This is a genomic window from Nostoc sp. (assembly GCF_036916735.1).
GTDB lineage: Bacteria > Cyanobacteriota > Cyanobacteriia > Cyanobacteriales > Nostocaceae > Nostoc.
Map to the genome: position 1 here is coordinate 115,343 of NZ_JBALFV010000041.1, position 41,261 is coordinate 156,603.

At 41.3% G+C, this 41,261-nt stretch carries 47 protein-coding genes (1 of these 47 cut by a window edge); 20 read left to right on the forward strand and 27 right to left on the reverse strand.

Translation table 11 applies throughout. The features are described 5' to 3' along the window. A protein-coding gene (locus tag V7L20_RS10430; RefSeq protein ID WP_334743996.1) for a photosystem II high light acclimation radical SAM protein crosses the window boundary here: on the reverse strand, positions 1-1,159 show its 5' portion. It extends 431 nt beyond the left edge of the window; the window shows 1,159 of its 1,590 coding nt (coding positions 1-1,159); its start codon is at positions 1,157-1,159; the stop codon falls past the left edge of the window. Between the two features lie 587 nt (positions 1,160-1,746). Here V7L20_RS10430 and V7L20_RS10435 point away from each other — a divergent pair. The 4 genes from V7L20_RS10435 to V7L20_RS10450 all read left to right on the forward strand — a co-directional run bounded on the left by V7L20_RS10435 (position 1,747) and on the right by V7L20_RS10450 (position 4,423). Further along, entirely contained in the window at positions 1,747-2,127 is a 381-nt protein-coding gene (locus V7L20_RS10435) for a DUF1830 domain-containing protein (RefSeq protein ID WP_334743997.1), read from the forward strand. 231 nt (positions 2,128-2,358) lie between these two features. After that, the gene (locus tag V7L20_RS10440; protein WP_334743998.1) at positions 2,359-2,820 is read left to right on the forward strand and encodes a DUF4079 domain-containing protein; all 462 of its coding nucleotides are present in this window, start codon (positions 2,359-2,361) and stop codon (positions 2,818-2,820) included. Positions 2,821-2,962: 142 nt separating this feature from the next. After that, positions 2,963-3,529, forward strand: a complete 567-nt coding sequence (locus V7L20_RS10445) for a hypothetical protein (protein ID WP_334743999.1) — start codon at positions 2,963-2,965, stop codon at positions 3,527-3,529. Positions 3,530-3,544: 15 nt separating this feature from the next. Further along, positions 3,545-4,423 (forward strand): ABC transporter ATP-binding protein, encoded by an 879-nt coding sequence (locus V7L20_RS10450; protein WP_334744000.1) that lies wholly within the window; start codon positions 3,545-3,547, stop codon positions 4,421-4,423. 140 nt (positions 4,424-4,563) lie between these two features. Here the strand turns inward: V7L20_RS10450 and V7L20_RS10455 are convergent, their stop codons facing one another. Next, positions 4,564-5,331, reverse strand: a complete 768-nt coding sequence (locus V7L20_RS10455) for a response regulator transcription factor (protein WP_334744001.1) — start codon at positions 5,329-5,331, stop codon at positions 4,564-4,566. A gap of 581 nt (positions 5,332-5,912) precedes the next feature. On the opposite strand from V7L20_RS10455, the gene V7L20_RS10460 reads away from it, so the two are divergent. After that, a complete protein-coding gene (locus V7L20_RS10460; protein ID WP_334744002.1) occupies positions 5,913-6,161 on the forward strand; it encodes a DUF6761 family protein in 249 nt (82 codons plus the stop codon). Between the two features lie 523 nt (positions 6,162-6,684). On the opposite strand, the gene grxD is transcribed toward V7L20_RS10460, so the two are convergent. From grxD to V7L20_RS10500, 8 genes are all read right to left on the reverse strand, one after another. After that, a complete protein-coding gene (gene grxD / locus V7L20_RS10465; RefSeq protein WP_322648605.1) occupies positions 6,685-7,008 on the reverse strand; it encodes a Grx4 family monothiol glutaredoxin in 324 nt (107 codons plus the stop codon). A gap of 96 nt (positions 7,009-7,104) precedes the next feature. Continuing rightward, complete coding sequence (locus tag V7L20_RS10470) at positions 7,105-7,362, reverse strand: BolA family protein (protein ID WP_334744003.1); 258 nt, start codon at positions 7,360-7,362, stop codon at positions 7,105-7,107. An 18-nt stretch (positions 7,363-7,380) separates the two neighbouring features. Beyond that, positions 7,381-7,575: a hypothetical protein gene (locus V7L20_RS10475; RefSeq protein ID WP_334744004.1), complete on the reverse strand. Its 195-nt coding sequence runs from the start codon at positions 7,573-7,575 to the stop codon at positions 7,381-7,383. Positions 7,576-7,587: 12 nt separating this feature from the next. Beyond that, on the reverse strand, positions 7,588-8,193 hold the full coding sequence (locus V7L20_RS10480; protein WP_334744005.1) for a hypothetical protein: 606 nt from the start codon (positions 8,191-8,193) through the stop codon (positions 7,588-7,590). Between the two features lie 811 nt (positions 8,194-9,004). Beyond that, positions 9,005-9,763, reverse strand: a complete 759-nt coding sequence (locus V7L20_RS10485; protein ID WP_334744006.1) for a lysophospholipid acyltransferase family protein — start codon at positions 9,761-9,763, stop codon at positions 9,005-9,007. Positions 9,764-9,875: 112 nt separating this feature from the next. Beyond that, a complete protein-coding gene (gene tadA / locus V7L20_RS10490; protein WP_334744007.1) occupies positions 9,876-10,361 on the reverse strand; it encodes a tRNA adenosine(34) deaminase TadA in 486 nt (161 codons plus the stop codon). 287 nt (positions 10,362-10,648) lie between these two features. Beyond that, positions 10,649-10,963, reverse strand: a complete 315-nt coding sequence (gene grxC, locus V7L20_RS10495) for a glutaredoxin 3 (RefSeq protein ID WP_334744008.1) — start codon at positions 10,961-10,963, stop codon at positions 10,649-10,651. 57 nt (positions 10,964-11,020) lie between these two features. Continuing rightward, positions 11,021-11,596 (reverse strand): DUF981 family protein, encoded by a 576-nt coding sequence (locus tag V7L20_RS10500; RefSeq protein WP_334744009.1) that lies wholly within the window; start codon positions 11,594-11,596, stop codon positions 11,021-11,023. A gap of 454 nt (positions 11,597-12,050) precedes the next feature. On the opposite strand from V7L20_RS10500, the gene glpX reads away from it, so the two are divergent. The 3 genes from glpX (at position 12,051) to V7L20_RS10515 (ending at position 15,268) form a co-directional block, all read left to right on the forward strand. Further along, the gene (glpX, locus tag V7L20_RS10505; protein WP_334744010.1) at positions 12,051-13,088 is read left to right on the forward strand and encodes a class II fructose-bisphosphatase; all 1,038 of its coding nucleotides are present in this window, start codon (positions 12,051-12,053) and stop codon (positions 13,086-13,088) included. 240 nt (positions 13,089-13,328) lie between these two features. Then, positions 13,329-14,615 (forward strand): glutamyl-tRNA reductase, encoded by a 1,287-nt coding sequence (locus V7L20_RS10510; RefSeq protein ID WP_334744011.1) that lies wholly within the window; start codon positions 13,329-13,331, stop codon positions 14,613-14,615. Positions 14,616-14,707: 92 nt separating this feature from the next. Then, positions 14,708-15,268: a DUF2087 domain-containing protein gene (locus tag V7L20_RS10515; protein ID WP_334744012.1), complete on the forward strand. Its 561-nt coding sequence runs from the start codon at positions 14,708-14,710 to the stop codon at positions 15,266-15,268. Positions 15,269-15,282: 14 nt separating this feature from the next. Here V7L20_RS10515 and V7L20_RS10520 read toward each other — a convergent pair whose 3' ends face one another. From V7L20_RS10520 to V7L20_RS10530, 3 genes are all read right to left on the reverse strand, one after another. Beyond that, complete coding sequence (locus V7L20_RS10520) at positions 15,283-15,996, reverse strand: Uma2 family endonuclease (protein WP_334744013.1); 714 nt, start codon at positions 15,994-15,996, stop codon at positions 15,283-15,285. Between the two features lie 244 nt (positions 15,997-16,240). Beyond that, positions 16,241-17,023, reverse strand: coding sequence for an ABC transporter ATP-binding protein (locus V7L20_RS10525; RefSeq protein ID WP_334744014.1), 783 nt, complete (start codon positions 17,021-17,023; stop codon positions 16,241-16,243). Further along, a complete protein-coding gene (locus V7L20_RS10530; protein WP_334744015.1) occupies positions 17,013-18,146 on the reverse strand; it encodes a branched-chain amino acid ABC transporter permease in 1,134 nt (377 codons plus the stop codon). Before V7L20_RS10530 ends, V7L20_RS10525 begins: the two co-directional genes overlap by 11 nt. A gap of 221 nt (positions 18,147-18,367) precedes the next feature. On the opposite strand from V7L20_RS10530, the gene V7L20_RS10535 reads away from it, so the two are divergent. The 4 genes from V7L20_RS10535 to V7L20_RS10550 all read left to right on the forward strand — a co-directional run bounded on the left by V7L20_RS10535 (position 18,368) and on the right by V7L20_RS10550 (position 21,182). Continuing rightward, positions 18,368-18,565 (forward strand): hypothetical protein, encoded by a 198-nt coding sequence (locus V7L20_RS10535; protein ID WP_334744016.1) that lies wholly within the window; start codon positions 18,368-18,370, stop codon positions 18,563-18,565. Between the two features lie 53 nt (positions 18,566-18,618). Next, positions 18,619-18,876, forward strand: a complete 258-nt coding sequence (locus tag V7L20_RS10540; RefSeq protein ID WP_334744017.1) for a cytotoxic translational repressor of toxin-antitoxin stability system — start codon at positions 18,619-18,621, stop codon at positions 18,874-18,876. A 111-nt stretch (positions 18,877-18,987) separates the two neighbouring features. Next, positions 18,988-20,574 carry a glucose-6-phosphate isomerase gene (locus V7L20_RS10545; RefSeq protein ID WP_334744018.1) on the forward strand — a complete coding sequence of 529 codons (1,587 nt, stop codon included), beginning with the start codon at positions 18,988-18,990 and terminating at the stop codon, positions 20,572-20,574. A gap of 284 nt (positions 20,575-20,858) precedes the next feature. Beyond that, positions 20,859-21,182, forward strand: coding sequence for a hypothetical protein (locus V7L20_RS10550; protein ID WP_334744019.1), 324 nt, complete (start codon positions 20,859-20,861; stop codon positions 21,180-21,182). Positions 21,183-21,295: 113 nt separating this feature from the next. Here V7L20_RS10550 and V7L20_RS10555 read toward each other — a convergent pair whose 3' ends face one another. The 4 genes from V7L20_RS10555 to V7L20_RS10570 form a co-directional block, all read right to left on the reverse strand. Beyond that, entirely contained in the window at positions 21,296-22,690 is a 1,395-nt protein-coding gene (locus V7L20_RS10555) for a DUF1802 family protein (RefSeq protein WP_334744020.1), read from the reverse strand. 98 nt (positions 22,691-22,788) lie between these two features. Continuing rightward, complete coding sequence (locus V7L20_RS10560; protein ID WP_334744021.1) at positions 22,789-23,400, reverse strand: hypothetical protein; 612 nt, start codon at positions 23,398-23,400, stop codon at positions 22,789-22,791. A 23-nt stretch (positions 23,401-23,423) separates the two neighbouring features. Next, entirely contained in the window at positions 23,424-23,672 is a 249-nt protein-coding gene (locus tag V7L20_RS10565) for a hypothetical protein (RefSeq protein ID WP_334744022.1), read from the reverse strand. A gap of 37 nt (positions 23,673-23,709) precedes the next feature. Beyond that, positions 23,710-24,390 carry a hypothetical protein gene (locus V7L20_RS10570; protein ID WP_334744023.1) on the reverse strand — a complete coding sequence of 227 codons (681 nt, stop codon included), beginning with the start codon at positions 24,388-24,390 and terminating at the stop codon, positions 23,710-23,712. 339 nt (positions 24,391-24,729) lie between these two features. Between V7L20_RS10570 and V7L20_RS10575 the strand changes: the two genes are divergently transcribed. Together V7L20_RS10575 and V7L20_RS10580 are read left to right on the forward strand one after the other, a co-directional pair. Continuing rightward, on the forward strand, positions 24,730-25,212 hold the full coding sequence (locus V7L20_RS10575; protein WP_334744024.1) for a hypothetical protein: 483 nt from the start codon (positions 24,730-24,732) through the stop codon (positions 25,210-25,212). A gap of 94 nt (positions 25,213-25,306) precedes the next feature. After that, on the forward strand, positions 25,307-25,696 hold the full coding sequence (locus V7L20_RS10580) for a translation initiation factor (RefSeq protein ID WP_334744025.1): 390 nt from the start codon (positions 25,307-25,309) through the stop codon (positions 25,694-25,696). Between the two features lie 392 nt (positions 25,697-26,088). Here the strand turns inward: V7L20_RS10580 and V7L20_RS10585 are convergent, their stop codons facing one another. The 4 genes from V7L20_RS10585 to V7L20_RS10600 form a co-directional block, all read right to left on the reverse strand. Further along, positions 26,089-26,304, reverse strand: coding sequence for an NAD(P)H-quinone oxidoreductase subunit O (locus tag V7L20_RS10585; protein ID WP_334744026.1), 216 nt, complete (start codon positions 26,302-26,304; stop codon positions 26,089-26,091). 109 nt (positions 26,305-26,413) lie between these two features. Then, a complete protein-coding gene (locus V7L20_RS10590) occupies positions 26,414-27,286 on the reverse strand; it encodes a DNA-formamidopyrimidine glycosylase (RefSeq protein WP_334744027.1) in 873 nt (290 codons plus the stop codon). Between the two features lie 245 nt (positions 27,287-27,531). Beyond that, positions 27,532-27,747, reverse strand: a complete 216-nt coding sequence (locus tag V7L20_RS10595) for a photosystem I reaction center subunit IV (protein ID WP_094349537.1) — start codon at positions 27,745-27,747, stop codon at positions 27,532-27,534. A gap of 248 nt (positions 27,748-27,995) precedes the next feature. Beyond that, on the reverse strand, positions 27,996-28,580 hold the full coding sequence (locus V7L20_RS10600) for a PAP/fibrillin family protein (protein ID WP_334744028.1): 585 nt from the start codon (positions 28,578-28,580) through the stop codon (positions 27,996-27,998). 242 nt (positions 28,581-28,822) lie between these two features. On the opposite strand from V7L20_RS10600, the gene V7L20_RS10605 reads away from it, so the two are divergent. After that, positions 28,823-29,059, forward strand: coding sequence for a DUF3134 domain-containing protein (locus tag V7L20_RS10605; RefSeq protein ID WP_334744029.1), 237 nt, complete (start codon positions 28,823-28,825; stop codon positions 29,057-29,059). Positions 29,060-29,258: 199 nt separating this feature from the next. Then, entirely contained in the window at positions 29,259-30,350 is a 1,092-nt protein-coding gene (gene mraY, locus V7L20_RS10610) for a phospho-N-acetylmuramoyl-pentapeptide-transferase (protein WP_334744030.1), read from the forward strand. Between the two features lie 358 nt (positions 30,351-30,708). Here mraY and V7L20_RS10615 read toward each other — a convergent pair whose 3' ends face one another. The 5 genes from V7L20_RS10615 to V7L20_RS10635 all read right to left on the reverse strand — a co-directional run bounded on the left by V7L20_RS10615 (position 30,709) and on the right by V7L20_RS10635 (position 35,611). Next, entirely contained in the window at positions 30,709-32,463 is a 1,755-nt protein-coding gene (locus V7L20_RS10615) for a diguanylate cyclase (protein WP_334744031.1), read from the reverse strand. A 141-nt stretch (positions 32,464-32,604) separates the two neighbouring features. Further along, the gene (locus tag V7L20_RS10620; RefSeq protein ID WP_442943525.1) at positions 32,605-33,108 is read right to left on the reverse strand and encodes a MogA/MoaB family molybdenum cofactor biosynthesis protein; all 504 of its coding nucleotides are present in this window, start codon (positions 33,106-33,108) and stop codon (positions 32,605-32,607) included. Positions 33,109-33,286: 178 nt separating this feature from the next. Continuing rightward, on the reverse strand, positions 33,287-33,628 hold the full coding sequence (gene psb28, locus V7L20_RS10625) for a photosystem II reaction center protein Psb28 (RefSeq protein WP_334744032.1): 342 nt from the start codon (positions 33,626-33,628) through the stop codon (positions 33,287-33,289). A gap of 113 nt (positions 33,629-33,741) precedes the next feature. After that, complete coding sequence (gene dtd, locus V7L20_RS10630) at positions 33,742-34,185, reverse strand: D-aminoacyl-tRNA deacylase (protein WP_334744033.1); 444 nt, start codon at positions 34,183-34,185, stop codon at positions 33,742-33,744. A 310-nt stretch (positions 34,186-34,495) separates the two neighbouring features. After that, positions 34,496-35,611, reverse strand: coding sequence for a CobW family GTP-binding protein (locus V7L20_RS10635; RefSeq protein ID WP_334744034.1), 1,116 nt, complete (start codon positions 35,609-35,611; stop codon positions 34,496-34,498). Between the two features lie 247 nt (positions 35,612-35,858). On the opposite strand from V7L20_RS10635, the gene cysS reads away from it, so the two are divergent. From cysS to V7L20_RS10655, 4 genes are all read left to right on the forward strand, one after another. Continuing rightward, positions 35,859-37,358, forward strand: coding sequence for a cysteine--tRNA ligase (cysS, locus tag V7L20_RS10640; protein ID WP_334744035.1), 1,500 nt, complete (start codon positions 35,859-35,861; stop codon positions 37,356-37,358). 7 nt (positions 37,359-37,365) lie between these two features. Continuing rightward, positions 37,366-37,668, forward strand: a complete 303-nt coding sequence (locus V7L20_RS10645) for a four helix bundle protein (protein ID WP_334744036.1) — start codon at positions 37,366-37,368, stop codon at positions 37,666-37,668. A gap of 127 nt (positions 37,669-37,795) precedes the next feature. Next, positions 37,796-39,235 carry a TldD/PmbA family protein gene (locus V7L20_RS10650; RefSeq protein WP_334744037.1) on the forward strand — a complete coding sequence of 480 codons (1,440 nt, stop codon included), beginning with the start codon at positions 37,796-37,798 and terminating at the stop codon, positions 39,233-39,235. Positions 39,236-39,355: 120 nt separating this feature from the next. Beyond that, positions 39,356-40,702 (forward strand): TldD/PmbA family protein, encoded by a 1,347-nt coding sequence (locus tag V7L20_RS10655; RefSeq protein WP_334744038.1) that lies wholly within the window; start codon positions 39,356-39,358, stop codon positions 40,700-40,702. 271 nt (positions 40,703-40,973) lie between these two features. Here the strand turns inward: V7L20_RS10655 and V7L20_RS10660 are convergent. Further along, a partial coding sequence (locus V7L20_RS10660) for a hypothetical protein (RefSeq protein WP_334744039.1) occupies positions 40,974-41,261 on the reverse strand: 288 nt, incomplete at its 5' end.

Genomic DNA, 41,261 nt, shown 5'->3' on the forward strand with positions numbered 1-41,261 from the left:
AACCAGCTGCTTTTAAATCGCGGCAGTTTTGTAAGACGGTTCGCAGGTTATACCCCATCCGCATTTTCCGCACGAGTTCTTGAGAACCACTGGTAATGCCGATTTCAAAGTAGTTCATCCCGGTTTTTGCCATCAAGTCGCACAACTGGGGTGTCAAATTGTCGGCTCTAATATATGCTGCCCAGTGGATATCTGTAATACCAGAATCGACGATTTTTTGCAAGAGTTCTATGGCATCGTCGATAAATTTTCTAGCTGGGATGAATTGGGCATCGGTAAACCAAAAGTTGCGAATGCCGCGATCATATAATTGGCGCATCTCAGCAACTACTTCATCTGCTGGGTTGATACGGACTTGTTTACCTTCGACGACAGTGTAGACGCAATAACAACAGTTGTGAGGACAACCACGCTTAGTTTGTACACCTATATAAAAGTCTTGCTCTTGCAGGTAATAGTTAAATTCCGGCCAGATGCTTTCGATATAGTCGTAGTTACAAGCTGTTTTTTCTAGTGGAGTAGGTTGTTCGTGAATCAGCCGTTCCCGTGGTTGAGTTTCTCCCGCAATGTAACAGCGTTCATCTCGAAAATCTCTACCACTTAAAAGTTTTTCTAGCAGGGTTTCTCCTTCACCCACAGAAATAATTGTCCCTTGGGGTAAGCTTTTAGCCAACTGCTCATAAAATACACTGACTGCACCACCACCTACAACTACACGGGCATTATAATTATATTCTTGAGCACGTTTTAAACCGCGTTTGATTAAGCCCTGATTGCGCCATAGTTCTACATAGTAAGCGATAAAGATTCGTAAACCGCCCAATCCGCCGCGTAGTTTCAATAGAGGATTCTTGGCATAGTAAAATTCAAAGGCATTTTGCAGTGGGTTGCCACCACGTCCACCAACTGGGGCATAAATTTGAATATCCCGCCAAGAAAATACTAGTAGTGTCGGTTTAAATTCATCAATACAGCGATCAAGAGCCGAACTGTAGTCTAAAGGTGGCACTGTTCCCAAATCAAAGATGCGCTGTTCAATATCAGGAAACTGCTTGTGGACATGATCGCTCAGGTAAACAACCCCAATAGGAAAGATGGGGTTACAAGGAAGGCGAACATAAAGAATTCGATTTTCTATCATCTGTGTTTTAACTTCCATCTTGCCAATCTGTAGAGAAAGCGAGAGAAACATCTAGTTTTAAAATGTGTGCTTGTTTTATTTGGTTTTATTTATCACAATTTTGCTTGACATTTTAGCCAATTATTGGTAATCCTTAACCTGTTTTTAGCAACTGCGGAAAACGCTAAAATTGCTGTACATAAAACATACATGGAATTTCTAAAGAGCTTTCTGAAGACATTTTTTCATATAGCTTTACCATAACATCGAGTTTATTCATTAAGCGACGATCCCAGCCGATTAATCCTGGGATAGATGAAAGAGCAAAACTCGCTTCCTCGCTACGCAAAAAGCAAGGGGATCGTTGTTATGTCAATTCTCTAACAATCTGTTTTAAGAGAATTAAAACTTTTATACCAGAAAAATATCAAAAACTTTTATCTATAGTGTATAATTCCGAAAAAGGTGTGAATTTTCACAAAATTTTTATAACTAAAAATATATCTTTAGACAGAAATAATCTATAACTACTCAGTTGGTATTCGCAGTTACAGCAACTGGGGATCGGCGAATGCTAGTCTTGACTAGTGTAATGTAAAATTGTGGCGTAAAGCTCCTCAGCAGTTATGGCTCAAATATTAGATCCTCTACCACCAAAGCAATCAGGAAAAATTCTTTGCTGCTACATTAATGCCACGAGCAAAATACAGATAGCTCGCATCTCCAATATTCCCAATTGGTACTTTGAAAGGGTTGTTTTCCCTGGACAACGTTTAGTGTTTGAAGCTCCGCGAAAAGGTCAGTTGGAGATTCATACAGGAATGATGGCAAGTGCAATTTTATCCGATAAAATTCCGTGCGATCGCCTAAAACTTGACGAACCCAGCGTTTATGAGTTTGATACAGACTCATCAGATGAAAAAGACCTTATTAATACCAGACCAATAGTGCAGCAAATTAAGACAAAAATCGAAGATACTACAAAACCCTTACAAATCGTTGGTTGAGCATCAGTTGATTAAAAAAAAATTTACTAAATTTTAAGGGTTGCTAATTTAGCAACCCTTTTTGTTTATGATTTATTATTTATTGGGCATGGGGCATGGGGTATTGGGCATTGGGCATTGGGAAGAGACAAAGGGACAAGGAGAAGGGAAAGACGCCGTTGCAAGTTCTAACTTTTGTCCCCTTGCCTGCCCTACTGCCTTATCTCCCCCATTTCATCTACAATCATTCTTATGAATCTGCCTTCATTTCTTTGGTTGTGGAAAATAGCCGCCTGGTCAATGGGGTTGTCCCTGCTGGCATATCTGATGTTAGCAGTCACTGGCGTTTGGATGTTTCGGGCGAGAACTTCGCAGCAATTCTCTTTTATTACGCCATTTATGAGCGGAAATAGAGAGGTGCGATCGCTCCACTATACAATGGGCATCAGCATGGTAAGTTTAGTACTACTACTGCTAGCGATCGGCATTGTTGGCACTCTCGGTCATTTTGGCTCCTTGGGTCACTCATCACATTTAGTTGCTGGATTGATAGTAGTAGCATTAGTTTTACTATCTGCTTTGAGTGCGACGCAAATTAGTGCCAGACGACCTTGGGCTAGAACTTTACACATCGGCATAAATATCATTTTGTTTATAGGATTTGCCTGGGTATCCCTTACTGGTTGGATTGTGGTGCAAAAGTATTTACCTTAAAAAATTACGAATTACCAATTACGTAGCTTGCTTCTCGCCGGAGGCGAGTATTACGAATTATTAAAGTGGCATAGCTTATATGCAGCAGGCAAGGTAAGACATAGACCTACCTTACAATGAAGAAAAACATTGTAATTGAGCCGTGACAGCAAACTCAGCCAATATCTCAACTTCTGTTTTTCGTCTGTCTCCTTTGATTCGGATGACGCTGTTGAGTCTATACATAGCACTTACAATCCCATTACCCTTTTTATCGCAGGTAACAGCTGCACCAGTACCCTCAGAATTATTGTGGATAGGGATTAGCATCGGCTTCGTTGCCTTGTATGCTGTATTGACCGAACGAGTAACGGTAGATGACCAGGGAATTCAGGTTACTTACCCCGCCTGGGTACCTAGCTTTTTTCGTAAAGGCTGGTTTTTACCTTGGTCAGAGATGAAAGAGTTAAAACCCCGCACCACTGGTCAAGGAGGGCTAGTTTACTACTTTATCAGCCAAGATGGGAAAGCTTATTTACTACCAATGCGTATAGTTGGATTTGCCCGCTTCGTGCAAATTGTCCAAGCAAAGACGAGCATTGATACTACAGATGTTCGCCCTTTAGCGCAGCCGTGGATGTACTTGATTTTACTAGTATTGACACTGCTGTTAGTATTGGTTGATGGCTGGGCGATCGCTACAGCCTTAACTACCAAACAATTAACTTAAAATTGGGCGTTGGGCATGGCTCAAGAATCAATCAATAATTCTTCTTCCCCTGCTCCCCCTGCTCCCTGCTTCCCCACTCCCTACTCCCCACTCCCCTTGAATACAGCAAAAGGCACACTCAGGCTAGAGCAAGTTAATCTGTTTACGAAGCTGAAAACTCAACTTCCAGGCAATCAGCAAGGATACCCCATATTGCAAGATATTTCCTTGGAGATATTTCAGGGCGATGGCAGAGCCATCGCCTGCGGCGAACGCATTGCCATTGTAGGGCCAGTTGGCGCTGGGAAAACTTCGTTATTACGCCTCCTTAACCGCCTGATTGAACCCACTAGTGGCAAAATCTATCTAGAAAACCAAGAATATCGCCAAATTCCCGTCATCCAGCTACGCCAGATGCTTGTACTTGTATTACAAGAATCAAAATTGTTGGGGATGACAGTTGGGCAAGCCTTGGCTTATCCTTTAGTTTTGCGTGGTTTATGTAAACAAACAATTGAGCAACGAGTCAGTCACTGGACAGAACAACTGCATATTCCTAGTGAATGGTTGGGGCGAACAGAAGTGCAACTTTCTGCTGGACAACGACAACTAATAGCGATCGCTCGTGCCTTAGTCATCCAGCCTAAAATATTATTATTAGACGAGCCAACCTCTGCCCTTGATGCTGGTACTGCTTCTCATCTAATGCAAGTCTTAACCCAGTTGAGTCAGACTCATCAAACTACGATTTTGATGGTAAACCACCAACTGGAAGTAGCCCAGATGTTTTGCACTCGGTTATTACACCTACAACAAGGTCATTTATTAGCAAATCAAAGAGTCTGTGAAGTAAACTGGGTTGAATTACGAGAAAGCTTAATTCAAGCAGAAGTTCAAGACGATTTTGGATTTTAAATTTTGGATTAATCAATCGTCATTAAGCATTGGGCATTAAGAGTGCTGAATGCTGAGTTAGGAGTTAAGAGTTAAGAGTTAAGAATTGTCCCCTTGTCCCCTCATCTCCCTCATTTTCTACTCCCTACTCCCTATTCTCATCACACGCTACTAAGCGTTGAACGTTGATTATTAAATCTTTCTCTAGCTAACTTTGTTGTTTGTGATTGTGAAATATTGCTATTCAAAATTTCCATGTTAAAACGGTATCCTACATTGCGGATAGTTTGAATCAAATTGGGTTGGCGAGGATCAAGTTCAACCTTTTTTCGCAGCGATAAAACGTGAGTATCAATAGTACGAGGGTTATCGATAGCGTCAGGCCAAGCACGGCGCAGTAATTCTGACCGACTCAGAGGTACTCCCCCAGCTTGTGCCAAAACATACAGCAAACTAAATTCTTGGGGCGTCAAGTCAATGAACTCCCCCTGGAAGCGGACACGGCGCTGAACTAAATCGATTTGCAAAGTGCCATAATCCAAATAAGCTGGTGCAGTAGGTGTGCGCTTACGGCGAATTAGTGCCTCTACCCGTGCTAAAAACTCTTGCATCCCAAAAGGTTTGCTCAGATAATCATCTGCACCCGCCTTTAAACCTGCGACGATATCACCTTCACTATTACGGGCAGATAGCATTAAGATTAGAGGCTGCTGCTGACGATTCAACCAACGACAAAACTCAATGCCATCACCATCTGGCAGGTCTGCATCTAAGACTACCAGTGTTGGTTGATGACTTAAAAATACTTCCCTTGCTTGATAAATGCTGGCAGCTTGATGCACACGGTATTCTAGTTGTTGCAAGTGCCAACCCAACAACGACCTCAGATGGGGATTCCCCTCAATGATTTCTATACAAACCGAACCCACAGTGGCAAGACCCCTTAGCGTCGATGACTTTCAAAGTAACAAGCTCATCTCTAAGGTTTTGTAGCCTTTGTTACTTCAATTGCGATCAACTTTACATTTCCTCATAGAAAAGTGGCAACATCTTTAATCTGTGCCTTACCTATAGGCGATTATAAATATCCTTAAATTTTTATTAAATTTTTTCAAAGTATTGTTAAACTTATAAACAGTTCTTCTAACTTAACCTTCGGCTTTTAAATGGATATCATTTGTCAAAAAATTATAGTATAAGCAGCTAGCTATTACCACAACAGTTTTTTAGCTTGATGATAGTGGATTCTATCTTGCAGAAATTATTTTCTACACCCACGAATATATCACCAATACAATTGGGCTGTTGAGTATTAAAATCATAAAAATAACTTAGCAGATAACTAGAATCGATGTTTTCTGGAATAGGATTAAAGTAGGTTGTAATTGCTAGGAGGGTACTGCCCAAAGTAGATGTATTGACTTTGAGTTAATGCCAAAGTGAAATTACAGTTCACATTTGAGCGTAAATCATTTACAATTCTCATTCCAAAGAGTTTAATACAGCAGTTATGCTCCAAGACACACAAACCATCCGCTATTACCAAAGACTCACCGACGCCTTCGTCGAGTTATGGAATCGCGGTTATCGCACGGATGATATGCGGATGTATTTGGATGGATATCTAGCCGCACTAAGACATAGCAACATTCTTGAACCTTTTCTGATTCATCGTTTAGAAGAGGAAGCCAGCCGCTACTTGTACGATGAATCAAATTTTGCAGTGCCTCAACCACAGCCACAACACGATTACTACTAAGTACTATTTACCTAGTTATTGATAGTAATCGTTAATTACCGCAGATGATTATAGCATATTATCTGTCTTGGTCAACTAGTGCTGTGGTGTGAGATTTTAAAGATATTGTATTGTATTGATAAAACGCATCCCCTCAGCCTTATATTGGTCTTGCCAATGCGACTGAGGGGATTGTTGAATATGAAATCAAGCCCAATAGAGAGCAAGTATTTGTTTTGTAAGGGACTTCCAACAAATAAAAAACTCGACGCCACTTGCTCTCTGGAGTTTTTCAGCATGGAGAAGAAACTACTTGTTTGGCCAATGCCTTGCTTGCCCCAAGCGACGGGGAGAACAACCTCGTCCACCCACGGAGTGCGTAGCAAGACGAAGTCCGGGGATGGAGTTTGCCATCGCTTTCAATAAAAAACCTTGAAAGGAAAATACTATTTCTCTGACCTTTCAAGGATATTAAAAATAATAAATTGCCTTGATTGCCAAGCGCAAATTTAGCAGCATACCTTTTGGTTTGCCTAAAGAGATATTACGAGGCTAAAGCTACTTCTACCTTTTGCTGCAATTCACCTTTTTGGTACATTTCAATCAAAATGTCAGAACCGCCAACAAATTCACCATCGATATACACTTGGGGAATTGTCGGCCAGTTAGAGTATTCCTTAATTCCCTGGCGGATTTCAGAATCTGATAGAACATCAATTGTCTCAAAGGGAACTCCCAAGGTATTGAGGATCTGCACAACGTTGTTGGAGAAACCACATTGGGGCATTAACTTGTTTCCCTTCATGAAAACTAAAATCTTGTTCTGTTGTAGCAAGTTATCAATTTTCTCTTTGAGTTCTGGCGTCATGGTATTTGTGTTTCCTATGTTACATTCAACGATGACGAGTAAGAAGTTAAAAATTTATAACTCCTAACTCCTAATTCCTAACTTCTAACTCTATTTTTACAAAGCTGCTGTTGCTTGCCAAGATTCAGGAGTATATGTTTTTACTGCTAAGGCATGAATTGCTTCTGTTGACATAGCTTGCCCCAAAGCACCATACACTAACTGATGCTGTTGCACTAGTCCCTTACCTGCAAAGTGCGATGAAACTACTATTACCTGATAGTGGTCACCGCCACCAGTCAAGTCTTGCACCTGAACCTGGGCGTCTGGCAGTTCCGCCTTGATCATTGCCTCAACCTGCTGCGGACTAATCATCGCTATTCCTAAAAAGACTTACTTTTCTATTATTAACAGATATGGAGCAATGCCTATGCCAAGTTCAGGTTTTGGCAAGGCTAGAAATAAATGCACCTCTAAGGTAGATTTTTGAGGACGATCGCTCAAAGGTACGGCAGATAATCCTATCCTAGCACTGGGGTTCTTAAGCTGCTGCTCAGGGAGAGGGGGAGATGGGGGAAAAACAGACAAGAAAAATTTAATTTATTTTTTTGGGGATGAGGAAGATGAAGCACCACCTTCTCTAGGATAGGGAGAATCAACAAAACCTAATTCAAATAACTGTCTATAGGCTTTTTTGCCTAAATCTCGCGTCGGGTTTTGACTCTTAATTATTTGAATCAACAACGGCACAGCTAATTCTGGCTGATTTTGTGCGCGATGTACCAATGCTAGCTGAAAGGTGGCTTCATCTCGCTTTTGCGCTGTTACTAGAGCTTTTTGACGCTGAGAATCGGAAACTCTATTGTCAATTCCCGAAAAGCTAGAGTTTAATTCTTGATAAAAATTAGATAGCTGATTATAAACCTGGCGTGCTTCTTGCAGTTTCTTGACAGCTAAGGGGTAGTTTTGAGCAGAAACGGCTTGGTCTGCCTCTTTCACTAAGCGATCGCCACCTTCAATGCTCAAAAGGCTGTTATTTTGGGTTATGGGGCGCAGGTTATTAGGATCGTTGGGGTCAATGGGTTGTGGGCTAATAATGCCTGGTGACTGTGATACCTGAGCATTCACAGGTGATAGCAGGCTGAGGACTGCTATGACTGATAAAAGAGTACGGCGCATCAAGGTAACAGCTACAGCAGTGTTCATGAGATCAAGTAGTGCAACGACTATACAGAAAATTTATGAAAACTTCGGGTATCTTAACTCTGTTTTGGTCTTGGACAAAGCAAAGCCGTATTCTAAGTTTCTTTGATTTAGACTGAAAATCGGTTAAATAGAGTTCCCATGCCCCTGTATATTAATTAACTAAAATCGTCCTGATGAGCGATCGCGTTAATTCCTCTGATTTTTTAATCATCGGTTTACTATAAAGCAGCTTGGGAGTAGTTTGACAAGGCGCTGGCGAAAAGTTTATTTGAGAAAAGGATTTAGCATCTGTCTGGCTACCGACTTGCTTTGCAATAATTATCTCAGGTTAAGTGAGATATTCGGCACGAGAATCTTCACACGCTGCTTGAAGTATTTGCGATCGCTTCCACCAGGCATGAAACACTATCGCACTAAACCATTTAAACATGGCGATGTCGCCAGCCTGCGCTTTCCAAAATTTTGTTTTTACCAGTCATGGTTACAAAATCATGGAAAATCTCAAGACTTTCATTTAACTATTTGACCAAATAGTAAGAATATTTATCATCAACTAATTCAGTTGTTTCGAGACAATTATTAGCTAGTGGTTTAAAAAAATGCCAATTTGGCTACATATCCTGTTAATACAGGGTAATTTATATGTATACATCCTCAAAGGTTGCAAAATACCACTAATCTTTTATGGCTTACTCAGGATGAATATAGCAAGCAATTAGTGTCAAACCTTGAAAACGTCCAGTTTCTTAATATGCACGGTTAATACTCAATGGGTAAGAGCCAGTCTTTGGACTCTTGACGTTTGATGAGATCAAGAATTAGTAATTTCTGCAAATGCGCGATTACTAATTTTTCTTTCTTGATGGCTTAACTGTTGCAATGCCTTTGCTAAATCAGTTGTAATGCTTTTGGCATCTTGTTTTATACAGCCACTCATGTAATCCTTTACTTTAATTGGGGAGCCAATATTAATACTCACATCTGTACCCCAATTTGGATAAGGTTGGCTGTAATTAATGCCTATAGGTATAATTTTCACTCCCAGCCCCGAATGACTAGATTCAGCACTCAAAGCAAGACGAGCAATTCCCGGCTTCAACTGGTGAACTTGGCCATCACGAAAAATGTTACCTTCTGGAAAGATAACCAGGGTTTTTTTCTGCTGAAGTAGCTCAACTCCATGTCGCAGCGTGCAGATTGACGGATGCTTAGAATTTACAGGAAACCCCCCCAAACGTCGCACAAACCAGCCTTGTAAACCTTGACATTCGTCGATAGTGACCATAAACCGCAGGTCTTGTTCTCTCCGACAATCAACGGTAGCGTAAGGTACGAGTAATGCGTCCCAACGCGCCCGATGAGTAGGCGCGAATATCACGGGCCCAGTTGTAGGGATATTTTTTTGTCCGGTTATGCTAATTTGCCCAAAGAATAATGGTAATAGGCACTGACGCCCTAATAAATATGCCAGAGGACTTAACCAAGGAGAAACCCTTGAGGTCATACCAGCCACCTGATGATTTGCTGGTGTCTTCTGGCAGGTATCGGATGAAGAGTAAAATTCCATCATGACGGATGCAGCTGATTGACGGGTAAAATTTAACGAAAAGTCTGATTAGTTACACCGTAGGTTCTCTTGCGTGGCTTGTCTGGTACTAGATGGACAGTTTTACCTCTGTCCGTTAGTTTCTACCATGCCGCTTAGTAGCAAACCAAGCCTGTAATTGCTCACGACAAGCTGACTCTAGAACGCCTCCGATTACCTGTAAGCGGTGATTAGAAGCAGCACTATCGGGTATGTTAATAACTGTACGAATTGCGCCAGTTTTGGTATCGTCTACTCCATATACAAGTAGTCCTAGACGCGCTTGGACGAGCGCACCTGCACACATTGGGCAAGGTTCAAGAGTTACGTACAGGGTGCATTCATTAAGATGCCAATTTTGTAAAATTGTTGCAGCTCTTTTGAGGGCGAGAATTTCCGCATGAGCGGTAGGGTCTTTGTCACGCTCTTTTCTATTTTCTCCTTGTGCTAGCAATTTGCCTGTTGAATCAATGATAACAGCACCTACAGGGACTTCACCTGCATCACCTGCTACTTTTGCTAATTCTAAAGCAGAACTCATCCATTTTTTATGTATAAGATATTCTGTGTGGTCAGTTAGCATATACTTATCAATATAAGAATTTGAAAATTTAATACATTTTCTATGACAGGCGTCTCGCCTATCGAACAATGAATAAACAGCATATAGCCCAATACATTTGGATTCAGGGTTATTGGTGTAGATAATTGGTCTTTCAAAACGTGATAAATCACGTCTCTACATCAGGGTTTTGGGCTGATTTGAACTGTATTGGCATATAGCCCGCAAACTAGAAGTCTGGAGCTAAATAAATCAAGATTCTTAAATTTAGCGGCTAGCAAGCTAGCCGCTAGAGGTTGATTTAATTTCTAAATAGTGGCTTGGGCTAAAAGAGGATCGAGTTGACTTTGTGTGTCTAGCTGATAAAGATCATCACAGCCGCCAATGTGCTGGTTATTGATAAAAATTTGCGGTACAGTGCGGCGTCCGTTAGCGCGTTCTGCCATTTTAGCTCTGGCTGCTTCGTTGCCATCAATTTTATATTCGGTAAAATTTACACCTTTCCACCACAGCAGTATTTTGGCACGAATGCAGTAGGGACAAGTTTGCCACGTATAAAGTTCAACGTTGGCTTTAACTCGCTCTGGATGGCGATTTAAAAGGGGATTGAGAAAGTCCAGCATATTTATATTAAGCAAGGTTTTAACTATATCTCTAGCCTAGATCATTGCTGGCATTGATTACTGCCGCATCGGGGCTGGAACCCACTTTTGGAAACCCTCTAAATGATTCCAGTAAGACAAATATCCAGTTAATGCCCAAATTAGAGCGGCTATTATTAGCACTGCTACGCCAATTAGTCGCCAAGTTCGGTTGCTTTTCCAATAAAGAGTTGGTGCTGCCAAAATACCACCTAATCCAGTTAAAATAAAGCCAATTCCCGATAAAAGCGGTTGCTTTGTCAAATTCAAGTTGATGATGCGGATACCGACTACGATCGCAACAGCACCAGCAAAGAAACCGTAAACTGCTATTGTCAACAAATCCCAACCTTGAGCAAGAGAAACCGCAGCCGCAACAAACAAGATTCCAAATAAGACACTTGTCTCACCGAAGGCAATATTAAAGCTACCCATTACTGGCCAGGTGAAGCTCATGTGTAAACCAGTTGTTAAGGCTATAGCCCCAGTAATTCCGAACCCAGGAATCCACTGTCTCTGATTAGAACTATCTATACCACGATATACATAATCAGCCAGTAGAAATAGCCCAGCTACCATATTAATCAACATGAGTGTGATGTAGTCGATAAACATGATTAACCTCTTGTTTGATAAGCTTTTTACTGAACGCCTCGTTTTTTAGTTTTTAGTAAATTCACCAAATTTTTTTGTTTATTATTTTATACCTAACGAGAAACACTGAAGAAAAGCAATGTTTTAGATATACACTGCTACCCATTTGACCTAGTAGAGGAAGCGCAAAAATAAACATACCATTTCACATAGCGCAAGAGCTTGGAATACAATTATGCGTGACTTTTGACTTTTGACTTTTGCGTTGCGGTGCTGCTTAACTTAGTTGCTTTTGAACACGCTTTATACTGGAATAGTTAGGGGTGAAAAAGAAGGATGTGTTAACTGGCACTTTTCTAACGAGTTAGCAGTAAAACTTAACTTTCTTCCAGGTGTATCCGCCCTTTGGTAGACTTGAAGACTGAAATAGCCAGATAAAGCGGCAGAAATTCAAGCAGTTGAGAGGGCAGACTCTGTGGAAAATACACTTGGGTTAGAGATTATTGAAGTAGTAGAGCAAGCGGCGATCGCATCCGCAAAGTGGATGGGTAAAGGCGAAAAAAACACTGCTGACCAGGTAGCTGTGGAAGCTATGCGGGAGCGGATGAATAAAATCTATATGCGTGGTCGCATTGTGATTGGAGAAGGTGAACGTGACGACGCGCCTATGTTATACATCGGGGAAGAAGTTGGTATCTGTACCCAACCAAATGCCGAAGCTCTCTGTAACCCTGATGAATTAATCGAAATTGACATCGCCGTTGACCCCTGTGAAGGTACGAACTTGGTAGCTTATGGACAACCTGGTTCGATGGCTGTTTTGGCAATTTCTGAAAAGGGTGGATTATTTGCTGCTCCTGACTTTTATATGAAGAAGTTAGCAGCACCTCCCGCAGCTAAAGGCAAGGTAGACATCAACAAGTCAGCAACAGAAAACCTCAAGATTCTCGCTGAGTGTCTAGAGCGCTCGATTGAAGAACTTGTGATCGTAGTCATGAAGCGCGAACGCCACAACGATTTAATTAAAGAAATCCGTGAGGCTGGAGCGAGAGTACAACTAATTTCTGACGGTGATGTAGGTGCAGCTATAAGCTGTGGTTTTGCTGGAACTAATATCCACGCGCTGATGGGTATCGGTGCGGCTCCTGAAGGTGTAATCTCGGCAGCAGCAATGCGTGCTTTGGGCGGACACTTCCAAGGTCAACTGATTTACGATCCAGCAATAGTAAAAACAGGTCTGATCGGAGAAAGCAGAGAAGCTAACATTGATCGTTTAAAGTCTATGAATATCAATGACCCCGATAAGGTTTATGATGCTCATGAATTGGCATCTGGTCAAACTGTTCTGTTCGCTGCTAGCGGCATTACCAGTGGTAATCTCATGCAAGGTGTACGTTTCTTCAACGGTGGAGCTAGAACTCAAAGCTTGGTAATTTCTAACCAATCGAAAACTGCTCGATTTGTTGATACAATTCACATGTTTGGTGAAACCAAAACTCTCCAACTGAACTAATTTTTAGGGAATGGGGAATGGTAGAAGTAGGGGCAAAGTATTTAGAAATAAATCTTTTTCTAAAATTGAAAAAGATTCCCCCAAATGCTTTACCCTTACAGTAGTTAGTAGTTAGTAGTTAGTGATTAATAGTTGTTTATTGCTGGGGATAACTACCAACCAATAAACAAAAATTCCCCATTCCCTATTCTCACTTAATGCCCTATTCTCAACTACCAACTAGTAACTACGATTTAGCAAATGAATATAGCAGTGGTGGGGTTAAGCCATAAAACAGCCCCAGTAGAAGTCCGGGAAAAACTGAGCATTCCAGAACCACAAATTGAAAGTGCGATCGCTCATCTGACCAACTATCCACATATTGATGAAGTTGCAATTCTTAGCACTTGTAACCGCCTGGAAATTTACATTGTTGCCAGTGAAGCAGACCAAGGTATCCGAGAAGTAACGCAGTTTCTTGCAGAATACAGTAAATTACCCGTGCTTTCTCTGCGACAACATTTATTTATGCTGCTACATGATGATGCAGTGATGCACGTTATGCGCGTAGCAGGTGGTTTAGATAGTCTGGTACTCGGAGAAGGTCAAATTCTGGCTCAGGTGAAAACTACTCACAAACTGGGACAGCAATATAACGGTATAAAAACCATTTTGAATCGATTATTTAAACAAGCGCTGACAGCTGGAAAGCGGGTTCGCACTGAAACTAGTATTGGTACTGGCGCTGTCTCTATCAGTTCGGCTGCTGTAGAGTTAGCGCAGATAAAAGTGGCAAATTTAGCAGCTTGCCGAGTGGTAATTTTGGGCGCTGGTAAAATGTCGCGGCTGTTAGTGCAACACCTGATTTCTAAAGGTGCTGTACAAATTAGTATTGTAAATCGCTCACGCGATCGCGCCCTAGAATTAACAAAGCAGTTCCCTCAACAGCCGCTCGAAATTCATCCGCTATCGGAAATGATGAGCTTAATTGCTAATAGCGATTTAGTGTTTACAAGTACTTCGGCGACAGAGCCAATCCTTGACCGTGCCAAATTGGAAATGGTTTTAGAAGTTCAGCGCTCTTTAATGTTATTTGATATTTCTGTGCCGCGTAATGTTCATGCAGATGTAAATGAATTGCAAAATGTGCAAGCGTTTAATGTAGATGATTTGAAGGCAGTAGTAGCGCAAAACTACGAAAGCCGCCGCAAGATTGCACAGGAAGCAGAAAGACTCTTAGAAGAAGAAGTAGAAGCCTTTGATATTTGGTGGCGCTCTCTGGAAACTGTGACTACTATTAGCTGTCTGCGAAATAAAGTTGAAACCATCCGCGAACAAGAATTAGAAAAAGCTTTGTCGAGATTGGGTTCGGAATTCGCTGAAAAACATCAAGAGGTAATTGAAGCATTAACACGGGGAATTGTCAATAAAATTTTACATGACCCGATGGTGCAATTGCGATCGCAGCAAGATGTGGAAGCTAGACGCCGGTGTATGCAAACTCTACAAATGTTATTTAACCTTGATGCAGAGGAACAGTTTAGTTAAATTTAACAACAAGTAAGATCCTCTACTCATTGATCTGAGCTTTTCAATTAGATATACTTCTAATTAGATATATATCTAATTAGAAGTTAGTTATGCAACCAGAGCAATTTAATATTTTATTGCGCTTTTTCAAGGCATTAGCGGATGATAGCCGATTGAAGATTGTAGGTATTTTGGCGAATCAGGAGTGCAGCGTCGAAGAATTGGCGGTGCTACTGCAACTCAAGGAACCGACGGTATCGCATCATTTAGTAAAACTTAAAGAGCTAAATTTGGTGACAATGCGTCCTGAAGGTAATAGCCGTCTATATCAATTGGATAGTGAGGCTTTGCAAAGCATTAGCAAGGAAATTTTCACACCTGAGAAAATAGCATCCTTGATTGAGGATGTGGATACCAAGGCTTGGGAAAGCAAAGTGTTGAAAAACTATTTCGAGGGCGAAACCCTTAAGGAAATCCCCGCTAGTCGCAAAAAGCGGTTAGTTATTCTCAAGTGGTTGTTAAACCAGTTTGATGTAGGAGTCAACTACCCTGAACGCTTAGTAAATGACATTCTTAAACGCTACCATCCTGACTGCGCCACCTTGCGCCGAGAGTTGATTGCTTGCCATTTAATGCAGCGAGAGAATGGGGTTTATTGGCGTATTACATAAATATGAAAGATATTTTACAAGAGTTGTTCTGGGTTAATTCCCCGTTCTTGCAGTCGTGTCAATAAATCTTGATATCGTTGGCGTTCTTCGTCGAGTTGTTGGAGAGCTGCTTCTTTAGCTTGACGTTCTTGTTCAGCACGTTGACGTTCTTGTATACGTATTTGGTCAAGCTCAACAGGTGTAAGAAATTTATATCCATCAAGGCGATATATTTCTAAAGTTTGTGGGGTGAGTTCAAAGCGGATTCCCAAACGGGGACTTATCCATCCGTAAATCTGGTTAATTTCTTGCAACCAATCTTCTGAGCGCAGAAAACCTGTTAATTCATTTCGGTCTGGCTCGTAAATGTAATATTCTTCAACTCCATAGCGTTGATAAAACAGGAGTTTCTTTGCCATTTCTTTAGTTGTATTACCAGGAGATAATATTTCAAACACCACCTGTGGCGGAATGTTATCTTCTTCAAATTGCTTGTAAGAACCCCTATCTCCCTTGGGTCTACCAAACACTACCAGAATATCAGGTGCTTGTTTGATGTTAGGATTGCCTTCAACTGGATACCAAAATAAATCTCCAGCGATGAATACATCTGATTGCGATATAAAAAAAATTTCTAAATTTTCTTTAATAGTTACTATCCAGCGAAATTGCTTGGTATTATCCGCCATTGGTTGTCCGTCGCTTTCGAGGTAGATGACCTGAGATGCGGTATTAGGAGTGATTACCATAATGCTATGCCTCCAGCTTTCTCATATTTAGGACGGTTCTAAATGATAATGCGATCGCAAATATCATCAATTAACTACAATATTCAATTCGATTTTAACACGAGCCAAATTTCCGAATATTTGACGCTGGGTGCGACTTTCTCTCAAACCTAAGCCTCAAACCATTTCCTACTAGCGAATCAGAATAAGAATAAAAGCCTCTCTCCCACACAGGGAGAGTTTGGAACAGAAAACTAATCGCACTCTATTTTCCCAAATAAGCTTCTAGAACTTTGGGATTAGTTTGAATTTCTGCTGGCGTACCGTCAGCCAAATTTTGTCCTTCGGCAAGTACCCAAACGCGATCGCACAAGGACATAATTACATCCATATTGTGTTCAATAATCAAAAAGGTCATCCCATCTTCACGGTTCCAAGTGATAATGCGATCGCAAATATCATCAATTAATCTCGGATTCACACCAGCAGCAGGTTCATCCAACAAAATTAACTTGGGATTAGTCATCAACGCCCGTCCCATTTCTAGTAGCTTGCGTTGTCCACCAGACAAGCCACCAGCATAATCGTGTGCTTTTTTTGCTAAACCCACTGATTCTAATAGAAACATTGCTCGCTCTTGCAGTTGCTTTTCTTCCTTAGCTACAACGTGCGGTTGCAACTGCAAGAGCCAAAAATTTTCACCAGTTTGTTTTTGCGCCGCCAGCAGCATATTTTCTAACACCGACAACCGCGAGAGAGTCCTTGCAACCTGAAAAGTGCGGATTACTCCCTGTTGGGCAATTTGATATGGTTGCAAGTTGTGAATCGGTTCGCCGTCAAAAATCACTCGTCCTTTATCTGGGCGAATGAAATTTGAAAGTAAGTTAAATAAAGTAGTTTTACCAGCACCATTGGGGCCAATTAAGCCCGTAATGCTGCCTTTGGCAACTTCAATTTTCGCCTCATTAACTGCTTTGACACCACCAAAGCTTTTAGAAAGTCCAGTGGCTACCAAAAGGGGAAGTGGTGATGACTGATTATTTACCAAGAGTAAGTTCCTCCTTTTTCCCTAGAATACCTTGAGGTCGCCAAATCATCAGTATCATCAAAATTAGTCCGATTACCATAATCCGAAATGCACCCAAACGGGCTTCATCAAGGGGGACGATTCTGGGTAAGACTTCCCGCGTCAGTGCATCGTAAGCAAAGAAAATTACTGCACCTAAAATTGTGCCAACGTTATTACCAGAACCGCCTAAAATCACCATAATCCAAGTGTCAAAGGTAATCTGCGGTTGGAAATTATCAGGGTAAATAGCGCTAAGTTGCCAAGCAAAGAAAGCACCAGCGATACCTGCGATCGCACCTCCTAACATGAGAGATTGTAATTTATACCAAAAGACATTTTTTCCCAGCGCCTTGGGAATTTCTTCATCTTCACGGATGGCTTTGAGAATTCTACCCCAAGGCGATCGCACCAAAATTTCTAAGCGCCAGTATACAAATGCTAAAACTAGCAACAACACTAGCATTAAACCCGCTTTTGGGTTGTAATTATACAGTCCGATTACCCCAGAAATATAAATCGCTGCTGCCAAAATGGCTAACACAATTCCCACACCTAAACGCGATATAAATTCTTGTTTGCTAGTTGTCCTTTTACCTAAATCAGTAGTCCGAGATATTTGGGTGGTGCGAATCCATCGCCACAAGGTAAAGAAAGTTGCAGCAGCCAGCAGTGTCAAAAGCCCAATCATCACAAATTTGACAAACAAATTCGGCTCTGTGGATAGGGGTATAGGATAACTTTGCACACCAAACGATCCAGAAGTCCAGGTGTCACCTACAGGTAATTCCTGGTTATTTACCACCAAACGAATTAATTCGCCCGTACCAATGGTGACAATTCCTAGATAATCTTCCCGTAAGCGTAGAGTTACAAAACCAATTATTAAACCCAACAAGGCGGCAACAATTGCCCCAGCTACTGCCGATATCTGTAGGGGTACGCCCTTTAAGCTTAACAATACGGTTGTATATGCTCCCAGGGTCATGAAAGCAATATGACCAAAGTTAATTAATCCCGTAAAGCCCCACTGTAAATTGAGTCCTAATGCGAATAGAGCAAAAAGTGCTGTGGAAATTGCTAAGAAAATGAGATAGTCAACCATGTTTTGGAATGGGGAATGGGGAACTTGTACTGAGCGCAGTCGAAGTATGGGGAATGGGGAATGGGGAATGGAGAATGGAGAATAGTTATTTTCCTTGTCCCCCTACTCTCTACTCCCTACTTTCCACTCCCTAAGCGAATAAATTTTAGCGTAGCTTGAGCAGAGCTAATTTTTGGGAATACTATTTATTGTTGGTGTTTCCAGTAAGGAATAATTGATGTATGAATTTGCTGCGACTGAGAATGCATCACTTAATCGAGCAGTTAGGTGATGACGATTTGCAAGACATTTGGGATGTTCTCGAAGCTTTACATTATGACTTTTATATGCTCAAAGCGATACAACAAGTCAAGCGATCGCAGCAACCGTGGGATATCTTAACCCATGAAGAAGCGGTAAGATTGTTGATGTTTTTCTGATTCAGCAGCGCTTTCTTTTCTGGCCCCTCAAGTTTTGGTTAAGGTAACGCCTAGTGAGTCTGGAAATGCGCTATGCAAGGTCTTTTTTACTAGACCTGAAGAATTTAGAACCTGCTGCCTATGAGCGGGTGTATGATTTTGTATTTACTGAGTTAGCCCAAAAGTGGCAGTTGAGCGATTTAAAAGAACTGCGACAGCTTGATAATGAAGGCATTTTTTACCGCTTTACCCTCGATAATTACTTGATTGGTATAGAAATCAGGGGTGAAATTGTGAAATTTCTGCGTGTCATCCCTATGCCAGATGTTTAAAGTCAAGAGTCAAGGGAACACTTAAAACTGTAAACTGTATAAGGCTAGGCAGGGATCGCTATAACCTTACATTAAACTGGTTTTGAAAAACACTTTATTTGAGATTTCCCTATGGATGCTAGGGCACTTTGGCAAAGATACCAAAACTGGTTATATTTCCACGAGGGATTAGGACTTTACTTAGACATAAGTCGAATGCGGTTCGACGATGCTTTTGTAGAATCGTTGCAGCCGAAGTTTGACAAGGCGTTTGCGGATATGGCTGAACTGGAGAAGGGTGCGATCGCAAATCCTGACGAGAATCGCATGGTTGGACACTACTGGCTGCGAAATCCTGATTTAGCGCCAACTCCAGAACTTACACAAGAAATTGTCCAAACCCTAGAACAAATCGAAGCATTTGCAGAAAAAGTCCAAACAGGTGCTATTCATCCTCCCAGAGCAAGCCGCTTTACGGATATTATCTCCATTGGCATTGGTGGTTCCGCCCTCGGCCCCCAATTCGTCGCAGAAGCCCTTGCTCCTGATTTCCCGCCCCTGAAAATCCACTTTATCGACAACAACGATCCGGCAGGTATTGATCGCGTTCTCAATCATCTGCGAAATAGCCTCGCTAGCACTTTGGTTTTGGTGATCTCCAAATCTGGGGGAACGCCGGAACCTCGTAACGGCATGATTGAAGTTAAAAAAGCCTACGCCGGACACAATTTGGAGTTTGCTCAATATGCGGTAGCAATTACTAGCGTTGATAGCAACCTCGATAAACTGGCCAAAGACGAAGGTTGGCTGGCCAGATTTCCTATGTATGACTGGGTAGGAGGACGCACCTCAGAAATGTCTGCTGTGGGGCTAGTACCAGCCGCATTACAAGGCATTGATGTTAGCGCTATGCTAGATGGCGCAAAAGAAATGGATGACGCTACCCGCGTCCCAGATGTGAAAAATAACCCCGCAGCCTTGCTTGCTTTGTCTTGGTACTTTGCTGGTAACGGAAAGGGCGAAAAAGATATGGTTGTCCTACCTTACAAGGACAGCTTATTTTTATTCAGTCGCTATTTGCAACAGCTGGTAATGGAATCCTTGGGCAAGGAAAAAGACTTAAACGGCAACGTTGTTCATCAAGGCATCGCCGTTTATGGCAACAAAGGCTCAACAGATCAACACGCTTACGTCCAGCAGTTACGTGAGGGGGTAGCGAATTTCTTTGCTACTTTCATAGAAGTGTTGGAAGATCGTCAAGGCCCATCGACTGAAATAGATCCAGGAGTTACATCAGGCGATTATCTTTCCGGTTTTCTCCAAGGAACCCGACAAGCGCTTTATGAAAATCACCGCGATTCGATTACAGTCACGATTCCCCAAGTTAACCCTCGAACTGTAGGGGCATTAATTGCTTTGTATGAGCGTGCTGTTGGTTTATATGGTAGTTTGGTCAACGTCAACGCCTATCATCAACCAGGTGTAGAAGCTGGCAAAAAAGCTGCTGCTTCCATTCTTGATTTACAAACACGAGTGGTAGCAGTGCTACAAAAAGAAAAAACTCCCCTTTCTCTTGACGAACTCGCCAACAAAGCAGGCGCATCAGATCAAGTTGAGGCAATTTACAAGATTTTGCGTCATATCTATGCCAATCAGCGAGGTGTGGTTTTGCAAGGTGATTTTCACAAACCCGATAGTTTGACCGTTTCTGCTAGCTGATAGCTCTAGTCATCATATCATATTTTGTCCATAATTGTTGTATCAGCAACAATTATTTATTGTGAAGCATCCTAGATAGAAGATATATCTTCCGTCTAGGATGCTTCACTATATTAATTCGTAATTCGTAATTAAGAAGACTTTTAAAACATCCTCTTAATTACAAATTCCTCGTTCCTATACTCTGCATGAGAATGCTAGTGATTGGGGCGGGCTGCGCGATCGCTCGTTATTGCTTTCTATAAAATAAAGTTAAGGCAGCATCAATAAGTAGGATTAATGCTATGACTGAATCAACTGCAAAACAACCTGCACGTCGGGGTAGAATTTTTCCAGAACGCACTTTACCACCAGAAGAACTTGCTAGACGCAAAGCTGAAGATGAAGTATTTTATCGGCGTTGTCGGGCAATTTTTGAGCATGTGCGTCCCGATTTGATTAAGGAACAGGAACACTACGGCTGGTATATTGCTGTGGAGCCAGATAGTAGTGATTACTTAATTGATGTAGATAAAATGCAAGCTCATAAAAAAGCCCTTGAAAAATACCCAAATAGTAGACATTGTGTATTCTGTCTAAATGAAACGGGAACAACTGGCACAATATGATTCAGGGTATGTTTAACAATAGGGGACAGTTATTTTTTGAAATTGATATTTTGAAACGAACCGCCAAGGCGCAGAGAACGCAGAGGGAAGAAAAGAGATATATTGTACTATCTTTAGTTAATAGGTAAATCACGGAGAAAGTAAAAGCGATCGCTATTCCAATCGCTACTTTTTATTCGTCCTAAATAGCCTGTTAAGAGTGAAGAAAGTTCAATTAGTAAATCGTGAACGACTTCATCATTTAGCCGGGGATTATGAGTAGCATTGTAATGAACACGAATTTCTGTAACTGTGAAACTCGGATGTGTAATTTTTGCAGTTTCGTTGTCTTGTTCAGAAAGTTCTTTGACTGCTATGATAATCTGCGATCGCAATTTAATTTCTCTCTCAGCTTTATCAATATATTCACCAATTTTATAATCAATTTGCCCAGGTTCTAGATATTGCTGTAATTCTACTAAGTTAATAGCACCTGGATATTTTGCTTTGAATTCAACTAGTTTTTGTAGAGTCATTACATTTATAATACTAATTTTAGATATCTCAGCAGATTCTTTCAAATTTTTAGTCGGTTTACCTGGGCCAATAATTAATCTTACAGCTTGAAGATAATTTTCTTTTAAATGCCTTCTACCAATCCTATCTAATTCTTCTACTGCACGATCAGGAATGGTTTTTCCTGCTTTACATTCGCAAACAAGAGGATAAGGTTGTGAGCAAAATAAGTCCAAGCCACCTGCACCGCCTTTGTAGTTTTCTTCAACTTTGAATCCTAAAAAATCAAGGCTACGGCGTGCGATGATTTCAAAATCTGTACCAGCTTGATAGTTGCTTTTACCCTCATCTTTTTCTATGCTGCGATCGCCCAATTTTGCAATATCATTTATCCAAGCTAAATTTGGATCGGGTTGCTTAATTAGCTTGTCACTACTCCAACCCAAAAATACTTTGATGTCGTCGTCTAATTGTTTCGCTGCTGGTTGGCTAATGGTTAGGGATGCGATCGCACTCTGCAATTCTTCTAATTCAGGATGTAGTGGTGGTTGTCGATTTTCTAGTTGATGCTTGCGTTGGGCGAAGGTGCGATCGTTTAATATTGGGTTTGCTTCAGAAACCGTTAGAGAATTAGGTAAAATAAGAAATTTTCCTAGCTTTTCCTGAATATTGGGATTGACTGATATTTCTTGTAACTGAGGTAAGTGATAGACGCGCAAGTAAGCCAGGAAAAGATACTGCTGTTTTTGTAGTATTTCCTTTAATACTTTTTGTGTCCATATTGTTAACTTAGATAAAATATCTAATGGCTTAGTCTCGTCTAAAATTTGGCAAAGTTCACATTTAGCCCAAGCTTTAATTGAAACTGAAGCATCAGTAGGATAAAGTGCAAATCTCTGCCCAGGACGAATAAACATCCTGGGTAAAGCTGCAATTGTTCGCCCCTGTATTAAGGCTTCAATATCAGGGACGAGTAGACACAGCGCTGTTGGAATTGAAAACTGCTGATTCATTTATAGCTAGCTATAGATTTAGTTCGACGTAATCGGCGGTAGCAAGACTTTAAGGAATACTAATAGGTAGGTAATCCATCATCAGTTAAATTTGTATGTTATTGCCCAGAAGGATCGCTGAGGATTTCCCGAATCAAAGGATTGTTGATTGCTAGTTGCTTCTGTTTAATAAAGTCAAAAATTTGTTCTTCTGTTAATTCGTAATTTCTCCAGTTATAGTAAACAGATGAGATGGCTAAAAGAGGTTTAATATCTTCACTTTGTAAGCGTACCCATTCTCCACCTCGTTCTTTTAAAAGAATTTTCAAGCATTCTTGAGGTACTGAAGCTCCCGGATTAATTTTCTTTGAACGAACTAAGCAACCACGAGTCAGGTTAAACTTTTCGTATTCAATTAGTCTTTTCAATGCTGCACCTATAAATTTTCCACCAGATTGTTGAATAACAACTACTCCTATCTTGACTTTTCCATTATTACCAACAATTCTGAAATTAAGATATCCTTGATCTGCTTTATTGGCTAAAATTTCCTCGACCCTTTCAACTTTCACTTCTTCTATTTCTATTGTGTCTCTAGCTAAACTAACGAATGCTACCTTCAGAGCAGCAGCAATTGCTACTTCATCTTCTATGAGTAAATGTATAGTAGAATCAATATTGACTATCGCTGCCTTAAAATGCGGTTCAACCGGATGATGCGGTTCAATCAAACTAAAATTATCTGCACACCATTTTAAAATTGATCTAACAGTAGGTCTTTCTTTACCTTGTTGCCTAAGCTTATTTTCATCAAATGGGTATAGAAGATGAGGAGGAATTTTTTGTCAAGAGCATCAAACACTGCATGAGAGGCATGAGCATTAATTGAAGGTACATCAGGAAAACTTTTTCCCCATATTTGTTGCGGTTTAACAATAAGATGCCCTGCAAATGGGTTTTGCTTCTGAATTAATTTGTCAATGTCAGATGTACTATTAATCATAGAAATGTGAGGTTTATAAGTAAATATTTGAAAAAATTTAAGGTTTCAGACGTTTTGAGTAACAGCGTAATCCATTGAGTTCTGTAGTAATAGAATCTTCTATTTTGTCGCTTGCATTATCTTCTACAGTTCCGCCTTGTAGTTGCAAAATGTCGTTGCCTTGCATTTCTAGCAGCCAATCATTAAACTCTGTACGACTCACGCGATCGCCTATTGCTCTCCTAATGCGATAAATTGGCACTAGATGATTAAAGTTGTACTCATAGTTCAGCTTGTCGTAGACTTCCAACGCCACCGACTTAAACTTGTCATAAGAAGCGATTCCTTGGGAAAGCTGCGCTAACGCACCTTTAACCCCATTAACTGGTACATCTGCACCAACTACGGCAACATCAATCTGACTAATCCACTTCACCAACGCATTCGCCGCCCAAGTACCGACAATCGTCCCTTCAAATTTAAAATCAGAACTTCTCAAACCCTCACCCAACACCTCTAAACCCTTGCCAGATGTCAGAGAGTATCCTTTTTTGGAGATTGCGATCGCACCCTGATTCTGCAATTCTTCAAATGAACCCTGATAATCTGCTACCTTCTGGCTTTTGGCTACAATTCGCTTAGTGAGTTGACCTTTTTTAACTTCCTGCTGCGTTCCTCCCAAATCCCACAAAGCCAAAAGGAGACGAGTTCTAGTCTGGGCTGTATTTTGTGATGTCATATTGAGTGTATTTTTTGGCAAAGATCATCATAGTAACTGTATCTTTTTAATTTATTTAACCCAAAAAAATAACCGAGAAATTGCTGAATATTTCCGCGTTTGGGCTAAATTGATTAATTAAAAAATCAACAATATATTTCCTTAGGATGAATGCAGTTTCTCTCAAAGGCAGGATGGAATACTAGAGAAAATCGCTGATTATAACAGTGAAACGCTGTAGCTGTGCAGTTGTAAATTGAGTTGTAGATGTTTTTTCAATTCCACGCGAAATAACAGGAATTTCAACTTTGTTTTTGCAACAGCAAAGCTTTTAGCAAATACAGGTGATGATGAAATCCGATGAACACAATATATAAAGAACGTAAAATAGTTTCGCGTCTATTTGCAGTGCTGCTTTCGGCATTGCTAACCGTACCCTTGCTGAGTAGCTGCGGAGGTGGTTCCCGAAACGCTTCAGTACCACCACCAGTTGATGATAGTGCTGGTAGAACAGTTAGTGATCGCCAAACCGAAGCTAAGAAGGGATTGGGTACGGGGCAAAAAGTGGCACTTTTGGCAGGAGCTGCGGCACTTTACTACATGTACAACCAACATAAGAATGCTTCACAAGAAGGAGCGCAAGGTAAATACTATCTTTCTAAGAACGGGCGTGTATACTACCGTGATGCTGAACATCGCGCTCATTGGGTAACTCCACCATCAGAAGGAATTCGAGTACCGGAATCTGAAGCACAACAATATCGCCAATTCCAAGGCTATAACAGGAGTTCTACAGGTCGCGATCTAAGTGGCATAACCTCATCCGCAGCTCCAGCGCTCTAGATAGCAAAGCGTGTGTAAATAAGAAAGCGGGTTTCCCGGAGGATAACGCCGATCGCGCACGTCGGAAACACTAATTTAAATCAGGAGACAGATTATGGTAGATGACTTTTTGCGAAAGGCGAAGGATCTCTTCTTTGGAGGAAACAGCGATAAATCTGAAGATGCTGAATACCGCGATCGCAATGTCCGTCCAGCCAGTGAAGACCCCTACGGCGACCCCGCAGACCCGGCATCCTATGGCAACGTGATTCCAGCCAGTCAAGATCCCTACGGCGACCCCGCAGATATATCGTCTTACGGCAACGTGATTCCAGCTAGCCAAGACCCCTATGGTGACCCCGGAGATATAGCGTCTTACGGTAATGTACGTCCAGCCAGTGAAGACCCCTACGGCGACCCCGCAGACCAAGGGGAATTTGGTAACGTCCGTCCAGCCAGTGAAGATCCCTACGGCGACCCTGCAGATGAGGATTACCGCCGTTAACGCGAAACCTAACCCCCTTAAAACAATTCGCAATTCGCACTCTTGCTATGCCCTGCTACATTCGCAAAGCGTCTTGTAGAGAGGAAAGCAATTACATTTTGTAAGGGGGATTTAGATTTAGGCTTGCTTTCGCGCTGCTTGATAAAAGCTATGCAACTTAAACCCCCAAACTAGGAACCCCCAAACTAGGTTAAAAAAGGGGTAACTGAGTTAAAGTCCCCCTTAAAAAGGGGGATTTTGGATTTAAGGGAGATTTTGGAGGATCTACTCAGCCAAAATTTCCTGCGATCGCTCAATACTTCTACGCACAGATTGGGCCCAAAGGTGAAACATCATACCAAATCTATGCGCTAAATCCCCGCCGATTCATTCTCACTCCTGAATTCTTCTTATTATTTAAACTCTTCAAGCTGATCTACACGTAACCAAACATTTGGCGTTGGTACTTTCCCGAACTTAACAAGGGCGTAATCACCTTTGACATCTACAATTTCGCCCTTGCTATCAAACAAATAAGAAGGAAAGCGAGTATCACTAGCTTTTGCTTCTATACTGTTTTCCAGTTTCTCGCGGATAGCGCGAACCATATCTCCTTTTTTGACTGCCATGAATTCCCCTCTCAAATTTCTAGATTAGACTTATCCGCATTTTAAAAGACTTCCGAGGTAAAACTCCCAACTCCTGTACAGACGCGATTAATCGCGTCTCTCCCAACTCCTAACTCCCCATACCGTTTGTTTGACACTGGGGGCAAAAGTGACTAGATCGCCCAGTTAACCTAATCCGCATAATTGGAGTGCCACAAACTCGACAGGGTTCTCCAGCGCGGTTATAAACCCAGGCAATACCACCATAATTGCCATTGACACCTTTAACACTTAAGAAATTACTAAAAGTCGTGCCGCCAGCCTCAATGCTGGTTTCTAAAACTTGAATTATGGCTGTTCGCAAACGTTCAATTTGCTTTAGCTGCAAATCTATACATAAGGTTTGAGGTAAAATTCCACTCATAAACAGGGCTTCATCGGCATAAATGTTACCTAATCCCGCCACTACCGATTGATCCAGTAGTGCAGTCTTAATCGGACGGCGACGGTTTTGAAGTTTGAGAGCTAGATATTCAACAGTGAATTCGGGTGAAAATGGATCTGCTGCCAGTGTTGCTAAACCAGTTATGATACTTTCTACAGCGACACCAGGCGGAACCCACCACATTTTCCCGAAGGTACGCTGATCAACAAAGCGTAATTCCTGCTGATCCCCAAAGAATAATCTAACCCGCGTGTGCTTATGTAATGGTTCATCTCGATGCAGCCATAGTAGTTGACCGGTCATTCGCAGATGAACCCCTAGCCAACCTGTAGAAGAGAGTTCGGCAAGAAGATATTTACCACGACGATGCCAAGTAGCGATGGCTGCGCCAACCCCTCCGGGGTACGCATTCTCTTTAATTCCATCAACAAACTCACCAACAGAAAACGGGTAGGCGATGGTGCGATCAAGCAACACATCTCCACCCGTAATTTCTTGGTTAAGGGTCAATTGATTTAGGCCCCTTCGGACCGTTTCAACTTCAGGCAGTTCTGGCATTCAAACTGATTAAGCAAGCAATTTTTGATGTACTTGAGGCTTCAATAAAGAAGAGATGGAGTAGTAACTTATACAGCCGTAGATAGCTCGCATTACTAGCCAAGAGAAACCGTAAATACCCTCAGGGCGGCTTCTCATAGATTAGGGTAGGCTTGGGTAAAAGATGAATGAACTGAAATTTTCAGACTTCAGACTTCAGACTACCCTTCATCATCGCATCAAACAAGCCCCTTGTAGCTTTGCTGCTATTTTTTAGGTGCTTTAGCCTTTGGTGCTTCAACCTCGACTAATTCATCCTGGGCAAAGTTGTTGGTATTGATACCAGAGTAATTGACCTTTTCAAAGCGGACAATTACAGGGTATTTGATGCCGCTTTGGTCAATGGAAGCCACAGTTCCTAGATCCTGAAACCAGTAGGATTCAGGGCGGAGAATACGTACTTTAGAACCACGTTGAACCATGATTATTTTCCCTTTTAGTTATCAATCGCCAATCTAGAGGGCTAATTGATTTCACTCTACAACCTGAAGGTAGCAGCAAGAGTCTTTGTTAAGTTATTTGTCTGAATTGGGCGTTGAGCATTGGTTATTAATTATTCTCCTTCTGCTCCCCCTCACCCACTCCCAAGATTGAAAATTGTATTAGATAATACTTGACAAGGCACGCGTTATGGCGTACCTTCGTTCGCAAACAGTTATTTTTTAGAAGCTTATGTTTTAGTTAAGACAAACACACTTCCCTCATTACCTCTGCCAATTCGCAGATCGTTATCTATATAGGTGATATCTAACCAGCCTTGCTGTTTATCACTCTTGATTACAAAATCAATTGCGGGAAATTTTCTACCTTCTTCAATTTGTTGGATAAAAGTTACCGGAGAATTGTATTCTATTAAACGTTGTAAGCCGATAATAGACCGCTCAAATTTAACTTGGACACGCCGACCTGAAACTGGCTCAAATTTAGCAGCAACGCTGACTAATCCTTCCAAATAAGGTAAGCCATAAATCTCAGCTATGTTGTAAACGCTGGCAGTATCAACCCGGATACACTGATAGATTTGACCAAGTTTGCAAAAAGGTAGACCATCTAAGTTTAAAAGAGCCTTGCTGGTGGTGTATAGTAATCGCCAATTACCATCTAGCAAATTACTAGCTTCTACCGGATTGGGTGTAGGATTAAAATCTTCTAAATTGGCGATCGCTGCTAAGATAACCTGTTTCTGGGCTTGGGTCGCCAGTAAACCGCGATTTGTAAGTGCGATTGCATCCATTAGAGCCGCTTTTTTACTCATTGCCTGTCACCTCAAAAATCAGTCCTTTTCATCAGCATAAACAAGATATTCATAACCTATGTATAGAGCCATAAAAATTACTAAATAAACGCTTTGCGTAAGCTATACGCCTATTAAATAAAAAATTTCTATCTGAATGCGGATTTATTAATTAAAGGGTTGAAAAGATAACTAAATTAATCCGTGTCAAGTGATAGACTCTAAATGTCAACTTACGTAAACCTTTTCTTGTCCTCCTTGATATGTTGAATTCTCCATTACGTGAAGTACCCCGTAATCAGCGAGCCGATGTCATCCCCTTAAAGCAAGAGTCCTCTTTGTTGGACTGGTTGCAAATTAACGGCCGGATCATCGCGCGTGACGTTCACGAACCGGATTTTCAAGATGACGAAGAAGAAATAGACTCCCTAATGGGTGTAGAAGATGGGATTGGCTACGACCTTGATGATGATGACAATATAGGAATTGCCGAGGATTAGCCTTTTTAGGCAACTACTGCAAGGCGGAAGTCAATAGTTAAAAGTCAACAGTTAAAAGTCAAAAGTCAAAAAATCGTATTCTGCGCTTTTGCACCATTTGAAATGGTATGTTTATTTCCGCCGTGCTGTACTAGGAACTTAGTAGTATTCCTAGTTGCTGAGATTGAATTTTATAAGTGTGGAGTGAAGGGAAACTTCTGTGGACGCTAAATTATCTTCTGAGCAAGGTTTAAATATTTCTGGAATCGCTCTAGCCTCTTTATTAGCCGTAGGGCTAGCTACAACAGCCTTTTTATTGGATTTGATGGCCAATAGGCTACCCTGGCAAAGTATGTCGTTAACCCTGCCACTGCTGTTGTGTGCTATGGGTTCAGGTATCATCGGTTATTGGGTAATACCCCTACTTCAAGCACTCAAAACTGGACAAGTAATCCGTGAAGATGGCCCCCAAGCCCATCTAAAAAAGGCAGGCACGCCAACAATGGGAGGTATATTTTTTATCCCTGTAGGTGTGATAATTGCCTGTATATTATCTAACTTTGCTAAAGAGGTGCTTGCAGTTTCGGCTTTGACAATCAGCTACGGATTAATTGGCTGGCTCGACGATTGGCAAATTCTGCGCCGTAAATCAAATAAAGGTATATCTCCTGGAACGAAACTGGCTTTGCAGGTGGCTTTTGCGGCAATGTTTTGTTTATGGCTGATGTTTAATCAACCTTCCAATATTACAAATATTGCTTTGCCTTGGGTGAGCTTCACACTTCCCTTGGGGTTCCTATTTTGGCCTTTAGCAGGTTTTGTGCTAGTTGCAGAAAGTAATGCGACTAATTTAACAGATGGCATTGATGGCTTGGCAGCAGGAACAGTAGCGATCGCACTTTTGGCATTAGGTGCTTTAGTCGCACCTACAGCACCTGGCTTGATGGTTTTCTGTGCTGCTTTAAGTGGTGGGTGCTTAGGTTTCTTAGCTCATAACCGTAATCCAGCCTGCGTTTTCATGGGAGATACTGGTTCTTTAGCACTGGGCGGCGCTTTAGCGGCTGTAGCCCTATTGACAAACACCTTAGTAGCTCTGTTCATTCTCAGTGGTATCTTCTTTGTAGAAACCCTTTCAGTAATGGCACAGGTAAGTTATTACAAAGCCACTAAAGGTTCTGATGGCAAAGGCAAGCGCCTTTTCAAAATGGCACCTTTACACCATCATTTAGAACTCACTGGCTGGTCAGAATTACAAGTGGTTGGAGTATTTTATGTCATCGCTGCTATTTTGGCTGCAATCTGTTTGGCGTAGGCGCAGCCCACCGCAGGCATCGCACCATTCTAAATGTTTTAAAAAATTACCCGAATACAAAATGACAACTCCCACATCATCAGGGAGTTATTTTTTAATTATTAAGTAGGTGGGCATAAAAAAACCGAACTGTGTGAAGAAAAATAAACAAGGCTCAAACTCTTTTTTCCCCTGCTCCCTGCCCGGTTGTTGAGCGTAGTCGAAACACTGCCCCCTGCTTTATCCCGACGATAATTATTTACAACTACCTACTTAATTCCGGTCAATGTAGTTCGATTAAGGGAGATCAATAAATTCCTAAAATTACAGCCAAATACTTTTCAAATATTCTCTTAACTCAAGCGGATTAAATTACGAATTACGAATTATACGTGTTTACATACTCCATAACCCGATTCTTGCCTGTTCGCTTTGCCTCAAGCATCGCTTGATTTGCCCGATTCAGAAAATCTTTAACTGTAATCCCTGGTTCTGATACAGCTATTCCAAAAGAAGCAGTAATGCCTTCGAGAATGCGATCGCCGTCCTTTAATTGCATTTGTTCAACATCTGTCCTGAGTTGTTCTACTCGCTTCCTGAGGTTTTCCAGTGTCATATTAGGCATCACAATCACAAATTCTTCACCACCCCATCTGCAAGCAATGTCAAAAGAGCGAATAGATTTTAACAGCAGTTTTGCTAATCCCTGGAGAACAATGTTGGCAGTCAAATGCCCATAGCGCGAGTTGTAAGATTTGAAGTTATCGATATCAAGGAAAATAACACTAAGAGTTTCTCCCGACCGTTCAGCCTCCGCTAGTCTCTGTTCCGTTATGGTTTGCATATAGTTTTGATTGAATAGTTGGGTCATCCCATCCCGCAAGTTATCATAGGTTAGACGTTGTTTGATCGAGAGATTATTTAGTGCAATGCCTAAGGTTCTAGCAATAATCTCAGTAATTTGTTGAGCTTCTGGACTGATTTCTTCAAGCGCATAAATGTGTAAGATCCCAACTACTTCGCCTTGTCCAAACAAGGGAACACATAAATGTGTGCCGCTAACAGGCTCTATTAAGTGATTGCATATTAGTCCTGAATTATGAGGCGATAAAAGGTTTAATTTCCCTCTCCGCAATGCCCAACACTTAGATAGGGAAAATATTTCTTTACTAGTTCTTTCATCTCCCCAAAAACTATTCATCTGAACATAATTCTTAGAATTAGCAATTATATAGATACAACCACTCATATTAGGAAACAGCTTGGAACAGGTTAAAGCGACCACTTGATACACTTCATCTTCAGACTCGCAGGAATAAAGCATATCTGCCATATCTGAGAGATATATAAGTTCCTGTTTTTTTACCTCTAATTTTTGTGTTTTTTCTTCTAGCTGCCGATTTAGCTCGGTGAGCGATCGCTGTGCTTCTATAGATTCTGTAATATCGAAACTGATCCCACCGATACGACAAGCGCCCGTTGCGTAGTCGCTAAAGGGAAACTTAAACGATAGCCAGTAGCACGGCTGATCATTACCAGGTATTTTTACCTCTTCAATCAGCTTTAAAGGGCGTAGAGTTTTCAAAACGACTTGATCGTTTTCCATAACCCGCCGTCCCTCTTCTGGATCTGGCAAGAATTCACTATCTGTTTTCCCCAACCATTCTTGTGGATCTACCGAAAATCTACACTGTAGCTCTTGGTTGTAGTAAAGCACTCTAGATTGCTCATCTTTGATATAGGCTCCAAAGGGGCCCTGATCTAGGAATAGCCGTTGTATCTGCTGACTGCGTTGAAGTTCGCAGGTGTCTTCTTGAGATTTGGCGATCGCATCTAGAATTTGATAAGCGGTTGGCATCAGGTAGAGTAAGGCACACAAAGAAATAAGCGCCATTAAGTCGAGTACACCTAAGTGCAGCAGCGACACTGCTATATGTGACTCAAAGATTGCTAGAAAGTGATGAAATCCGCAAAATAGTAAGAATCCACCTGATAAGAAAAAGGCTAACCAAAACTTAAAAGGGATAGTTACCTTAGTTTTGGCAAAGAAAACCCCTATTACTATAGGGATGCCAAAGTATGAAAATGCAGTGATGCCGTGAGCAATTATGCAATTCCAGTAAATAGGCTCCATTACTGACCTGATATTAACATTTCATCCGTTTCACTATAATTCTGGTATCCTCAAAATGTATATACAGAAGGGATGAGTTTAATGCGTGATGTATTAGTTTTACAAAAATTATTATAATAACTTTCTCAAAGGCTCCTGATTTCATCTTTTATAAACCTGACTTACTAAGTGAGCGAGTTCGGGCAAAATCAGTTTTTCCATTGCCAGCCGCACAGCATTACTAGAACCGGGAAGCGAAAAGATTAATTTATTTTGATAAACACCAGCAACAGCGCGAGAAGCGATCGCCCGCGAACCAATTTCTTGATAACTTAAAAAACGGAATAACTCACCAAATCCTGGTAAGGTTTTCTCTAGTAACTTTTCAATGGCATCATAAGTAGTATCTCTTGGTGCAATGCCTGTACCACCAGTGAAAATTACAGCATTCAAATTTGAGCTTTTACCTAGATTTTCTATCTGCTCTTGAATTTGTGTTGGTTCATCTTTGATAATTGTGTAAGCTCCTACAGCATGGTTAGCATCAAGGAGTAACTGCTGAATTAGCTGGCCACTTTTGTCTGTTTCAAAAGTGCGTGTATCGCTGACAGTAACCACAGCACAAGTTACCGTAATTCTACGCGAGTCTGGGTGGGGTTGTAGCATTATAGCTCAGTCATGAACTTTTGATCGTGGATAATTGGGCATGGCGAATGGCACATGGGCATGACAATAATTACCGATGGCCCCATGCCCAATGCTCTATGACGCCAGTTGCTTCAACGGATAGCGCAGCGTTAGCGAGTCCTCGAGCGTCGGGAACCTCCGCAACGCACTGGCTCCCCTATGCCTCATTTTTGCTCAGTCCCAGATCGTTTTCTTCAGCATACCGTTCCATGAAGCGCATAAAGCGATCCCATTCTTGGGCAGATTTCATCACGTAAAGTGCTTCTAATGCTTCCGGTTTCCCGTTGATAAATTTAGCTTTAACTTCACGGGTAATTATCTCTCCTTCTTGGTCAATCAGGTACATCCCGGTAATATCTTCGGTGCTACCTTGATCTAAAATCTTTGGATTAGTAAAAATAAACGTCGCTGTGCCACTGTCACCAGTGCGCGATCGCGTCAAGCGCACCTCTGGAGTTACTTCTTCGTCAAGACCTCTAGAAAACTGAATTTTCGCCATGATGACTGAATTTAAACTTTTGTGATGGTTAATTTAATATTCTCTCATCAATTAGAACACCACGGTCTAGAGGCTACTGTTATTCATTTTTTCAGTGTATGTACTTAAATTACTTATTTTTCAAGTAACAAAGTGACTGGGCCATCGTTTTCGATTGTAACATGCATCATTGCACCAAATTGACCTGTTTCCACCAACAAACCGCTAGCTTTTAACTTGGTAACAAAACGATTATACAAATCTGCTGCTGATTGGGGAGTGGCTGAACGGTCAAAAGAAGGACGGCGGCCTTTGCGACAGTCACCATAAAGGGTAAACTGACTAACTACTAACAAATCACCGCCAATTTCTTGTACAGATTTTTGCCAACGGTCGTCTCCTTCCTTGTCAGGAAACAGCCGTAATTCCAAGCACTTACGCACCATCCAGTCGATTTCAATATCAGTATCGGTATTGGCTATGCCTACGAGCAAATTTAGCCCCCGCCCAACTTTACCGATAATTTCACCATTAACTGTAACTTGAGATGATTTGACTCGCTGGATAACAACGCGCATTTTAACTAATTCGTAATTCGTAATGGGCTACGCCCCGCTATGCTGTTTTCATGCCCAAAGGGCTGTACGTAATTCGTAATTATTGAGGAAAGACTCACGCGTAAATGCAGGGGAGTCAGGAAGCGATGTCTACGACGGGCTACGCCTACGCTATTATCTCATTTTCATTGTTCAAAATTGATGGTGGAGTCTTTGGGAATGCATTCCCAGGTTCTACCTGGGAACAAATATTTAACTCCTAACTCCTGTACAGACAAAGATTTTTCGCGTCTGTACAAAAGCGAAAAATCTTTGTCTGTACTCCTAACTTTTACTTGCCAAACCCTTTAGCGCGAGACTTTGAAGGTAGACAAATGCAGTTTTCGAGTTGACTAATTAAAGTCTCACGATCCAAATTTTGACCAATCAGCACTAGCTGGTTTTTCAATTGACCTTTCCACTCATCATCATCCAAGGTAAAACGTTTACCGCAAAGGTGGAAAATATGACGCTTCGGACTTTCATCAAACCACATAATCCCCTTCGCTCGGAAGATATTTGAAGGTAGCTGGTTATCTAAGAAATACTGAAACTTCCTAATCGAAAAAGGCTTGTCACTTTGGAAAGAGATGGAGGTAAAACCATCATTTTCTAAATGGTCAGAATGATGGTGATGATCGTGGTGATCGTGGTCATGATCGTGATGATCGTGACCGCATGTTGAGTGATCGTGATGTTCATGATCGTGATGTTCATGATCGTGATGGTTGTGTTGATCGACCACTGTGTCAAAATATTTATCAGATTCAAACAGACCAACACTGAGAATTAACGGAAGTGGCACTTGCGATCGCGTGGTGCGGAGAATTCTCGCTCCTTCCTTAACTTCGTTAATTTTTGTTTCTAACTCATTCAATGTGGCTTCATCAACCAAATCAGTCTTGTTCAGTACAATTACATCACCATAAGCAATCTGGCTGTATGCCGCCTGAGAGTTAAATAAATCTAGACTGTAATTTGCCGCGTCTACTACAGTAATAATCGAATCTAAACGAGTTAAATCTCGCAATTCTGTGCCCAAAAATGTTAGAGCTACTGGTAGCGGATCTGCCAATCCAGTTGTTTCCACTACTAGATAATCTAGATTTTCTTGGCGTTCTAAAACTTTGTAAACTGCATCTACCAAATCATTGTTAATAGTGCAGCAGATACAACCATTATTTAGCTCCACCATGTTCTCACCAGTGGAAACAATTAGCTCGTTGTCGATACCAATTTCGCCAAATTCATTCACGAGAACGGCGGTTTTCAAACCCTGTTGGTTGTTGAGGATATGATTGAGTAAAGTCGTCTTGCCACTACCGAGGAAACCCGTAATAATTGTTACTGGCATTCCTTGTTTGGGCGTATCCATTGCCGAAGATTCGGGTGTAACTGCTGATTGCATAGCGCTGTTATCAAATAGTCAAAAAATAGTAATGTAGCGCAGATAGTCCAGAAAACACTAGCGCCGCTACGCAAAACTCACGCATTCAAAAGTCAAAATTCAAAAACCCTTGATTTCTGAGCTTTTGAGATTTTGTCCAATAGTATGCTGATTTTTGCCGTGACGTACTAGCATAGGGATGCTGGACTGTCATCCCAGCTGCTTTACCCTATTATTACGTATCTTCTTATTTCAGCATTACTCTGTTATGACCCTAACCCTTTACAATACCCTCACCCGTCGTCAAGAACCGTTTGAAACAGTCGAACCAGGCAAGGTTAAGATGTATTACTGCGGCGTGACGGTATACGACTACTGCCATTTGGGTCATGCTAGAGCTTGCATTGTTTGGGACGTGGTGCGCCGATACCTCCAGTTTATCGGTTATGAAGTACGATATATCCAAAATTTTACTGATATTGATGACAAGATTCTCAATCGAGCCTGTGTTGAACATTCATCAATGGATATGATAGCCGATCGCTTTATCAAAGCATATTTTGAAGATATGGCGCGGTTGGGAATCAAAGAAGCTGATGAATATCCCCGTGCTACCCATACGATGAATGGTATTCAACGGTTAATTCATGAGTTGGAAAATAAAGGTTTTGCTTACCCTGCTGACGGCGATGTATATTATGAAGTGCGGCAGTTTGCTGAGTATGGCAAGCTTTCTGGACGCAAATTAGAAGATATGCAAGCCGGGAAAAGCGATCGCGTCAATTTAGAAGATCCAGAATATCAGAAAAAGAAAGACCCCTTTGATTTTGCTTTATGGAAAGCAGCAAAACCGGGAGAACCAGCTTGGGAGTCACCTTGGGGTGCAGGTCGTCCGGGGTGGCATATAGAATGCTCGGCAATGGTACGCGATCGCCTGGGTGATACCATCGATATTCATGCAGGTGGTGTTGACTTAATTTTTCCTCATCACGAAAACGAAATTGCCCAATCTGAGGCTGTGACAGGAAAACCCCTAGCGCGTTATTGGTTGCATAACGGCATGGTGAAGGTAGATGGTGAAAAAATGTCCAAATCTTTGGGCAACTTTATCACTATTCGAGAATTGCTGGATCGAGGAGTTGACCCGATGGCAGTGCGGTTGTTCGTGCTAACCGCTCAATATCGCACACCAATTGATTTTACTGATGAAGCGATCGCCGCAGCAACCAACGGTTGGCACACCATTAAAGAAGGTTTACTTTTCGGCTACCAATACGGTAAAAAACTCGGCTGGGATTTAGGGACTGGAAATATCCCAATACTCAATACCCAATACTTCGGCTTTGCTCAGTACAAGTCCCCAGTACCCAATCCCGATATTAAACGCTTTCAAGAAGTTGTAAATAACGACTTTAATTTTCCTGGTGGGTTAACAGTGCTGTTTGAATTAGCCAAAGAATTGCGTCGTGAGGGGCATATTCTTGTGCATGAAGGGAAAATTGAAACTTCCCCTGATGAGTTACAGCGTCAATGGCAAACTCTTGTCACATTAGCTGGAGTTTTAGGTTTAGAAGCCAAGATAGAAGCGGAACCTGACAAGACTAGTGGTTTAAGCGATGCGGAAATTGAAGCGAAAATTCAGCAAAGGCAAGAAGCACGTAAAGGCAAAAATTTTGCCGAAAGCGATCGCATTCGTGACGAACTTCAAGCAGAAGGTATTACGCTAATTGATAGCCGTGATGGTACACGCTGGCATCGGAATAATTAAATTCAAAATGATGAACAACCACAAACAAATCACACATAGAACATTTGAATTTTCTGTTCGCATAATTAACCTTTGTAAGGTACTCAATGAAAGTTCTGGAGTCGGGCGAACACTCTCACAACAGTTACTTAAGTCTGGTACGTCGATTGGAGCGAACATTGAAGAATCGCAATCGGCACAGAGTACAGCCGATTTCATTCACAAGCTAGAAATTGCTCTTAAAGAAGGTAGGGAAACCAAATCTTGGCTAAGACTTCTAATTGCAAGTGAGTTGATTTCTGAAGACCGTCTACTGCCAATTTTGGGTTAAATTAACGAGTTAATCAAAATAATTGCCGCAATAGTCGTCAAAACCAAACAAAATCGTCAACAATAACTTCATTAATTTTGAATACTTCGGCTACGCTCAGTACAAGTTTTGAATTTTGAATTGAATTATGTGGTCTGAACTCAAAAAAGCGATCGCTAGTTTCGATATTTCTGCTGATTGGATTGGTATTAGAGCCGTAAAGGAGACTTCTACAACCCGTTCAGTCCGTGACGGCTTACCACAACTAAATGGCAAATCCTTCACTGTAGGAGCCATGCTGGAAGTTTTGGTAAATGGCTGTCTGGGTTATGCAGCAACTAACTCTCTAGAACTATCTTCTTTACAAGCTGCTGCCGAAACAGCCTATAAACAGGCACTAGCAGCCAGTGAATGGTGGATACATCCCTTCCGTGAAAGTGAGCGTCCTAAAGTTGTTGGTGAATATAAATCTCCATATCTTGAGCCATTAGATGCTTTAAGTCCGGGAGAAATTAACGATTTACTGGTTCGGATTTGCCAAACGCTGAAAGTTAACGACAAGATTGTGCAAACCATAGCCAGTGCTAGCACAACCGAGAGAGAGTGTTGGTTTGTCAGTAGCAACGGTTCAGAAGTCTATCAAAAAATACTATCTATAAGCACTAATTACAAAGCCACTGCCCAAGATGGAGCGGTTGTACAGCAGCGCAGCAGCAACGGTTTGCAAGCGAATTGTTACCAAGGCGGACTAGAGCTTTTAAATCAAGAAAACTTATGGCATCGGGTGTGGCAAATTGGCGAACAAGCTGTAGAACTCTTGACAGCAGAAGAATGTCCAACCACCCGTACCAATTTAGTTCTAGCCCCAGACCAAATGATGCTGCAAATTCATGAAAGTGTCGGGCATCCTCTAGAAATTGACCGAATTTTGGGAGATGAACGTAACTATGCTGGCGGCAGCTTCGTTAATAAAAGTGATTTTGGCAACCTAGTATATGGTTCGCCACTGATGAATATTAGCTTTGATCCTACTGTGCCTGGTGAATTTGCTAGCTATGGCTTTGATGATACAGGTGCTGTAGCAACAAAGGAATATTTGGTTAAAGAAGGTGTACTGCAACGGGGTTTAGGCAGTCTGGAGAGTCAAGCCAGAGCAGGTGTAGCAGGAGTTGCCTGTGCCCGTGCTTCCTCATGGAATCGACCCGCGATTGATCGCATGGGTAACTTGAATTTAGAGCCTTTAAACGGCACTTTTGAAGACATTATTGGCGGCATAGAACACGGCGTTTACATGGAATCTAACCGTTCTTGGTCAATTGATGATCGCCGCTACAAATTCCAATTTGGTTGCGAGTACGCTAAATTAATTGAAAACGGTAAATTTACCAAAACCCTTCGTAATCCCAACTATCGCGCCACAACACCAGAGTTTTGGCATAGCTTAATCCAAGTAGGAGATGCGACAAACTGGCAAATGTATGGTACTCCTTATTGTGGTAAAGGAGAACCAAATCAGGCTATTTGGGTAGGACATGGTTCACCAGTTTGTGTATTTGCTAATGTCGAAGTTTTTGGTGGAGGAACTTGAAAAATACAATAGTTAGGAGTTAGTAGTTTGGAGTTAAAATTTTTGAATTAAAAAAAGTCTTCAACTCTTAACTCCTAACTCCTAACTTTCTCGCCTATTATCTATTAATATTTAATATTTATGAAAATTGAGAAATTATCTGCCTTAGAAATCAGCTTTAATCAACTGATTGAAACTTTACTGATTAAAAAAGTCGAAAGTGAACAATTTACTGTGAAACTCAGCAGTGAAAGAAGTCAATTTACTCGTTTCAATCACGCGAAAGTGCGGCAAACTGGTTGTGTTGCTGATGGTTGGATCGAACTGACTTTGATGGCAGACCAACGCAGCAGTATTCGGCAGTTTCCTTTAACTGGAAATTGGGATGTAGATTGGCAGTTAGCATATACTGCTTTGCAGGAACTACGTGACGAACTTATTTTACTACCTATCGATCCATATCTAGTTTTGCCATCAGGAAATAATATCAGTCGGGAAATACATTCTGGAAAGTTGTTGGCGGCGGAAGCAGTAGTACCAACTGTGCTAAAACTAGTTGCTGAATTAGATTTTACTGGTATATATGCAGGGGGAATAGTAATTAAAGCTTATGGTGATTCTAACGGACAAAAACACTGGTTTGCTACTGATTCTTTTACCTTAGATTATTCTCTATTTTCCACCTCTGGACAAGCAGTTAAAGGAACATTTGCAGGAAGTGATTGGGATGAATCTGCTTACATAGCCAAAATTAGCGAAGCTAAAAAGCAACTTGAATTACTTTCTCGCCCAGTGAAAGAATTGCCACGGGGACAATACAAAACTTATTTTGCACCTGCTGCTGTTGGAGATTTATTAGCAATGCTTTCTTGGGGAGCAGTCAGCGAAGCTGATATCCAACAAGGAAACAGTGCTTTAGCTGCTTTATCACGTCAAGAAAAACAACTTTCTCCAAAATTTAGTTTGAAAGAAAACTTTCAAAGAGGATTAGTGCCGCGATTTAATGAATTAGGAGAAATAGCAGCACCGGAGTTAACTGTAATAGAAAAAGGACATTTAGTAAATACGTTGGTAAATTCTCGGACTGCTAAGGAATATCAAAAAATTGCTAACGGTGCTAATGGTTCAGAGACTTTACGAGCGCCAGAAGTGAATACTGGAAATTTAGGATTTGAGCAGATTCTTCCGAGTTTAGATACCGGATTATATGTATCTAATTTGCATTACTTGAATTGGAGCGATCGCCACACTGGTAGAATCACAGGTATGACTCGTTATGCTTGTTTTTGGGTAGAGAACGGAGAAATTCTTGCTCCTATTGAAAACTTACGTTTTGACGAAAGTCTCTATCGCTTCTGGGGAGATAAGTTAGTAGATTTGACCAATTTTCAGGAGTTTATTCCCGAAGTAGGTACTTATGAAAGTCGCCAACTTGGAGGTAGTTTAGTTCCCGGTATGCTAGTAAATGATTTTACATATACTTTGTAATCGTAATTATCTGCTGACAGGAAATCAAAAGCTAATAGGTATAAATAGGTTCTATCGCTCCCTTTATGGTTCCTAATATTAAATCCAATGCTTTTTTAAACGTGTTATCCTTATGCAGAAAGGGTTTTGCAGTTTTCTAGCTTGGTATTTAATAATAGCGTAAGTCACTTTAGCATAAGGGGCGCGATAGAACCTAGAAATCTACTCTAACGGGGAGGTGACATTGGAGCCAATGACAAACAAAGCATTACTTATGAGAAGGGTGATCCTATTAACCTAGAGCGGCGTAGACATCACTATTTCCAAAACCGACAATATCATTGTGGCTATCGCCGTTAACATCACCAAGCTGACGTGGATATTTGTCAAAGCTAGTCCATGCACCATCTTTGACAGTAAAATTATTGTTCAAACCTACAAACACCGAACCGAAAGTGCCATCGCTTTGACCTAAAGAGACCAAGACATTATCATTTCCAAAACCGACAATATCATCACGACCATCACCGTTAACATCACCAAGCTGACGTGGATATTTGTCAAAACTAGTCCATGCGCC

Excerpts from the sequence above, each read along its gene's own strand:
- V7L20_RS10435 (WP_334743997.1), top strand. The coding sequence starts at position 1,747 with ATGGCTCAAATATTAGATCCTCTACCACCAAAGCAATCAGGAAAAATT.
- V7L20_RS10440 (WP_334743998.1), top strand. The coding sequence starts at position 2,359 with ATGAATCTGCCTTCATTTCTTTGGTTGTGGAAAATAGCCGCCTGGTCA.
- V7L20_RS10450 (WP_334744000.1), top strand. The coding sequence starts at position 3,545 with ATGGCTCAAGAATCAATCAATAATTCTTCTTCCCCTGCTCCCCCTGCT.
- V7L20_RS10460 (WP_334744002.1), top strand. The coding sequence starts at position 5,913 with ATGCTCCAAGACACACAAACCATCCGCTATTACCAAAGACTCACCGAC.
- grxD (WP_322648605.1), bottom strand. The coding sequence starts at position 7,008 with ATGACGCCAGAACTCAAAGAGAAAATTGATAACTTGCTACAACAGAAC.
- V7L20_RS10470 (WP_334744003.1), bottom strand. The coding sequence starts at position 7,362 with ATGATTAGTCCGCAGCAGGTTGAGGCAATGATCAAGGCGGAACTGCCA.
- V7L20_RS10480 (WP_334744005.1), bottom strand. The coding sequence starts at position 8,193 with ATGAACACTGCTGTAGCTGTTACCTTGATGCGCCGTACTCTTTTATCA.
- V7L20_RS10485 (WP_334744006.1), bottom strand. The coding sequence starts at position 9,763 with ATGATGGAATTTTACTCTTCATCCGATACCTGCCAGAAGACACCAGCA.
- tadA (WP_334744007.1), bottom strand. The coding sequence starts at position 10,361 with ATGCTAACTGACCACACAGAATATCTTATACATAAAAAATGGATGAGT.
- grxC (WP_334744008.1), bottom strand. The coding sequence starts at position 10,963 with ATGCTGGACTTTCTCAATCCCCTTTTAAATCGCCATCCAGAGCGAGTT.
- V7L20_RS10500 (WP_334744009.1), bottom strand. The coding sequence starts at position 11,596 with ATGTTTATCGACTACATCACACTCATGTTGATTAATATGGTAGCTGGG.
- V7L20_RS10510 (WP_334744011.1), top strand. The coding sequence starts at position 13,329 with ATGAATATAGCAGTGGTGGGGTTAAGCCATAAAACAGCCCCAGTAGAA.
- V7L20_RS10515 (WP_334744012.1), top strand. The coding sequence starts at position 14,708 with ATGCAACCAGAGCAATTTAATATTTTATTGCGCTTTTTCAAGGCATTA.
- V7L20_RS10520 (WP_334744013.1), bottom strand. The coding sequence starts at position 15,996 with ATGGTAATCACTCCTAATACCGCATCTCAGGTCATCTACCTCGAAAGC.
- V7L20_RS10530 (WP_334744015.1), bottom strand. The coding sequence starts at position 18,146 with ATGGTTGACTATCTCATTTTCTTAGCAATTTCCACAGCACTTTTTGCT.
- V7L20_RS10535 (WP_334744016.1), top strand. The coding sequence starts at position 18,368 with ATGAATTTGCTGCGACTGAGAATGCATCACTTAATCGAGCAGTTAGGT.
- V7L20_RS10545 (WP_334744018.1), top strand. The coding sequence starts at position 18,988 with ATGGATGCTAGGGCACTTTGGCAAAGATACCAAAACTGGTTATATTTC.
- V7L20_RS10550 (WP_334744019.1), top strand. The coding sequence starts at position 20,859 with ATGACTGAATCAACTGCAAAACAACCTGCACGTCGGGGTAGAATTTTT.
- V7L20_RS10555 (WP_334744020.1), bottom strand. The coding sequence starts at position 22,690 with ATGAATCAGCAGTTTTCAATTCCAACAGCGCTGTGTCTACTCGTCCCT.
- V7L20_RS10565 (WP_334744022.1), bottom strand. The coding sequence starts at position 23,672 with ATGATTAATAGTACATCTGACATTGACAAATTAATTCAGAAGCAAAAC.
- V7L20_RS10570 (WP_334744023.1), bottom strand. The coding sequence starts at position 24,390 with ATGACATCACAAAATACAGCCCAGACTAGAACTCGTCTCCTTTTGGCT.
- V7L20_RS10575 (WP_334744024.1), top strand. The coding sequence starts at position 24,730 with ATGAACACAATATATAAAGAACGTAAAATAGTTTCGCGTCTATTTGCA.
- V7L20_RS10580 (WP_334744025.1), top strand. The coding sequence starts at position 25,307 with ATGGTAGATGACTTTTTGCGAAAGGCGAAGGATCTCTTCTTTGGAGGA.
- V7L20_RS10585 (WP_334744026.1), bottom strand. The coding sequence starts at position 26,304 with ATGGCAGTCAAAAAAGGAGATATGGTTCGCGCTATCCGCGAGAAACTG.
- V7L20_RS10590 (WP_334744027.1), bottom strand. The coding sequence starts at position 27,286 with ATGCCAGAACTGCCTGAAGTTGAAACGGTCCGAAGGGGCCTAAATCAA.
- V7L20_RS10595 (WP_094349537.1), bottom strand. The coding sequence starts at position 27,747 with ATGGTTCAACGTGGTTCTAAAGTACGTATTCTCCGCCCTGAATCCTAC.
- V7L20_RS10600 (WP_334744028.1), bottom strand. The coding sequence starts at position 28,580 with ATGAGTAAAAAAGCGGCTCTAATGGATGCAATCGCACTTACAAATCGC.
- V7L20_RS10605 (WP_334744029.1), top strand. The coding sequence starts at position 28,823 with ATGTTGAATTCTCCATTACGTGAAGTACCCCGTAATCAGCGAGCCGAT.
- V7L20_RS10615 (WP_334744031.1), bottom strand. The coding sequence starts at position 32,463 with ATGGAGCCTATTTACTGGAATTGCATAATTGCTCACGGCATCACTGCA.
- V7L20_RS10620 (WP_442943525.1), bottom strand. The coding sequence starts at position 33,108 with ATGCTACAACCCCACCCAGACTCGCGTAGAATTACGGTAACTTGTGCT.
- psb28 (WP_334744032.1), bottom strand. The coding sequence starts at position 33,628 with ATGGCGAAAATTCAGTTTTCTAGAGGTCTTGACGAAGAAGTAACTCCA.
- dtd (WP_334744033.1), bottom strand. The coding sequence starts at position 34,185 with ATGCGCGTTGTTATCCAGCGAGTCAAATCATCTCAAGTTACAGTTAAT.
- V7L20_RS10635 (WP_334744034.1), bottom strand. The coding sequence starts at position 35,611 with ATGCAATCAGCAGTTACACCCGAATCTTCGGCAATGGATACGCCCAAA.
- cysS (WP_334744035.1), top strand. The coding sequence starts at position 35,859 with ATGACCCTAACCCTTTACAATACCCTCACCCGTCGTCAAGAACCGTTT.
- V7L20_RS10645 (WP_334744036.1), top strand. The coding sequence starts at position 37,366 with ATGATGAACAACCACAAACAAATCACACATAGAACATTTGAATTTTCT.
- V7L20_RS10650 (WP_334744037.1), top strand. The coding sequence starts at position 37,796 with ATGTGGTCTGAACTCAAAAAAGCGATCGCTAGTTTCGATATTTCTGCT.
- V7L20_RS10655 (WP_334744038.1), top strand. The coding sequence starts at position 39,356 with ATGAAAATTGAGAAATTATCTGCCTTAGAAATCAGCTTTAATCAACTG.